The sequence below is a fragment of the Microcoleus sp. T3_A4 genome (assembly GCF_036700465.1).
In the GTDB taxonomy this organism is placed as follows: domain Bacteria; phylum Cyanobacteriota; class Cyanobacteriia; order Cyanobacteriales; family Microcoleaceae; genus Microcoleus.
In genome coordinates, this window is the sequence record NZ_JAUBOY010000052.1 from 1 (window position 1) to 47,376 (window position 47,376).

At 45.6% G+C, this 47,376-nt stretch carries 43 protein-coding genes and 1 riboswitch; of the genes, 19 read left to right on the plus strand and 24 right to left on the minus strand.

Annotated features, from left to right (window positions below; translation table 11 throughout):
- Nucleotides 1–27 precede the first annotated feature (27 nt).
- On the minus strand, nucleotides 28–690 hold the full coding sequence (locus tag QUA07_RS24400) for a hypothetical protein (RefSeq protein WP_333330273.1): 663 nt from the start codon (nucleotides 688–690) through the stop codon (nucleotides 28–30).
- 57 nt (nucleotides 691–747) lie between these two features.
- Here QUA07_RS24400 and QUA07_RS24405 point away from each other — a divergent pair, with 57 nt between their 5' ends.
- A complete protein-coding gene (locus QUA07_RS24405; protein ID WP_333330275.1) occupies nucleotides 748–993 on the plus strand; it encodes a hypothetical protein in 246 nt (81 codons plus the stop codon).
- A 77-nt stretch (nucleotides 994–1,070) separates the two neighbouring features.
- Here QUA07_RS24405 and QUA07_RS24410 read toward each other — a convergent pair whose 3' ends face one another.
- The 5 genes from QUA07_RS24410 to QUA07_RS24430 all read right to left on the minus strand — a co-directional run bounded on the left by QUA07_RS24410 (nucleotide 1,071) and on the right by QUA07_RS24430 (nucleotide 6,934).
- Nucleotides 1,071–3,251, minus strand: coding sequence for an SPFH domain-containing protein (locus tag QUA07_RS24410; protein WP_333330278.1), 2,181 nt, complete (start codon nucleotides 3,249–3,251; stop codon nucleotides 1,071–1,073).
- A 400-nt stretch (nucleotides 3,252–3,651) separates the two neighbouring features.
- The gene (locus QUA07_RS24415) at nucleotides 3,652–4,719 is read right to left on the minus strand and encodes a DUF2207 domain-containing protein (protein ID WP_333330281.1); all 1,068 of its coding nucleotides are present in this window, start codon (nucleotides 4,717–4,719) and stop codon (nucleotides 3,652–3,654) included.
- Nucleotides 4,720–5,081: 362 nt separating this feature from the next.
- Nucleotides 5,082–5,882, minus strand: a complete 801-nt coding sequence (gene cbiQ, locus QUA07_RS24420; RefSeq protein WP_333330284.1) for a cobalt ECF transporter T component CbiQ — start codon at nucleotides 5,880–5,882, stop codon at nucleotides 5,082–5,084.
- On the minus strand, nucleotides 5,879–6,211 hold the full coding sequence (locus QUA07_RS24425; protein WP_333330287.1) for an energy-coupling factor ABC transporter substrate-binding protein: 333 nt from the start codon (nucleotides 6,209–6,211) through the stop codon (nucleotides 5,879–5,881). The genes cbiQ and QUA07_RS24425 overlap by 4 nt, the downstream gene beginning before the upstream one ends.
- Before the next feature lie 6 nt (nucleotides 6,212–6,217).
- Nucleotides 6,218–6,934: an energy-coupling factor ABC transporter permease gene (locus QUA07_RS24430; RefSeq protein WP_333084045.1), complete on the minus strand. Its 717-nt coding sequence runs from the start codon at nucleotides 6,932–6,934 to the stop codon at nucleotides 6,218–6,220.
- A gap of 61 nt (nucleotides 6,935–6,995) precedes the next feature.
- Nucleotides 6,996–7,142, minus strand: a riboswitch (cobalamin riboswitch).
- A 179-nt stretch (nucleotides 7,143–7,321) separates the two neighbouring features.
- Here QUA07_RS24430 and QUA07_RS24435 point away from each other — a divergent pair.
- Both QUA07_RS24435 and QUA07_RS24440 read left to right on the plus strand, forming a co-directional pair.
- Nucleotides 7,322–8,020 carry a Uma2 family endonuclease gene (locus tag QUA07_RS24435; protein WP_333330290.1) on the plus strand — a complete coding sequence of 233 codons (699 nt, stop codon included), beginning with the start codon at nucleotides 7,322–7,324 and terminating at the stop codon, nucleotides 8,018–8,020.
- Between the two features lie 242 nt (nucleotides 8,021–8,262).
- Complete coding sequence (locus tag QUA07_RS24440; protein ID WP_333330293.1) at nucleotides 8,263–9,843, plus strand: FAD-dependent oxidoreductase; 1,581 nt, start codon at nucleotides 8,263–8,265, stop codon at nucleotides 9,841–9,843.
- Between the two features lie 166 nt (nucleotides 9,844–10,009).
- On the opposite strand, the gene QUA07_RS24445 is transcribed toward QUA07_RS24440, so the two are convergent.
- On the minus strand, nucleotides 10,010–12,142 hold the full coding sequence (locus QUA07_RS24445; RefSeq protein ID WP_333330296.1) for a pentapeptide repeat-containing protein: 2,133 nt from the start codon (nucleotides 12,140–12,142) through the stop codon (nucleotides 10,010–10,012).
- Nucleotides 12,143–12,157: 15 nt separating this feature from the next.
- Nucleotides 12,158–12,484 carry a hypothetical protein gene (locus QUA07_RS24450; RefSeq protein ID WP_333212814.1) on the minus strand — a complete coding sequence of 109 codons (327 nt, stop codon included), beginning with the start codon at nucleotides 12,482–12,484 and terminating at the stop codon, nucleotides 12,158–12,160.
- A gap of 97 nt (nucleotides 12,485–12,581) precedes the next feature.
- Between QUA07_RS24450 and QUA07_RS24455 the strand changes: the two genes are divergently transcribed.
- Nucleotides 12,582–13,031 (plus strand): hypothetical protein, encoded by a 450-nt coding sequence (locus QUA07_RS24455; protein ID WP_333085546.1) that lies wholly within the window; start codon nucleotides 12,582–12,584, stop codon nucleotides 13,029–13,031.
- Nucleotides 13,032–13,133: 102 nt separating this feature from the next.
- On the opposite strand, the gene QUA07_RS24460 is transcribed toward QUA07_RS24455, so the two are convergent.
- The 4 genes from QUA07_RS24460 to folK form a co-directional block, all read right to left on the minus strand.
- Nucleotides 13,134–13,781, minus strand: coding sequence for a Uma2 family endonuclease (locus QUA07_RS24460; RefSeq protein WP_333308943.1), 648 nt, complete (start codon nucleotides 13,779–13,781; stop codon nucleotides 13,134–13,136).
- A gap of 114 nt (nucleotides 13,782–13,895) precedes the next feature.
- Complete coding sequence (locus tag QUA07_RS24465; protein ID WP_333308966.1) at nucleotides 13,896–15,347, minus strand: FAD-binding domain-containing protein; 1,452 nt, start codon at nucleotides 15,345–15,347, stop codon at nucleotides 13,896–13,898.
- A 135-nt stretch (nucleotides 15,348–15,482) separates the two neighbouring features.
- On the minus strand, nucleotides 15,483–16,031 hold the full coding sequence (locus tag QUA07_RS24470) for an NUDIX hydrolase (RefSeq protein WP_333136399.1): 549 nt from the start codon (nucleotides 16,029–16,031) through the stop codon (nucleotides 15,483–15,485).
- A 163-nt stretch (nucleotides 16,032–16,194) separates the two neighbouring features.
- A complete protein-coding gene (folK, locus tag QUA07_RS24475) occupies nucleotides 16,195–16,683 on the minus strand; it encodes a 2-amino-4-hydroxy-6-hydroxymethyldihydropteridine diphosphokinase (RefSeq protein ID WP_333330299.1) in 489 nt (162 codons plus the stop codon).
- Nucleotides 16,684–17,115: 432 nt separating this feature from the next.
- On the opposite strand from folK, the gene QUA07_RS24480 reads away from it, so the two are divergent.
- Together QUA07_RS24480 and QUA07_RS24485 are read left to right on the plus strand one after the other, a co-directional pair.
- On the plus strand, nucleotides 17,116–17,583 hold the full coding sequence (locus QUA07_RS24480) for a hypothetical protein (protein WP_333330302.1): 468 nt from the start codon (nucleotides 17,116–17,118) through the stop codon (nucleotides 17,581–17,583).
- Nucleotides 17,584–17,861: 278 nt separating this feature from the next.
- Entirely contained in the window at nucleotides 17,862–20,213 is a 2,352-nt protein-coding gene (locus QUA07_RS24485) for a PhoX family phosphatase (protein WP_333330305.1), read from the plus strand.
- A 203-nt stretch (nucleotides 20,214–20,416) separates the two neighbouring features.
- Here the strand turns inward: QUA07_RS24485 and QUA07_RS24490 are convergent, their stop codons facing one another.
- Nucleotides 20,417–20,980, minus strand: coding sequence for a Uma2 family endonuclease (locus QUA07_RS24490; RefSeq protein WP_333330308.1), 564 nt, complete (start codon nucleotides 20,978–20,980; stop codon nucleotides 20,417–20,419).
- A gap of 252 nt (nucleotides 20,981–21,232) precedes the next feature.
- A complete protein-coding gene (gene larC, locus QUA07_RS24495) occupies nucleotides 21,233–22,654 on the minus strand; it encodes a nickel pincer cofactor biosynthesis protein LarC (RefSeq protein WP_333330310.1) in 1,422 nt (473 codons plus the stop codon).
- Between the two features lie 75 nt (nucleotides 22,655–22,729).
- Here larC and QUA07_RS24500 point away from each other — a divergent pair, with 75 nt between their 5' ends.
- On the plus strand, nucleotides 22,730–23,395 hold the full coding sequence (locus tag QUA07_RS24500) for an L-threonylcarbamoyladenylate synthase (protein ID WP_333330313.1): 666 nt from the start codon (nucleotides 22,730–22,732) through the stop codon (nucleotides 23,393–23,395).
- A 68-nt stretch (nucleotides 23,396–23,463) separates the two neighbouring features.
- Here QUA07_RS24500 and QUA07_RS24505 read toward each other — a convergent pair whose 3' ends face one another.
- Nucleotides 23,464–23,748 (minus strand): DUF427 domain-containing protein, encoded by a 285-nt coding sequence (locus QUA07_RS24505; RefSeq protein ID WP_190738299.1) that lies wholly within the window; start codon nucleotides 23,746–23,748, stop codon nucleotides 23,464–23,466.
- Between the two features lie 97 nt (nucleotides 23,749–23,845).
- Between QUA07_RS24505 and recQ the strand changes: the two genes are divergently transcribed.
- Entirely contained in the window at nucleotides 23,846–26,041 is a 2,196-nt protein-coding gene (gene recQ / locus QUA07_RS24510) for a DNA helicase RecQ (protein WP_333330315.1), read from the plus strand.
- A 638-nt stretch (nucleotides 26,042–26,679) separates the two neighbouring features.
- Here recQ and QUA07_RS24515 read toward each other — a convergent pair.
- Nucleotides 26,680–27,420 carry a peptidylprolyl isomerase gene (locus QUA07_RS24515; RefSeq protein ID WP_333330318.1) on the minus strand — a complete coding sequence of 247 codons (741 nt, stop codon included), beginning with the start codon at nucleotides 27,418–27,420 and terminating at the stop codon, nucleotides 26,680–26,682.
- A gap of 84 nt (nucleotides 27,421–27,504) precedes the next feature.
- Nucleotides 27,505–28,512, minus strand: a complete 1,008-nt coding sequence (locus tag QUA07_RS24520; RefSeq protein ID WP_333330321.1) for a calcium-binding protein — start codon at nucleotides 28,510–28,512, stop codon at nucleotides 27,505–27,507.
- A gap of 536 nt (nucleotides 28,513–29,048) precedes the next feature.
- Here QUA07_RS24520 and QUA07_RS24525 point away from each other — a divergent pair.
- Both QUA07_RS24525 and QUA07_RS24530 read left to right on the plus strand, forming a co-directional pair.
- Entirely contained in the window at nucleotides 29,049–29,246 is a 198-nt protein-coding gene (locus QUA07_RS24525; RefSeq protein ID WP_333330324.1) for a hypothetical protein, read from the plus strand.
- Nucleotides 29,203–29,352, plus strand: coding sequence for a hypothetical protein (locus QUA07_RS24530; protein ID WP_333330327.1), 150 nt, complete (start codon nucleotides 29,203–29,205; stop codon nucleotides 29,350–29,352). The genes QUA07_RS24525 and QUA07_RS24530 overlap by 44 nt, the downstream gene beginning before the upstream one ends.
- A 527-nt stretch (nucleotides 29,353–29,879) precedes the next feature.
- On the opposite strand, the gene QUA07_RS24535 is transcribed toward QUA07_RS24530, so the two are convergent.
- From QUA07_RS24535 to QUA07_RS24565, 7 genes are all read right to left on the minus strand, one after another.
- Complete coding sequence (locus QUA07_RS24535; protein ID WP_333330329.1) at nucleotides 29,880–31,646, minus strand: GNAT family N-acetyltransferase; 1,767 nt, start codon at nucleotides 31,644–31,646, stop codon at nucleotides 29,880–29,882.
- A gap of 142 nt (nucleotides 31,647–31,788) precedes the next feature.
- The gene (locus QUA07_RS24540) at nucleotides 31,789–32,109 is read right to left on the minus strand and encodes a TonB-dependent receptor (RefSeq protein WP_333330332.1); all 321 of its coding nucleotides are present in this window, start codon (nucleotides 32,107–32,109) and stop codon (nucleotides 31,789–31,791) included.
- A 40-nt stretch (nucleotides 32,110–32,149) separates the two neighbouring features.
- Nucleotides 32,150–32,395 (minus strand): hypothetical protein, encoded by a 246-nt coding sequence (locus tag QUA07_RS24545; RefSeq protein WP_333330336.1) that lies wholly within the window; start codon nucleotides 32,393–32,395, stop codon nucleotides 32,150–32,152.
- Nucleotides 32,396–32,713: 318 nt separating this feature from the next.
- Nucleotides 32,714–32,989 (minus strand): hypothetical protein, encoded by a 276-nt coding sequence (locus QUA07_RS24550; RefSeq protein ID WP_333082317.1) that lies wholly within the window; start codon nucleotides 32,987–32,989, stop codon nucleotides 32,714–32,716.
- 404 nt (nucleotides 32,990–33,393) lie between these two features.
- The gene (locus tag QUA07_RS24555) at nucleotides 33,394–33,858 is read right to left on the minus strand and encodes a HetP family heterocyst commitment protein (protein WP_333082318.1); all 465 of its coding nucleotides are present in this window, start codon (nucleotides 33,856–33,858) and stop codon (nucleotides 33,394–33,396) included.
- Nucleotides 33,859–33,917: 59 nt separating this feature from the next.
- Nucleotides 33,918–35,726 (minus strand): HlyD family efflux transporter periplasmic adaptor subunit, encoded by a 1,809-nt coding sequence (locus tag QUA07_RS24560; protein WP_333330339.1) that lies wholly within the window; start codon nucleotides 35,724–35,726, stop codon nucleotides 33,918–33,920.
- 283 nt (nucleotides 35,727–36,009) lie between these two features.
- Nucleotides 36,010–39,153: a peptidase domain-containing ABC transporter gene (locus tag QUA07_RS24565; protein ID WP_333330342.1), complete on the minus strand. Its 3,144-nt coding sequence runs from the start codon at nucleotides 39,151–39,153 to the stop codon at nucleotides 36,010–36,012.
- Between the two features lie 750 nt (nucleotides 39,154–39,903).
- Here QUA07_RS24565 and QUA07_RS24570 point away from each other — a divergent pair.
- The 9 genes from QUA07_RS24570 to QUA07_RS24610 all read left to right on the plus strand — a co-directional run bounded on the left by QUA07_RS24570 (nucleotide 39,904) and on the right by QUA07_RS24610 (nucleotide 47,315).
- On the plus strand, nucleotides 39,904–40,083 hold the full coding sequence (locus QUA07_RS24570) for a hypothetical protein (protein ID WP_333330345.1): 180 nt from the start codon (nucleotides 39,904–39,906) through the stop codon (nucleotides 40,081–40,083).
- 207 nt (nucleotides 40,084–40,290) lie between these two features.
- Entirely contained in the window at nucleotides 40,291–41,253 is a 963-nt protein-coding gene (locus tag QUA07_RS24575; protein ID WP_333330348.1) for a hypothetical protein, read from the plus strand.
- 223 nt (nucleotides 41,254–41,476) lie between these two features.
- Complete coding sequence (locus QUA07_RS24580) at nucleotides 41,477–41,779, plus strand: UPF0175 family protein (protein ID WP_333330351.1); 303 nt, start codon at nucleotides 41,477–41,479, stop codon at nucleotides 41,777–41,779.
- Entirely contained in the window at nucleotides 41,772–42,116 is a 345-nt protein-coding gene (locus QUA07_RS24585; protein ID WP_333330354.1) for a type II toxin-antitoxin system RelE/ParE family toxin, read from the plus strand. The genes QUA07_RS24580 and QUA07_RS24585 overlap by 8 nt, the downstream gene beginning before the upstream one ends.
- Nucleotides 42,117–42,148: 32 nt before the next feature.
- Nucleotides 42,149–42,457: a UPF0175 family protein gene (locus tag QUA07_RS24590; RefSeq protein ID WP_333330357.1), complete on the plus strand. Its 309-nt coding sequence runs from the start codon at nucleotides 42,149–42,151 to the stop codon at nucleotides 42,455–42,457.
- A 223-nt stretch (nucleotides 42,458–42,680) separates the two neighbouring features.
- A complete protein-coding gene (locus QUA07_RS24595) occupies nucleotides 42,681–44,630 on the plus strand; it encodes a long-chain fatty acid--CoA ligase (protein WP_333330360.1) in 1,950 nt (649 codons plus the stop codon).
- Between the two features lie 151 nt (nucleotides 44,631–44,781).
- Entirely contained in the window at nucleotides 44,782–45,222 is a 441-nt protein-coding gene (locus QUA07_RS24600; protein ID WP_242722909.1) for a YlqD family protein, read from the plus strand.
- Between the two features lie 180 nt (nucleotides 45,223–45,402).
- Nucleotides 45,403–46,698, plus strand: a complete 1,296-nt coding sequence (locus QUA07_RS24605) for a dihydrolipoamide acetyltransferase family protein (RefSeq protein WP_333330363.1) — start codon at nucleotides 45,403–45,405, stop codon at nucleotides 46,696–46,698.
- A gap of 179 nt (nucleotides 46,699–46,877) precedes the next feature.
- On the plus strand, nucleotides 46,878–47,315 hold the full coding sequence (locus tag QUA07_RS24610; RefSeq protein ID WP_333330366.1) for a hypothetical protein: 438 nt from the start codon (nucleotides 46,878–46,880) through the stop codon (nucleotides 47,313–47,315).
- Nucleotides 47,316–47,376 lie beyond the last annotated feature (61 nt).

Sequence of the window (47,376 nt, forward strand, 5' to 3'; positions counted from 1 at the left end):
GAGATTGCACTCACTTTTTTCACTTCTCTATTTTATTGCGATCGCATTCCTCTTTAAAAACTGTCCGGAGTATTGTTTTATTTGGTCTTGGTTAAGCAAAGCCGATGCCAATCTGATGTGAGAATCAGCATCATTGGAGTCACTTCTAATTGCAGTTTCCCAGTGGACAATCTCCTCCTCTATAGTCTCCCATTGAAGTTCTTCGCTAGAATTTTGTTGTCTGGGAAAGCCTTCGAGACCGTAATTTTTGATATTCAGAAATGTCGCAATGACTTCGGCTTTTTTATGCTTGTCTCCCAAACCAGTGCTGAAGTATGAAGTTAAAGGCACAGACCGCTTGCCTGACTCCAGCACCAGACATACACGATACTTAATACTCTCACTATCCTCAATCTTCTGTATTTCCACACCTGAAATATCTTGAATCAGGTGTTTGACCACTTTGATTTTGAAAATGAGTGGTTGTTCCCACTTGAAAGTCAGATGACCGAGATTTTTATCAAATGTAACGCTCTCAATCTGTGAGAATATCACCAACATCAAACCAATTACAGCAAATAAATAAAGGAAAACACTGCCGGAATACCAACCAAAAGGCAAACCAAATGCCAAAAAACTACCCCCAACGAATAGATTCATCCAAAATCCCGCCGTCTCTCGCAGTTCCAGCTTGTCTGATGTTTCTTTCATGATTTCATATTTAATTAATTTGCAGCTAATGTTATTAACATAATCAAACAAGCCCAAGTGAAAGTCAATTCATTAAATTCATTAATTAAGTTCATAAAAGTCATATTTCTATCTTTGGGGCGGGCAGGATGCCCACCCCCACAAGAGTTTCAGGGAAATGGGCTGTTTCCCGATCGCGTTTCTGGTGCGATCGCAGACAGTGCATTTCCAGATAATGCTAGGATCGTAGAACAAGTAATTGCGATAAACTTTGGTGAATTCATGGATTTTTGTCCAACTCTATGTATCATCTTTTACATCTAATTGTCTATAATGTCACGTTTTATAATTAACAAAAAGCTTGAAGAGAGGACGAGCGTCCTTTCTTCAAATTGCAAAACTCAACTATCGAACAATTCACCAAATGCCGAATCAATATCATCCTCAGCAACATCCTCAGACTTAGCAACTGAATGAGTAGGAGACTCCGGCGACAATTCAGCAATTATCACAGCAATATCAGTCTTAGCAACAACCTCAGACTTAGCAAGTGAATCAGTAGGAGATCCCGACGATTTTGGCGACTTCACCGAATGCACATTTGCTACTGGTGATTCTGCCACAGTTTCCACAACAATAGACTTAGATTTTTTGACATTAATTACAGGTGAATGTGCTCCATTTTCTCCATTTTTACTGGTTTCATTCCGCAGCAACATTGCCATCAAACCGTCCAGCAAACCCCCACTACCGCCGTTACCATTCACTGTGACATCGGGAACAACGCGAACGCTACCATCCGAAACCGCTTGCATCAGTTGCAACAGGGTGTAACTCTGCGTACCCAAAGCGTTGACACCAACTTGATAAGCATCCGCTTTTGCTTGTCCCATGAGGCGAATCCCTTCTGCTTCACCACTAGCGTGTTCGATCGCAGCAGTTGCACTCAGTTGGGCAATTTTCACCCCTTGTTCTGCCGCCACCACCTGATTTTGAATGTTTGCGATCGCAGTTGCACGCACCAATTCTTGACGTTGCGACTCTGAAATGCGCTGCACTTCGTAAGTTTTTTCTTGTTCCTGAGCAATTTTGCGATCGGTCAATGTTTGCATTAACTCTCCTGGCGGCGAAATCAAACCGATCAGCGTGTCAACAGCCTGCACATCATAGGCCCGCAGGGCTTGACGAACGTGTTCTGCAGCCTCTGCTTGGCGTTCGCTGCGCGCGATTAGAAAATCGAGTATTGTATATTCTTGAGAAGAATTGCGAAAATAATTGCCCACAATTGGACGCAGCACTTGGTCGATTAGATTTTGCATCGAACCTTGGCGCGAAATGACTCTCGGTGCATCCAAAGTACCGACATGAATGATCTGAAAAACTTCTAACTCAAAGGTGAATCCGTCAAAAGAAAGCAATTTCAAAGCACTTAAGTTGGAGTCGTAGCCGTGTTCTCCGCTGAACCGCGATGTGAAGTTTAAAACAACATCCGTAGTGGGAACAAGTTCTACTTTCATCACTTTTGTATTGATGGGATGTTTGCCTGGGTAAAGCGGTTCTACCCACACACCTTTATCGCCTTTATTGACAAGATTGCCGTGGGTAAAAGCGGCGCCACTTACATCTTGGTGCGATTTTCCCACATAGGAAATTACTACCCCTACATAGCCGATCGGCACTTCCGTCATTTTTACCTGTTCTACTTGCACAAACCAGGGATTGAGGTTCCAAGAACCAGATAAAATTACCTGTTCTTGCAAGCCCCTGCGCCCGCCACCTTTGATGAAAGATTGCGCTTTTTGGAAATTGTCGTGACCGGGAATTATCGGTCCGGCAATTTCACCTTCATCAATCGGAATCCCGTCTAGCACGTTCGCAATTCCCACGCGATCGGGAGCAAGTTTGTATAGTTGAAATTCCGACGGCTGCATACCCTTTGCAGTGGCATTGGCAGAAGTAATTACCTCAAATACTGCAGTATTAATCCGATAAGTACCAGTGGTGATGATGGCTAGTTGCCGTCCTTTTTCTCCACCGTCAGTGAGAAACTTTCGAGCATTTTGAAAATTGTCGCAATCGACGACTTTGCCTAAAATGCGATCGGGAGGAATGGTGGCTCCGTCATTGGCAATAATTAAACCGATTTCATCTTGAGGAACGACAACAACTGGTTCTTTGCGAATGCTATATTGCCAGGGAAAATAACCAAAATGCCAGCCAGGAGGAAGGGTATCTGCTTGCAAACCTCCTTCGCCATCGAGAGCAATCAATCTACTGGATGGCAAATTTTTGCGGGAAAATTTCTTGACAACAATTCCCACTTCTCGTTCGCCGATCGCAATTAATCCCAAAGTCCAGCCAATCTTCGGTATAAAGATGAAAATTAGGAAAATTGCTCCTACGGGATAGATCCAAATCGGAATGCTAAATCCTTCTGCTTGGGCTGGTTGAACTTCCTGGGCTTGGGGTGGCGGATTGCTTTGAGCGGAAGTTGGTGGGGCAAAAGCGCCTGCTGCTGCGATCGCGGTTGCGAAAGATACTGTTAATGGTAAAAGTTTGCGAAGCCAACGTGATTTAGTCATAGTTTTTAACCTGTTTTAAGCTCAAATGTACTGAAAAGTTGTTAACTACAATCAGTATTGAATAAATTTCTGTTGAAGTCAATTCATTAAAGTCATTAATTGTATTCATAAAAGTCATATTTGGAATATGATTGTGCATGAAATGCGATCGGTTCATCTCAAAATGAGTGACTAAAATTTCCATCCAATATTTAAAAGCGATCGTACAATCTGTAAAAAAGTACGATCGCCCTTATGCAAATCCTGCGCGCTAAACTAACGAGAATACGAAAATTATCAACAATAGTCCTGGACGCGCGGGTGCTCAGAAACCGGGTTTTTTTCGACAATACTTCGTTACAACCCACAGATTAAGTAAAAACCCGGTTTCTTTGGCTATGATGCGTAAGTCCAGTTGATATTAACCACCACCACCACCACCACCGCCACCACCACCGCCACCACCGCCACCACCGCCACCGCCACCACCGCCACCACCGCCACCGCCACCGCCACCGCCACCGCTCATGCTTGGCATTACTTCTTTATACTTGTGATAGTAAGAGCAGTGTTGACAGTTGCAGGTAACTTCCTGCTCTCCTGCACTGGTATATGTAGGACTCAACAAAACGTTATAAGTCCGTTTGAGATTGAGCGTTTTGCACTGAGGGCAGCGTCGATTATTGATTGCATTGGTGATAATTATTAATACAATCACTACAATGAGTGCAGATACCCAAATCAGGATAAAAGACATTACAAAAGGCTCAGAGTCCACAAAGACTTGTTCTTCCGAAGAAGATTGAGATTGATTGCCAGTTTGTTGCCAGCGAGGTTGAGGTACATTAAGAATTTGCTGGGGAAATGCAATCTGCACTTCTAATTCTTGCTGGGGTTGAACAGGCTGACTTGCCACAAATTCAAATGTTTTAGCATCTAGTTTGCGAGGAATGGCTGGCGTACCAAAATTCCTAAAAAACAGAACTTTACCTGACAAAGCTTCTGGTAATTTTACTCTAACTTTTGCGGCATTAATTGGGGCTTGGCGACCTGATGAAATGGCTTTCCAATAAACTTGAGTATCCTGACCATCTAGCTGCAATCCACCTACTACCCGATATTTGATAACAAAAGTATGTGATTCTGGCGCTTTTAATTGATGTTGCCAGCGAATCCAAAGTTGATTGTTTTCAATCCCGGTCGTACTGGCGATTTTTTGATTATTTTCGGCAACTGTCACATCTTTGATTTCATCGACTTTGCCTAAAGGAATATAGCGATATCGTTCGGTGTTGTAGTCACCGGTGAACACATATTTTTGCGTTTCAGTGACTAACATATCTCCGTTGGTCTGAACGTCGATTAGGACATTAATATTCTCCCAGTAGAAGGGTAGTTGTTGGGCGGCTACCTGAGTTAGTGTGACTATAAATATGGTCAATAAGGTGGTGAATAAATAAAGTATTTTTTTTAAATGCCGTTTGTTCATAATATAATTCCTACCTAACCGCTATTGATTACAATCATTCAATAGATTTCTTGTAAGGTCAATTCATAAAATTCATTACTTTAGTTCATAAAAGTCATACCTTTAGTCCGGCAGGGCTTGAAACCGTACCCCCAAATAGTAACGGAGGACGCGGCAGTGCGGTTTCCCTACCCCAAAATAATCGATCGCTCCCCTCGGATATAATCATCACCCGATTAATTGTCGGAGGACACGGCAGTGCCGTTTCCCTACCTCAAAATCATTGCTCATCCCCGCGAAAGATGTAACCATCGCCCGATTAATTGTAGGGAAACGGCACTGCCGTGTCCTAACTGGGGGTGATCTCAATATTCCTAATAAATTTAGCGTTGAAATACCGCGCTTAACAAAGTTAAAATTGTGCAGCCAAACAAAGCTTCAAATGTATATCTTCGCGAAGGTTTGTAAGGGTAAGAATTCCAAACGCGCAGTTTTCCATTAAAGCCGCGCGACGCTAAACTCAACGAAACTTGACGGTAGTTTTCCAAAGTTCGCTGAAGCAATTGCCCGATTAAAATGCTTAAACTCTGCATTCCCCGCTTCCAAGTGCGGTAGCCACAACGCGAGTTTTGGGCTATCCAAAGTTCATCGGCGATCGCCAATAAGCTAAAAATAAACCGATACATTAGTAATAGCAGTTCTGTGACCAACTCTGGACAGCGTAATTGTCTGAGAATCTGCAAGATTTCGGTAAATGGAACCGTCAAGAGAATGAAATACATACAGCTTGTCGATGCGAAGGCGCGGGCAAATAACAAGCTCACTTGGTATATTCCCGTGCGACTCACATACAGATAAAAAGTGCCGATGCTAATGCCCCAACCTTGCCAAATATCCCACCCAATTGCAGGGATACGATCGCCCGCAACCGCACCCAGCGCCAAAGCAGGCAAACTTGTCAGCAAAAACATCAACGGTAGCGACAGCAACCGCAAATACAGTTTCCCCGGAATACCCGCATAGACGACGATCCAGACAGCCAACCAAAGGCCGATCGACAATTGGACTATCGCCCCAGAAACTAGAGACAGAATTAAAAGGGCGATCGCAAATGATAACTTGTGAGATGGCGGCAACCCCCGCAAGCGATTTGTATAAGCGAGACTATCAATCTGATGGTTCATTCCGACGATTTATTATCAGACTGCTGCCGAGATTGCGATCGGCCTTTATACAACCCAATGACGTACCCAACTACGCCAGCCCCGATCGCCGCTTGAGACGCAAACAATAAACTTGAAATTTCTCCGCTAGCCGGCTCAAACAAGTGATTGAACCAAGGTTTATAACCCGGTTGAATTTCAGTAATTGCTTTCTTAGCTTGGTCATCGGAACCGCCGTATTTACCCCGCACAAAAACGAGAGGAAAGGCTGCCAGAACAATCACAGCGCCAGCCAACAGCCAATTTTGCCGCGAAGTAGATTGGTGATTTTTTGTAGTTTTTTGACTCACGGCGCCTCACTCCTGTCTCAATAATTTCAAAGTTTCTAACTCCGGCTTCCCGTAAGAATGCAGCCAGTTCCAGACCAATAGAGTCAGCAATCCCTCACTGATAGCCAGAGGTACTTGAGTGATAGCAAAGATGCCAGCAAACTTGAGAAACGAAGCTATAAAACCGCCACTAGCTGCTGGGAAAGCTAATGCTAATTGAATCGAAGTCGTCACATAAGTCAGTAAATCTGCCAAAGCCGCAGCACAAAAAATTGCCGCCCGCTGGCTACCAGTTCGCAACAGCAATTGATAGATAAAATACGCCGCGAAAGGGCCGACAATCGCCATCGAAAACATATTCGCTCCCAGCGTTGTCAAGCCACCATGCGCTAACAGTAACGTTTGAAAAAGCAGAACTAAAGCCCCCAGTACCGCCATCACCGAAGGGCCGAACAAAATTGCACCCAAACCGGTACCCGTTGGGTGAGAACAACTGCCCGTTACCGAGGGAATTTTTAAAGCAGAAAGCACAAAAGTAAACGCACCCGCCAAAGCCAACAATAGTTTAAGTTCGGGGTGTTCTTTTGTAATACGAGTAATCGATCGCAAACCTACTGCAAAAAAAGGCAACGCCACCATCCACCAAAACGCAGCCCACTGCACCGGCAAAAAACCTTCCGAAATGTGCATAGCTGCGGCGGGCGTTGCCGAACCCAGGACAATATAACAACTCAAGCCAGCCATCAATCCTAAGCTGACTAATTTCCGATTTCTGGCCTTCACACTGAACCTCGCAGATGAGACTATGTAAACTAACACATCGGCGGGCATCCTGACTCAGAAAGCGACAAGACTTTCATTACAGTTGCGGGACAGCGCCGGACTTGCACCGAACTTTCCCCGTTTCCTCTAACGGCTGCTCCCCATTAGAACCGACTGGTTAGACATAGTTTAGTCGATCGCGTAAGTCTCAGCAAATCTTTTACAAAAATTCATTCAGATTAACTCAGTCGAGATTACCTATCATCTTCTCTTCTCTTCTCTTCCTTCGCGTCTTCGCGGTTCGTTCCATAAATACTATTGCTAAACAAATCAACGGTATAATCTTAGTGAGTTTTGAGGAAAGCCGCCATGTTAGATTACAAATTCCCCAGGCACTGGCCCTCCGCCGATGAACTACCAGACTCAGATGAAACGCCTGTGGATAACGAACTGCAAGAACTAATACCAGGATTGTTAAAAGCAATATTGCTCATACTTTGGGCAGAACGCATGGACTGGTTTTTTGGCATAGATATGGGTATTTATCATCACCCGGATAAACCTGCCATTGTGCCCGATGCTTTCTTGAGTTTAGGTGTAGAAAGGTTTTATGATGAAGAATTGCGTCCCAGTTACGTGCTGTGGGATGAAAATGTTCTGCCTACTTTTGTGCTAGAAGTAGTTTCTCCAACTTATCGCAAGGAATACAGCACAAAGTTGGAGGAATATCAAGCTTTAGGCGTACTTTATTACGTCATTTATTCTTCCCGCCGCCGTCGTAAACCCCGTTTAGAAGTACACAAGTTAGTCAATGGAAAGTATGAATTACAGCCAGGAAATCCAGTTTGGATGCCAGAAATTGGTTTGGGGATTGGTTGTGAAAGGGGAAGTTATTCTGGGGTGACAAGGGAGTGGTTGTATTGGTATGATGCCGATGGAAAACGTTATCTGACTCCTGAAGAACAGGTGAAAGAATCCACGCAGCGCGCCCAACAGGAAGCCCAGCGCGCCGATCGACTAGCTCAGCGATTGCGGGAGTTGGGGATAGATCCTGATAATCTGGGCTGATGGCAATCAAGAGTACCAGACTGACCGACTCTAGACGCTCAGAAACCTGGTTTTTCAACAGAGCTCGATCGTCCTCAACGAAAGATTTTCAGGAAAAAACCCGGTTGCTGCGTCCAGAAATGTGTGAATATTTATCGCAAAAATCAGGAAAGATCGAGCTAGATTTGGGGAAAACAGAGAGTTGGACGGCAAACATTGAGATCCAGCTCGAAAACATGAAAATTAGGAGAGGTTGTTAAATAATGGTCATGAATCTGCGTTCTTACGATATCATCTGTTTTGGTGATGAAGTTCCAGGAGTTCTAGCTGTTATCTCGGCCTCCAGAGAATATCTTCGCCGCACAAAGCGTTATCCGCGAATTCTACTGATGTCGAAAGCAAGCTTGCAAGAAGGAATTGGCGGGCATTTGGTACGAGGTGGCCTTGCTTATTTAGATAGAAGTCAGATTAGTGAAGAACTTCAACAATCTTTAAAGTTAGATACCTTTGGTTCACCGGCGACAATCTATAAAGAATTTTTACAAAAATCCGGCGTTAAGGCAATTGCACTTGACCCCCGCAAAGCCAGTGCAGCGCTGAAAGAAATGCTGGTACAAGCTGGGGCAGATCTCCTCAGCAAAGTAGAAATTAAATCAGTTACTAAAGAAGGCCAAAAAATTGCCAGTATAACCACCTCTCAAGGTTTAGTTTATGCCGGCAAGCAATTTATTGATGCCACTGTCAATGCCGAATTAGCTCAAGCTGCCGGTGTGAGAAAGCTGAAGGGATTTGAAACATTTGGTCTGCCTAATTCAGAACTTCCAGTCACCCTCGTTTTTGAAACCCAAGGACTCAGTGCAAGAGCACTGAAAGAATTCGATTACATTTATCTAAAACGCTTTACCAACCGGGCCGATGCAGAGAGTCAAAAATTTTTGCTGTACGCTGCCGACAAGGATGCCCAACTAGCAGAACAACTCCGGCGGGAAATGACCGACACTAAAGGCAATCTCAAAACTCTGTGGGCGGGTAACGATTACATCGATGTTCGCTCGCCAGCTCTATCTGTAGCTTACCACTCCTTTAGAGGAAGAAAACTATCTTTTCCTGAAACCGGCATAATTCTAGATGAGGGAAATATAGCCATACTTCCAAATGATAGACTTTCGTGGAATGCGCTGTTATTTGCAGTCACCGCCAGCGAAGCAGAAGCCTTAGCTAGAAGCGGGAGCAAACCCACGGCTAATATGCAAAAAGAGATGTTATTTATTACAACTTGGCTGAGGAGTTTGGGGGCTACTTCTATTACTTATTCCTCAGAACTTTATATCAGACACGCTGGCAATGTGACGGGAGTTGTAGAACCTTTAACTGGCGCACAAATGCTGTTAGGTGGCGTACCTGCTAATGAAGCCCTGGCAACATTTAGCTATCATTTTGATGTACGGGGGGGCATCCCGGGTATTCGCGATAAAGCAACTCATCTAGGATGGTTTAAAAGTCTGAGTTTTAAACACCCTATCTTTAATGTTGGCATCCGCCACGCATTAATTAAAAACGTTCCTAACCTGGCAGTGGTCAGTCCGTGTTCTGGATTTGAAGGATTTGCCTGTTCTGTCGGCAGAATTGTGGAATTCAACGCCGCAGTTGGTCAAGGTGTGGGTATCGCTGCGGTTAATGCCATTCTAAATAACAAAAATCTAGCCGATGTATCTAACCGAGAAGTGAGACAAGTTCTCGCTGAAACAGGTCAGTTACCTAAAATTTTTGGAACTCCAAATAATGGTGAGGCAATGCTATTGGCGCAATTCGAGACTCTTGCCAGTTCCGATGCTATTGCGTAATATAAATTCCGGTTGCAGTCCTCATGATTGTTGACTGTTGACTAAGCTGTTGTGGCATTTAAATTGTATGTCAAAAAATAATCAAACTTTTTTGGGGTGTCCCACCCGCCCTGAATATACAATTTAAATGCTCAACTGTATTAGCCTACTCGTTAACAACCAATCCTTACTTTTTCTGCGGGCACTTCGGATGAATCCCCCCCTGCAAACAAATGTAAGCAATTTGACTTTTATCTAAATTTTTAGCCTCCGCAAAATCAACTCCTAGGAATCGACCGGATTTACTACCAGTCGGATTTTGAATAAATTGATCCGAAGCTGCCTTCCCCAGAAACACAGCGCCTTTAAAATCGGCTCTCGCTAAATTCGCGCCCCTAAAATCAACCGAACTCACCTCCGCATTCCGAAAATTCGCATCTTGCAACTGAGCATCTTTTAAATTCACGTTGGCGAGTTTAGTCGAAGTCAAATCGGCCTTTTGTAAGTTGGCGCCGCTCAAATCAGCACCGGACAAATCAGCACCTTGCCATTCCGATTTAGACAAATTTGTCAAGGACAACTGAGCGCCTTGAGCCTTCACTTTGGCCAAACGCGCGCCTGACAAATCCGCTCGCGACAAATTCGCGCTTCCTATATCTGCCCCGGTAAAACTTGCATTTTTTAACAGTGCTTCCTGTAAATTTGCTCCAATTAAAATAGCACTGCTGAAATTAGCTGAATTCAAATTGCCGTTTGACAAATTAGCTTTGTTCATGACAGCACGCACAAAAGTAGTGCGGTTCATTACAGCACTGTTCAAAGACGCCCCGACCAAATTTACTCCTTCCAAATTAGCGCCGCTCAAGTCAGAAATCCAATCGTCAAATGTACCCGGACGCCTGTCTTCGCCGGTGCCGTAAAAGCGAGATCCCTGCAAGCTGGCATTGGTTAAATTGGCATTTCTCAACTTAATTCCCGACAAGTCAACTTTGTTTAAAACTAAAGTAAACTGAGACGGGCCGGCAGGACTTTGAGCTAAATCCGTGCGGCTGAGATCCGCGCCGTTGAGCTGGCTGCTATACACTGTGAGAATTTTGCCGATCGCCCTTTGTACTGTTCGCAGGCGGGCGGCCGCTAACTCGCGTTCCGGGGCCTTGCCACCAAAGCGCAGGGAATCGAGGTCGTTGCTGAGGGCCTGATTCAACCGCTGCAAGTCAGGCAAAGCTTTCGGCCCGCTACTGACTAAAGCTTGCTGGATCGCGTCCAGCATGGCGCGGTTGTCTTCTTGAGCTAGCAAATCCGCTAGCAGGGGTACGGCGCGGGAGTCTTCCACGGCCCCCAAAGCCAAAATAGCCGATCGCCTGCCCGATGCCCCGCTAGCCGATGTGGGAGACAATTTGCTGACTAAAGCTACAAATAATTCGTCGTTCCGCTGCCGGGAATCCCGCAAATTTGCTTGACTTTGAGTGTAGATGAGAGTGCCGACAAACAAAGTTAAAATCAATCCCGCGCTGCCGACGGTAACTATCACTAAAGTTGTGCCTGGGTGTTGGCGCATCCAATTCCACAAACTGGCATTTGTTTTCAGGCCGCTTTGTGGAGTCACCACCAAAGCCGCAATCTGCGCGTCTTCCTCCGTCCAATCTGGACTCTTGACAGGATCGGCAGACAGTTGATTTGATCGAGCATTGACCACCAAAGTATTCGCGAGGCGATCGTGTCCCGCTTGCCGTTTGTAACGCCATGCAACCGCGCCGTCTGCGAGCACTGCCAAGCCGCTCAGCCCCCCTAAAATCAGCAAATCAGGAAACGCACCGCTCAAGCGCCAAATGGCGTAAGCGACGCCCATAGGCACTCCCCAGCGCCCCAAACTTTCGCGAATTAGCACGGTTCCAAAACCCGGAGGAGTACCCGACGCTGTGACAACTTTGACGCCGAACCAGCGTTTGGGGAGAGTTTGACCTGTTCTGGCAAGCAAAAACAGTTGCCACCCCGCTAAAACTGCCGGTGCCAGCAGTGCCCCTGACCAGAATAGATTAGTTAGGGGTGCGACTCTGGGGCTGCGATCGCGCACGGGTATGCCCAAGGTACGGGCGACGGTTTCGGATGCTGCTGCTATGGAGGAATTGAGCGGCACGGTTTGAGATTCATTGTTGACTAATGCCCCGATACTGAAGGGAACGAGGGCGCTGGCCGCTATTAACGAAATTTCCACTGCCCAAGCGCCGCACCTGCGAACCAGCAGTGGCATTTGCTTGGATTGTGTTTGCCAAGACGGATCGGGTTGATTGATGCCGCTGGGCGCGGTGGGGTTAGCCATATTTAGAAATTCCTATTATTTGTCGTTAGTATTTGAGGACTGGGGGGAAATTGCCAATTTATACGCTATGTAGATTAGCACTCCGAGAACGGCAAGAGTCATCAGCGCTGAAATTAGCTGTACGATGCTATTGAAGACTGTCAGGACAATTATCGCTCCGACGGCAAAGGCTGCCACCTGCCCAGGTTTGGGGAGTCTTTGAAAATTGTCCAGTAATTGATTGTAGAAGGTTCCGACGGCTTGATAGCTGTCTGGATTTTGTGTGATGAGTGGCGATCGTTCTACTTTAGCTTTTAGTTCTCCCAACGCTTGCTGCCAATTGAAATTATTTTGAGGATTCATAAAAAAATTCCGAAGTTATTTTAGATTAATGTGTTTGGAACCGCCATTATCCCCTACCGTCAAAGAACTAGAACCAAATGCCATTGTGTGAGGAAACATGAAGATCCATTACCTGGGCGATCGCGGCAAACTGTGGTTTAGCTCGATCGTGACCCTAGCCTTGGCAATGATTTTAGCGGATGCGGGTGCTGTTCGGAGCCAACCGCTACAAATTGCTCCCGGATTTCCCGAACCGCTGGGAGTTTCTGGAGTTTCCGGCGGCCCGAACAATAGCGGCGACTGCGGTTTTGTCTCTCAAGGGCCGAACCACGTCATTGAAGTAACGCAGGATTTGCCTTACTGGCGGATTGCAGTACAAACCGCTGGAGCTCCGAGTTTGATGATTCAGGGGCCGAGGGGGCGTTTCTGCGTCCTGCCGGCGAATGCTGCGGCGGGGAATGTAGAATTTTCCGGTTATGGGGACAAGGGGACTTATGTTATTTTTGTGGGCGATCGAGCTCAAGGTCAACACCCTTACTCTCTCTCTATTTCCCAAAAGCGAAATTAAAAATACAACGGAATTAGGACGCTTGCTGTGAGAAAATGGCTTTTTGGCGATCGTAAATAAGCCGGATTTCTAACAGCCAGTGCGTGGAATAGCCATTTCATATCAATTTTGTATTTGTTCTCTAACCCACTTCCGAAACAATCTGAGAGTTGGACTCGTGCCCACTGTTTGGCTTTGTTCGCAATATTGAGAAATAGCTTCAATAATTGGCAGATTGGGAAAAGTTGGACTAATTTCCGATTCAACATATTTCCCATCTTGAAGCACATTAATCTGAAGCTTGTTATTTTCATAGCGCCAGATTTCAGGTACTCCCAAAGCTTCGTAAGCATCGAGTTGAGTTTTGGAAGTTAGATCGACTTCAATTGCTAAGTCAGGTGGCGGATCGACAGTTAAGTCTATCCGCTTTTTGCCAATCATTAGAGCGTGATTCTGAATGTAAAAACATTCATCAGGCTCAATTCCTTGTAACATACTTTTTCGCGGGAAAGTCGTCGAACCAAATGGTTCAAAGTCGATTTCTAGTTCCTCAAACAGAATTTTAACTAAATAGCTAATAATGATTTTAGCTTTCTCATGTTCTGGTAGTGGCATCCTAATCTCCAAAGTTCCTTGACTGTAAGCTATTCTAGACCCACGGTGTTCTCCCAACTCTTCTAAAATTGCTTCAAATTCCTGCCAGTTGACATCATTGAACAGGACTCTATGTCCTGGGGGTACACTGATTTGTCTTAATTGCAGCGTTACCATTTCAACCTCCGATTTATTTAAGTTTATTATAACTGATACCATCTTTTAAGTTGAGGGGTTGACAGCGCTATCTCAACTTAATTTACTGTTAACTATAGCCAAAAATCGAGCTGTCTAATCTGCGTTTTTTTGCTGCGTGTACAGTTCCTTAAACTTGCGCTGCTGCTCGTTGTGATCTACGATCGGAGAGGGATAATGAAGAAGTCTGCGTTCTAAAGACGAAATATTTCCTGTTAGCAAAACTTTAGTATCAACACGGCGCAATTCTGGAACCCAGTGCCGAATATATTCCCCCTCCGGGTCAAATTTCTGAGCTTGACTCGCGGGATTAAATATTCGCAAAGGTTTCGGGTCCATACCGCTCGATGCGCTCCACTGCCAGCCGCCGTTATTAGCAGAAATGTCGGCATCTATCAATTTTTGCATGAAGTATTTTTCACCCCACTGCCAGTTAATAATTAAATCTTTGGTCAGGAAACTGGCGACTATCATGCGGCAGCGATTGTGCATCCAACCTGTCTGGTTTAACTGTCGCATTGCTGCATCGATAATAGGATACCCTGTTTTGCCTTTACACCAAGCTTGAAAAAGTGTTTCATCATTCTCCCAAGGAAAGTCTTTGAATGCTTGACGGTAGGGGCCGTCTGCTACTTCTGGGAAATTATACATGGCGTGTTGATAAAATTCCCGCCACGCTATTTCCTGTTGCCAAGTGCGGATGCTTGTACACGCTTCTTCGCTGCGGCAAGTGTCCATTACTATCTGGGTAGCTTGCCAAACAGTGCGGATGCCAATTGCACCAAATTTGAGGGCTGCGCTGAGTTGGGATGTGCCGTTAATGGCGGGGAAATTGCGCTGTTCTTGATATTGGTAAATTGCCCGATCGCAAAATTCTTCTAATTTTTGTTGCGCTGCATCTTCTCCGGGTTCTATTACTAATGGATTTTCCCAAATAAATCCCAAACTCAACGCTGTTGGCACTGTTTCCATTGCACCTGCTTGGTTGGCGATTGCTTGTTCTTCGGCGGTTAAGCCGGTCATTAATTCCAGATAAGTTATCGGCAGTGTCTCTACTGGTTGGGCTTTAGGTTTACTGTTCCATTTTTTCCAAAATGGTGTATAAACTGTGTAGGGAGTCCCTGTACCGCTGCGAATTTCATCTGGGGCGTGCAGCAGTTGATCCCAGAAATTTTGAACTTGAATTCCTGCTTGTTGGAGGGCGTTTGATACGGACTGATCGCGCTGTTTTGCGTAGGGTTCTACATCCCAGTTCCAAAATACTGCTTGAGCATTTATAGCTGTTGCTAATCTTGGTATTCCTAGGATCGGATCATCTTGAATTATCAGCAATTGGCTGCCTGCTTCCCTGTAACGCGAGGAGAGTTTTTGCAAGCAGCCGATCATGTAGGTGACTCTAGCTGGCGCTACGTCATCGCGATTTAGGATATTGCGATCGAGACAAAAAATTCCGACAACTTTCGGGCTTTGCTGGCGCGCTGCTGCCAGTCCGATGTTGTCAGAAATACGCAAGTCGCGGCGGTGCCAAAATAAAATGAGATTGGATATATCGGACATTCGATTTTAGATTTTAGATTTTACAGTCCTGGACACAAGCGGGTTCAACAACCCGGTTTCTAAGTTAACTTTTATCGGTTTGACGCAGGATTTTTATAAGAAACCGGGTTTGTCTGTCAGTCCTATTTAAGTCAAAAATGGACGGGCTAAGAAAAAGCTAGAAATGGATTTTGCGTCAATTGGTTCCCCAGCTAAAATAGCTTTTTCTAATTCTTCAGGGGTGAATAAAACTGTTTCAATGTCTTCATCATCGTCTTGTGCTGGCGGCTTTTCCAGTTTTTCCAAATCTTGGGCTAAGAAAGCATAAATGATTTCGTCAGAATAACCGGGGGCGAGAAAAAATTGCCCTAAGTTCTGCCATTTTCCAGCGCGATATCCGGTTTCTTCTTCGATTTCGCGTTTGATAGTTTCGGCGGGGCTTTCATTGATTTCTACCGTACCAGCGGGAAATTCTAAAATTCGCCCTTTTGTGGCAAAGCGGTATTGTCGCACCAAGACGAGTTTACCTTCGGGTGTGACGGGAACTGCCAGTGCTCCGCCTGGGTGGCGAATACATTCCCACTCGCCTTCGGAACCGTTGGGAAGACGGAGGGTAGCCACGTCAAAATTAAATTTGCGCCCTTGGTAAAATAGGCGTTGTTTGAGGAGTTGGGGTAGTTCTTGACCGATCGACATAAGCGACAAGCGAATAATGTTTGAGTGCACCGATTTAAGACATCATAGGCGATATCATAGGATTTTAGATTTTAGATGGGGAATGACTGATAATTATCACAGTTGGGAGCTTACCTACGGTTGCATTTTTTTACTGGTACGATCCGTGAATTTTGCTCCATTTTTACAAGGGAAATTTTTGCACTCCGGAACAGTCTGCGGTTTGCAGGAGTTGGACGATCGCATTTTTCGTCACCGGATGCACCCAATCCGGAGCAATTTCTGCTAAAGGTACTAATACAAAAGCTCTTTCGGTCATCCGGGGATGAGGTAGAGTCAGTGTCGGAGTTTCTAGGACTAAATTGTCGTACAGCAGCAAATCTAGGTCTAGGGTTCTTGGCCCCCATTTTTCTCGGCGAATTCGATTAAATTTTATTTCAATTTCTAATAATTTTGCTAGCAATTGTTCGGGTTCTAAAGCAACTTCTAGGATGGCGCAAGCGTTGATGTAATCGGGTTGCGGCGGGCCAACGGGGGCGGTTTGATACCAGCTTGAATGAGATTTTACTGCTATTCCTGGGGTGTTGTTGAGGGTTACGATCGCGCTTTTGAGTGTGGCGAGGGAGTCGCCTAAGTTGCTACCAAGGGCGATCGCACATTTTGTTAGTTTCATAAAGAAGGAAGAAGGTTCGGCAACGGATTATGTAACGGATGTAACGGATGTAACGGATGTCAGGAAGAGGGAAGTCGGAAGAGGGAAGAGGGATGGCATGACACGGATTTTGACACGGATACACGGATTAATTATCGAGGGTTCCTTCTGATGTTAAAGGAATAATGAAGAGAACGCGGGGGCTGGTTTATCGACATCCTTTGCTACTGACAAGTATTTCGAGTAAAACTGAGATATTGCACCATTATCAATAACCATTTTCTGGGCGGGCAGGATGCCCACTCCGCAAGAAAAGGCACTTGTTGTGGAACAGGCATCTTGTCTGTTAAGCGGAAATATGGTGACACAAAATATTATTTTAATTTAAGCTTAACAGTCTGTTAAATTTTATTAACTATCATTGACAAGTGTTAGTATTTAGTTTCAAACATAATGAATTTGTACCTACGCTTATTGTCGGCCGTCATTCTAGCAATTATCAGTTTAACAGCAAGTATATCGATAGCTTTGGCTGAAACCAAAGAGCGCTACCTTACCTTAGATTCGGACGGCAGTCAATCTTTTGCGAGTTTAGTGCAGCAGGCGGAAGATTTAGCGAAAGAGTCGATCGCCCGCGAGTTTCAAGAAAATCCGGCATTAACAGAAGTTACAATCATCATTACAGCCGATCGCAGCCGACAAAGAGTTCCAGTTTTGCGATCGAGAGTATCCCGCCACGACTGGCAAAAAGATGCGAGAATCGAACAGTGGACTAGATACTTTGCGGATGCTCAATTGCTGCTGGGATTCAGAGACGGCAATATTTCGTCCGCAAATTCTGGGTCTTCGCAAGTGATGAATGCACCTGCGCCTAGTCGATCGACATCCCGAGAAAATGATCCGGGTTTTCGAGATGATTGAAATCGGGCATCGGGCATTGGGCATCGGGCATCGGGCATTGGTAGCAAACAACAAATAACCCACAGCACGACACGGAAATCACGGATACACGGATAGATATTTTTTCCTGAATCTCTCTCTATTCCCAATTACCACTTGCCCATTAGAATATTTAACTTTTTGTTAACCTAAATACCTCCCAATTTTAATTAACCTTCAGGTTAACTCTCCTTAATTTAATAGTGATAGAGTTTCATACGGAATCATCTGATTAGGGAAGTTGGGCTGAACAGGAATTTATGTCTAAAATAACTCGCCGACAACTGCTAATTTTCTTCGGCAGCAGCGCAGCTACCACTGTGCTTGCCCCTCAACTAACTCAAACACTGTTTGGCATCAATTCCACCTCGACCGAAGCTGTGGTAGGGCCACTCTCTTTCACTCCGTTAAGACTTCCCCACCCGCTGCCGGTTTATCAAGAATTGTCCAGCTTTATGCCAACGGGCTTAAACGGACAGGGAACCGTGATGGCTGCCTCACAGGATACTAAATTAACGAGTTACAGCATTGTTGACGATGTGGTTGTACCGCCGGAATACGAACGGTATGTGATTCTCCGCTGGGGCGATCGAGTTTTTCCCAATCCAGCAGACTATTTCGGCTACAACAACGACTACACCGGCTTCGTAGGCCTTCGCGGCAGCAGTGACGACGGTTATCTTTGGGTTAACCACGAGTATGTAGGCTTTCCGATGTCGAAAGTGACGCCGGAAGCGCCGTCTGATCTGGCACCATTTCCCACCACCGATCGCGCCGTCCTCGGTATAGACTTATCGGTCAAGAATCGCGATACCCTCGGCGAATTCCTGTACAATCTCGGTGGTTCGATCGTTCGCATCACCAAACAGTCTAACGGTAGATTTCAGGCGATCGCCGGCGACCCCCTCAACCGCCGTATTCACGGACTTTCGGGCCTGGGAATCAACAGCCAGCGTACCGACAAATACAAAGATGTCACCTCCTGGGGAACCAGACAAGGGGATAACGAGTACCTCACGGGCACGGGCCCTGCGGCTACCCAAGTCTTCGCGCAAGTCAACACCGACGGACTCGGAAACCGCATTATCGGTACAGCCTACAACTGTTCCGGCGCCACAACCCCGTGGGGTACAATCCTCTCCGCTGAAGAAAACTTCCAAGGTAGCGAACTATTCTTCGTCGGGGTTCAGGAAAACATCAAACCCAACGGTAGCCAAACCAGCTACGCCAAGGGCACTATCGGTGAGGAATTCGGCTTAGTCGGCGAAAAATACGGCTGGATGGTAGAAGTTGATCCCCAAGATCCAAGTTTCCGCCCCCGGAAGCACACATGGTTGGGCCGTTTCCGCCACGAAAACGTCGCGATTCGCGCTGAAGCAGGCCGCAAGTTAATAGGCTACATGGGGGACGATCGACGCGGCGGACACACCTGGAAATTTGTCAGCAACGGTACTGTCACCAATCCCGCAGATAAAACCAACAGCCGATTGTTTGAAGACGGCATTTTGTACGTTGCCCAATATAACCGTAACGGTACTGGAAGATGGCTGCCATTAACTATAAATGCCCCGACGAATCCGGTGCGTCCTTCTAAAGTTGGCGAGGCAGAATTAGCAACTTTTGGCAAAGCTCAAAGAGATGCCGCTACTCGCTTCCCCAAACGCGCAGGAATTGCTGGTCAAACCGAAGACGGCGGTTCTTTTGTAGTAGATACAACCAATGAAGCAACAGCACTTCCGGGCTACCAAAATAAAACTCTGGCTGATTTCTACAGCAGCCAAGGCGCGGTTTTAGTTGATGCTTTTTTAGCTGCTAATTTGATTGGTGGCACTCCGACCGCGCGGCCGGAAGATTTGGAAGTTAATCCTACTACTAAGGAAGTTTTTATTGCCTATACTGACGCCGCACCGGGAAGCGACGGCTATCCAGATTCTCGCATTTTTACTGTTGCTAAATACAGTAGCGCCGTCAACAGCACCCAGCAGTCGGGAGGACTGTATAAGATAATTGAAGACAGTCCTGATGGTGCAGGTTTGACGTTCCGCTGGCAGCGTTTGGCTCAAGGCGGAGAAGCGGGTTCGGTAGCTGGGGCGGGGTTTGCTAATGTAGACAATTTGGATTTTGACACTCAAGGCAATGTTTGGGGCGTGACTGATATGTCTACGAGCACGCATAACGGTTTTGATGTGGGTGCGAGTGGAAAGCCAACGACGATCGACCACAACAAGACTGGAAATGTGTCAGATTTTACTGGAGTTTTCGGCAACAATTGGCTCTTTTATATCCCGACTTCTGGGCCGAATGCAGGAACAGTAATTCCGTTTGCTTACGGCCCGAATCGGTGCGAAATGACGGGGCCGACTTTTGTGGGAGATACGCTATTGCTTGCGGTGCAGCATCCGGGGGAAGATTGCCCGATCGATGATGGTACTGTACTGAGTCGGCAAATTGAAATGTTGGATTTGAACGGTGCTGTTTTCAATCAAACTCGTAGTGTTTCTCGCGGGAGTTTGTGGCCGAGTAATATCTCGAATGATTCGCGCAGATCGCCGATGCCGTCGGTGATTGGAATTCGTCGGGTGCGATCGACTCCAACGGGCCAGTTTGTTTAAATAGGACTTACGCCTCGACGCCCAGAAACCTGGTTTTAGGAATTTGGAGTAAGATTAAATGAACCGCGAGGCACGTGGACGCGAAGAAAGAGAAAGAATAAGATACTGTTCTTTCTTCGCGCTCTTCGCGTCTTCGCGGTTCGTTCAAATAATTAAAAAAATGCCTAGGATAATTAATATCAAATCCCTGGAAAGCGAAATTTTTAAGAAAATTGTACTTGGCGATATAAGTCGGCGATCGCAATTTCTAGATTCACCGATTCAAGTTGCAAGGAATCGCCTAAACCATACTCGGAGAGAACCCATTGCTCCTGTTGATTGCGCCGAAATATTTCTAATTGTGGCTGTTCAACTTGCACCCACACATACTCTTTCAGTGTTGAAACTTGGCGGTATTTCGCAAATTTAATGCCGCGATCTGCTGCTTCTGTGGAAGGCGATAAAACTTCGATAATTAAGGAAGGGAATTGCACTAATTGCGGATAGTTATCATGCTCATCACAAGTTACTACAACATCAGGATAAAAATAGTTTTGCCCTGGTTCCACTTGGACTTTTACATCCGTGATGTAAGGTTCGCAAGGGCTATCTACAAGGGCATCATCTAGGATTCTGAAGAAATTTCCTGAAATTCGATTGTGATTGCGGGTGCCGCCACTCATGGCGACGACTTCGCCATCCCAATACTCGTAACGTTCCTCTTGGGTGGGTTCCCAAGCCAGGTATTCTTCTGCACTCATCGATGGGCGATCGGGTAAGGCAACCATAATGCGATCGGGAATGAAGTATGTTTATATAATAGCTTGAAGAAAAAGCGATTAAAAGGGCGGGTTTTTGAGATTGTCAATTATTGGCAGATATTTTTCGTGAGGGGAGCCCCTACCGTATTAGGGGTAATCTACCGGAGATGATATCAGAGGTTTTGATTCCTCTGATTTAGATATTCCTCAAGCCTGCTGAGTCTGACGGGTTGTCAGCCCGTCAGGGAATCAATTCCTCATGTAAGTCACTGTAATTGATTAAGTGCGATCGTACCAACTTTGCAGCGCCAAGCGGTGAACTTCCCGCCAGCTAATATTTTTAATTCGGGCTATTTCCGCGCAATCTTCGTATTCCGGCTGTACATTAACAATCGTTTCTCCAGACTTCGCAACTTTTATCTTGACTTCGCCGTATTCTGTTTGAACAGTCTGGATTTCTCTGTGTAAAATAGTTCTCTGTTGAGTCGAGATCCTAATTCCCAGAGTAGTAGTTTCGCGAAAGATCACAGCTTCGCAAGCATCCTCAAATTCTGGATGACAAATCGCAGTTAACAAAACCCCCAGCCGCGACTTTTTCATCACAATTGGGGCAGTGAAAACATCCAGAGCTCCGGCGGCAAACAAAGCATCAAAAACATAGCCGATCGCCTGCGGACTCAAATCATCAATCTGCGTTTCCAATACCGTAATAGTTTCTATGGCATTGGGCATTGGGAATTGGTTAAATATTTCCTTCTCCCCTATTCCTTCTTCCCTCTTCCCTCTTCCCTCTTCCCTCTTCCCTCTTCCCTCTTCCTTCTTCCCTCTTCCTTCTTCCTTCTCCCCAATCCAGAGGCGCAAAATATTAGGAATTGCCAGGTTTCGAGAACCTGCACCCAAACCAATGGCCTGAATTTGCATCGGTGGTGGCGGGCCGAAAGCAGAGGCGAGAGTACAGGCGATCGCAGTTCCCGTAGGAGTGCACAATTCGCGATCGATCCCGTTGCTGTAAACCGGCACTCGGTGCGTTTCCCACAACCGCATCACCGCCGGCGTCGGCACCGCTAATCTGCCGTGTGCAGCCTTCACCGTACCTGCGCCAGTCGGCATCGCCGAAAAGTAAAACTCCTGAATATCCAACCAATCCAAGCCCAAACAAGTACCGACAATATCAATAATTGCATCGGTTGCCCCCACCTCGTGAAAGTGAACCTCGCTTGCGGGGATACCATGTACGGCACCTTCTGCCTCTGCTAATTTGCCAAATACGGCCAAACTCCAAGCTTCCACGCGCGGAGGCAATTTTGCAGAGACGATGATTTGCTCAATTTGTGGCAAATTGCGGTGATGAGTGTGGCTAATTTCGGCATCTGGTTCCCCATGACTGTGAGAATGTTCTTCCCCGTGATGATGGTGGTGGCGGGCGTCGAAAGTCGGGGATTCCGTTTCCGAGGGATCGAGTTCGGTAGCGGAATTTTTGGGTTTTAACGACAAATCCGCAGCTAAATCGACATAAAATTTAGTGGCTTGTTGAGTATTCCGGTGGACTAATTCCGTCCGCAACTGGTACTCTGTCGAAATGCCGAGCAAATTGAGTTTTTCGATTAGGTATTCTAAAGGAACGCCAGCGTGGATGAGAGCTCCGATGCACATATCGCCAGCAATGCCGGTTGGACAGTCAAAATAAGCTATTTTATTCATTGTTAACAATTAATTTTCAACATTGATTGTTTCAGTCGATATTTCGATCGCCCACTTAGCCTGCAATATCTTAACATGGCAACTATTTACGAAGTGCATCCAGTTGCACCCCAAAGAGACCGGATCGAGAAGATTACAAAAGCTCTAAAAGATGGGGCTATGATGCTTTATCCGACAGATACAGTTTACGCGATCGGCTGCGATCTCAACTCCAAGTCTGCCGTAGAACGAGTCAGGCAGATCAAGCAACTCTCCAATGATAAGCCTTTAACGTTCCTGTGTTCCTCTCTGTCAAATATCACCGACTATGCTGTCGTCAGCGATGAAGCATACAGAATTATCAAGCGGTTAATACCGGGGCCTTATACATTTCTACTGCCAGCTACCAAGTTAGTGCCACGGTTGGTAATGAACCCAAAACGGAAAACCACTGGAATTCGCGTTCCCGACCAGCGGATTTGTTTTACACTTTTGGAAGCCTTGGGAAATCCAATTATTTCAACATCCGCTAACATTACCACGGATGATGAAGGTGCAGCACCCGTGCCAGCAGGAAAAGCAGAAAGCTTTGGCAAAGCTGAACTTTTTGACTGTTTTTCAAAGTTAGTAGATGTCATTGTCGATGACGGTTCCGATCCGGGATATCAAGTTTCTACCATTCTCGATTTGACACAAAGCGAACCCATTGTTGTTCGCCGTGGTTTGGGTTCGGAAGCTGTCGCCGTTTGGGAAAAAGATTAAAATTTTAAGGGGCTGGTTAAGCGCCTAATTCGCCCACAACCAGCCCCATTTTTTATTTCAAAACTGCTTTAAGCCTCTACCTTAACTCCTTTCCAAAAAGCAATATATCCGGCAATATTTTTAGCAGCATCTTTTGGAGTAGGATAGTACCACGCAGCATCTTTATTAACTTGTCCGCCGACTTCGACACTGTAGTAACTAGCAACACCTTTCCAACCGCAAGTAGTGTGAGTGCTGCTATCCTTGAAATACTCACGGTTAATGGCATCGGCGGGGAAATAATAGTTGTTGTCTACAATTTCGCACTTGTCGCTCTCGGCCAAAACGGCACCATTCCAAATTGCTTTCGGCATCAGTTTTTCTGCTTAAATTGAGATTCTCAATTATTGTAACTGTATTTGTGCTCAAAAGGCATAGAATAGTTGAGAAGCCAACAACCAACTACTGCAAATGCCAGCGTCTCATCCGCCAATATCTTCTGTGCCACTGTCCCTGGAACAAGCTCTTAAACATTTTTTTGGCTATGACTCTTTCCGTCCGGGACAGCAGGAAATTGTCGAAGCTGCTTTACAAAAACGGGATATGATGATTGTCATGCCGACGGGTGGTGGCAAGTCTTTGTGTTTTCAATTACCGGCACTGTTGAAACCGGGATTGACAGTGGTTGTTTCACCGTTAATTGCTCTGATGCAAGACCAGGTGGAAGCTTTGCAGGATAATGGAATTGGGGCGACTTTTCTCAACAGCACTTTGAGCAGTCAGGAAACCCGATCGCGCGAAACTGCGATTCTCGAAGGTAAGATTAAATTGCTTTATGTTGCACCCGAACGCTTGCTGGGTGAGAGATTTTTACCATTTTTAGATATAGTAGCAAATAAGTTAGGAATTTCGGCATTTGCGATCGACGAAGCCCACTGCGTTTCGGAATGGGGGCACGACTTTCGACCAGAATACAGGCAAATGCAGCGAGTGCGCGATCGATATCCCGACATTCCCATTATGGGACTAACCGCCACCGCCACCGAGCGCGTCCGCCAAGACATTATCCAGCAGCTAACTCTGCGAAATCCCTACATCCACGTCGCCAGCTTCAACCGCCCCAATTTATACTACGAAGTTCGCCCCAAAACCAAGCACAGTTTTGCCGAAGTTTTGCAAATTATCCAAAAAAAAGGCGGTTCGGGAATTATCTATTGCCTCAGCCGCAAAAAAGTTGACGAAGTTGCCTATAAATTGCAACAAAGTGGCATCCAAGCCTTACCCTACCACGCCGGCATGAACGATGTCGATCGCGCAACCAATCAAACCCGCTTCATTCGCGACGACGTGCAAGTAATGGTAGCCACAATAGCCTTTGGTATGGGCATTAACAAACCAGACGTGCGGTTTGTAATTCACTACGACTTACCCAAGAATCTCGAAGGATACTATCAAGAATCCGGCCGCGCAGGCCGAGACAACGAACCCGCCCATTGCAGCTTATTTTTCGGCTACGGCGATGTCAAAATGATCGACTACATCATCGAGCAAAAACCAGATCCGCAAGAACAACGAATTGCCCGCCAACAGTTGCGTCGAGTCATCAACTATGCAGAATCCACCGAGTGCCGTCGTACAATCCAGTTAAGTTATTTTGGCGATTCATTCCCCGGAAACTGCGGTACTTGCGATAACTGTTGCAACCAAAAACCCGTAGAAGATTGGACGATTGAGGCAATGAAATTTCTTTCTTGCGTCGCGAGATGCCAAGAAAAATTCGGCATGAATCACATTATTGATGTGCTGCGCGGTTCAAAAAATCAAAAAATATTGCAATACCAGCACAACCAACTTTCTACTTACGGAATTGGCAAAGATAGAAGTGCGGAGGAATGGAAAAAATTGAGTCGCTCACTGTTAAATCAAGGTTTTTTAGAGGAAAGAACAGACGGATTTCCCATTTTGAAACTTAATGAAAAAAGTTGGGAAATTATGAAACGTCAGCGCACAGTTGAAATCGCTATTGAACCCCAGCGAGAAGTACAGGGAAAAGTTCGGTCTTTGGCAGTAGAAGTAGAAGGTTTATTTGCCATACTGCGGACGCTACGCAAGCAAATTGCCGACGAACAATTTGTGCCACCTTACGTAGTTTTTGCCGATAAAAGCTTGCGAGATATGGCAGAAAAACGCCCGCAAAATCTCACAGAATTTGAGGAAGTTTACGGCGTTGGCAGCAACAAGCGAGATAAGTACGGTAAGGTTTTTTTGGAGGCAATTCGCACTTTTTGCCAAGCACAAGGATTGCCAAGTGGTGCTGCATCTTCTGATGTCGTTAATCTTCCCAATCTTGCTAACGTTGCGTCTTATTCGCAGATGCAAACCTGGGAATTATACCGACAAGGTTTGACAGTTCAAGGAATAGCTAATGCGCGGGGTATGAGCCCTAATACTATTTCTGGGCATCTGATAGAATTGATGGAAATGGGCAGGGAAGTTGATATAAATTTGTTGGTGGAACCGGAACGCCAGCAGGCGATAGTGTACGCAATTGAAGTTATGGGGGATGAGAAACTGAGAGCCATTTATGATTTCTTGGAAGAACGTTATACGTTTGAAGAGATTAAGTTTGTGCGGGCTTGGTGGCGGCAAAATTATGTAGGTTTTTAAGCGCAGATATATGCAGATGAACGCTGATGGACGCAGAAATTAATAGATAGGAGGGAAAAATGAGAATTTAAAAAGTAGCTTTTGGGAATAATATATTATAGAGGCGTTTTTAACCGATATATTTTTTCCATTTGGCTTTGCTAGCTGGCGTATATGGGGTGGGCACAACTCAATTTTAAAAAGTAATTTTAATAGCGCTATAAATCAGTAAGCTTGGGTTAGCTAAGCGTCTCATTGTTCGCTATGCTTCGCGCCGTTGCGAGGGTAATAAATCACTTTTTTAACTAAACTTTATTGAGCTATAAGTACCTCGTAAAAGCACTTTTTATATATGTAGTAGAGTGCGTGAAAGGGAGCAATATTTAAATCCACACGCATGAGACTATTTACACTCACGCACCGCCCCAAGGAATGAATAATATTGATGCAGTTGGATACGATATTAGGTCTCTCTGTTCACCCAGAAGTTACCTAAATTTTAGCATTGTATTTGGTTGCGGCAAAATTATAGCCAACCTAAATCATTTGTGAATTTCTTACTCCCTCGCCTTGATAAGGGAGGGTTGGGGTGGGGTCAAAAATTTACGACTCATTTAAAATTGTTATATATCGGTTTTTGATGGCAAGAAATTAAGTTTCTACACTTTAGAAGTGTACAATAAATGGTTGACTTCGTTAGCCAGCCATTCGTTAAACAGATTATGCAATATTTCTTGATACCGTTCAGGGGTTAATTCTGCAGGCAGAAACTTTTCAACTAGGAACAAGTGATATCCTAGCTCTGTTTCAATTGGACGAATCACTTCTCCGGGTGGGGCGCTAAATACGGCGACTGCTATGTCTGGTTTTAAACCCCACCGATAAACCTTGCCTTCGCAACCGCATATATGCCGACGATTTTCGTCAATATCGTAAAGATGAGCAGCATCAAAAAAGCTGATTTCTCCTTCTTGAATTTGATAAAATAGTTCCTGAGCAAGCTGGCGGTTGGCAACAATTATTTGATAAAGAATTATTTGGTCGAATTGCAGTTTGTTTTGAACAAAAATCTTTTCTATTTCTTTGCTAAACAAGTGTTCGGCTAGTTTTTGGCTGAGGAGCCGATCGCAAATCCCGGCTTCTAAATCTTCTACAGAAATCATCTGATCGACCAGCCAAGCAATCGTGTCCGCCGCTTTCTCCAAACGCTTCTCGCGGCGGAGTTGGTCGCCCACAGCTTGAATTTCGTCTGGAGTCACAGTTAACCCCCGTTCCCGGGCGGCTTTCTCAATAACTTTTTTCTGCAAAACCTTTTGACTAAATGTTTTTAATTGCATCTCTTGTCTGAGTTGTTCGATGATTTCACTTGCTTCAATCAATTGCCCGTAAAAGTCTTTCATCAGTCTCTCTCCACCTATATAACTTTATTAACTTCATCCCCGACGCTTCCTGCGGGGTAGTTGGGGTTAAGGGTTAACGGTTAGCTACAAGATGTTATTTGGCAAACTAATAAAATCAGCATTGCTCAAAGTTGTTGCACCCGCTGCGTTAACTGTTCCTAAAACAACAGCTAAAATTCGATCGCCATTATTTGAACTAAACTTGAGCAGAGTCGCGTCTGTCGTACCGTCACCATCCGTATCAAACGCGACGAGTGTCAAGTCTGGTACCGAAATTCCCCCTATCAGCCCAATTCGATCGCCTTGAGCAGGATTAAAATCAACGACTCGATCGGCTAACAATGGATTAGCTGCTGCACTCGCTGTTTCGCGTTGAAATGCAAAGGTATCAGCGCCACTACCTCCAATCAATGTATCGGTGCCGAAGTCGCCGCAAAGAAAATCGTCGCCGTTGCCGCCAATTAGCAAATCTTGACCTTTCCCTCCTCGCAAAGTGTCGTTTCCATCGCCTCCATCGATCGCATCATCACCTCTGTTAGCTTGGACAATATCGTCGTCGCTTCCTGCAAAAATTTGATCACTCCCGCTATCGCCAGTAATCACATCGCTGTCGTTGGTGCCCAGCCAATATCCGTCGCCGTTGCTGTCGATCGTACTCTCGTCGCCAGTACCCGTACTGTCTGGAGAGAAATTAGAAGGACTTGAATTGCTAGAAGTGCCACCAGTCACGGGGGTGAACGTTGAACCGTCATTATTTGACGGTGTGGGTGTTGGCGCTGTGGGTGTTGGCGCTGTGGCGTTAGTAGTTGGGGGCGCCACTGTAGAAGCACTCGCTATCGCGCTGCCACTGCTAGATGTAGCCCCCACAGCGTAAGCAGTCTCACTACTTGTACTGCTTCCCATCGGGGAAGTTGCTGTCGCGCTGCTGGTACTGCCTGCACCGCTGTTATCTACAAAGGCACTAGATGTGCTGGAACTACTGCTGCTGCCCGCACCAGGGTTATTCACCACCGAATTCAAGGTGTTTAAACTATTGCTGTTTCCAACAATATTATTTAAGGGCTCAGGAGCTAATGAATCGAATGGAGGCATCGCGATTTATCTCCTTTTACTTGTATGTAAAGACGAAAATCACTTGCACGAGCGCCGACATTGCGAATCTCAATGAATGCCAATGTAGGATTTTAAAGAGTGTGAAACAATTGCTTTTAACTTCAGACTAAAGACGGAAATGTTCTTAATAAATGAAACTTGGTGCATCCCGAAAATAGGACAGGAAAAAATTGTTACCAATATCAATCTGGGCGATCGGTACTGATTGCCAATGGCATTTGATTTAGCCATCACCATCACTCTCAAAAGGCTTGTATAATTTTAAACTGCATCTTCCTTGCACTCGCCCCTACTCAAAAAGTATTAGGGCAGACTGCTAAAGATGAGCAAAAACCGTGTTTTATTGCGATTTACCTGAATATATCTGGACTAATTAGAGGTATGTTGCCAATTTGGCAGATTTGTTTGAAATTATCAGACTTACGCCAGTTTTCAATTTTTATACTCTTTGTATCCGGGCACGCGCTTGCCGGTGTTGAGGACAGATGACACACCGCTGCTCCCGTTCCTGAATTGTGATTAACAGAGCGGGGTTTGGCAGCAGTTTGAGGACTGTGGTTGAGCGGATGGGAGGGGACTTGGAACGGCCGTTGGAGGGGCTTGCATCAGCCGGGAAGGCGACGGATTTAGCCGATTTGAATACGATCGCGATCGAATGGATGCGAAGTCATGGCAGGTGCAGGGCGATCGCGATCGCCCTGCACCTGCCATGATGTGGAAGTAATTAGAATTGGCATTCAGCGAGTTAGGGCGATCGGCTCTTTCCTCGGCCAGAAACCCCTCGTACCCGTGACGCAGTGGTCAATCATTAAAAGCTAAAAAGAACTTAAGCCCTGACTACAAGCCCTGAAAGTTCGTGTGGCAAGTCCATCGCCTTTACAGTAACACTCTCAAAAGCATAGTTTGCTCCTGCTCCTGATTTAATTTTTACCTTGACTTTATCAAAGCCTGCGTAGTAAACATCAACATCAGCTAGAGGATTAGTGCCAATCGCCCTAGCTGTTCATATACCCCTTGTTTTCGTAACTTTACCTTTGTTTCTAAAAATAATGTCTTTAGCAGTCAAAGTGTTTCCACTGTCCACTGATGAAAAAGCCTCCCATCCCCATGCAGAACCACCTAAAATCAAGTCGTTTTCTGAAACATTTTCGAGGTATAGCAATCCTAAATCATTCAGATAAATTTGTAGGGTAGTGCCCCGTGCCTACCCCCTATCGGGGCAACCGGGCGTGGGATTGCCCCTACAATAATTACGCAAATCATTTAGGATTGCTATAGTACAAATCAGAGCTCAACATAATAATGACACTCTTTTTTAAATTAATCAAAACTAACTTAGCGGACTACTAGGCTGGTATGGGAGTTTTTTGCTCGCAGAAAGTTGCGGTTTGATGTTCAGCTTGTTCTTGCATCACTTGAGCCAAATTATAGTGAGCCTCTGCTAAATCTGGTTTCATAGAGAGGGACTGGCTATAGTAGGCGATCGCCGTTTTTAAATCGCCTACTTGTTTACATTTGGAGCCTAAATCATTGTTCATTGCCGCGTAATGAGCTTGTTTCTCTAAGGATAGCTTTCCTTGAGCATGAAGTGCATTGGCTAAGTTAACCTCAGCTTCAACGCAATCAGGCTTTAGTTCTAGTGCTTTTTGATAGTAGGCGATCGCATCTTCCCATTTGCCTTGCTGCTGTAGAGCATAGCCAAGGTTATTGTATGCGGCGATCGCATCCGGCTGTAGAGCTAGGATTTGATGATAGGCTTCTATCGCGTCGGATAACCGATCTTGAGTTTGATATAAATTCCCCAAACCAAATAAAGCCTTGATAGAATTTGGCTGCACCTGAAGCAGCTTTTTCAGTAAATTTTCTGCCGTTTGGTAATCGCCTTTTTGCCTCATCAACACCCCCAGTCCATAGAGTGCTTCTGGGTGATTTGATTGAGCTTCCAGAATCTGATGGTATCCCTGTTCAGCTTTGGTGAGTCGGTTCGATCGATGATCGCGAACAGCGAGCTGAAATGCTAAAGGAAGAAGATCTCTAACATCCTCTTGTTTATTCTGGCCATTCTTGTCTTTGACTACGATATGCTGAATCTGCCGATCTTTAGCTCCAAAAGAATACTTATATTCCTCATTGCCCCTTAAAAAGTCGTACACTTTAAAGCCGTTTTGAATCGCGTATCGAATTGCATCAGCATGGAGGATAAGCCCAGGTGGAGGATTTTTAAAGGTTTGATCGCGACCTGTAATCACAAATAGCATGGATTTTTGCTGAAAATCCACAAAGTTGGCGATCGCCCCTAAAGGTCTGTCTCCTTTCCACATAACCGAAAGATACAGGCAGTTATGTTCAAAACAATGACGTAAAATCAGGCGATAGTAATCCATGATTAGCTCAAAGGTATCCCCTTTTTGCTTTTTCCATCTGGACTCCCAGAACTTCAGTAGTATCTCAATATGAGATTCCAAATTGTCTGCGTTAATGTGGGTGATATAAAACTCATCAGATTTGTCAACTTTCCTTAAAAAGCGTCTGATTTTTTGACGAGTATTGACACCGACGTAGTTTTGTAGATATTGCTCCCAGTCATCTGGTAATGAAACATAAGGAGCAAGATAAATATCGGGTTCTTCTTCATTCACACTTTGAATGCGGAGTTGACTGAGTTCAAAACTATCTGCAGAAAAATTCCTCAACAATAGAGACATCCGGGTATCTGTTTCTAGAATACTTTTTACATTGAAACTAGACCATACTAACTTTTGCTGGATGTAAGCAGCAAAAGCAGGAATTACCTCTTCTTCATAACCAGGCAGGCACATAAGTCCTGTGTAATCTGCTATGCTATTTCCTGCCATGCAGATTTCCGTTTCAAAGCCGCCTACATCCTGGTGGGCTAATAAAGTTTTTAGAGGGAAAAAAGCAACATAGGATGAATCTTTGGTATCTGGTTTTGCAGCTAATATGAACCACGGCTCATGCACCATCTGCAACCATCTAGATAACCAAATCCAGGACAAGAAGAACTGAGCCTGATGATCTGCGGCGTATACAGAATCCCAATTTTCTCGGATTTTATTAAATGTTTCAAAATTATCAATTTTCTCAATCTGCATATGACTTTTCCCTCACCAATTATACTCCCCATATTTGTCGATTAAGACTAGAGCCTCTTAATCCTCCTGAGAGGATCTCTAACAAGTATCTTGTGCAACATCAAAATTGCAGTATTGATCATCTTCCTATCGGGTGAGACTATTAACGCCCAAAAAATGAAATAGAAGTACTGCGAATTGTAGATGAAGCACTTTGGTTTCCAGTCCTTGCATAGGCTGTGGCTGTTGCATTGGCTCTACTATACTCAAGACTACCCAAGTCTTTAACCGTTGTGTTGGTTAGAGTATTTGTATAAGTTTGATTACCACTGGCAAATCCACCTGCAACAGCGATCGCATATCCAGGCTCTGCTGTTGTTGTGGCGAATGTATCACCGTAAACATTGCCACCACCTACTATAACTGTGCTTTCGTTAATGGGTTCTAAATAACTTAAGTCAGAGATAATTAAGCAATATTTCATGGCAGTATCACGAAAACTTTTTAGCAGACAAAATTCATTATTAAATTGAATATCTATTACAGTAACTAGATGTTGATGAAGTGCTGCTAAAACTAGATGAAGAAGAACTACTAGAACTCGATTTGGCGTAACTGCTGCAGCTAGTAGCAGATGAAACCTTTACAGACACGCTTTGACTAATTTCACCTCGATCATCGCCAGATGCTTCGACTACGCTTTTCGCCTCAGCAATAACTTTACCATCGGGTGAGACTATGCGTTTGACAACAACTTTATAGTCAGTCATGAGTTTAACACCGGTTTTTGTTGATTAGAAAATTGGAAAAATCCTAAATTTGTAAGTTGTAAATGGTAATTGCCTACGGCTTCATTTGAAACAAGATTGGGTCAGTTAATTACTTGCCTAAAAGCAAATGAATCAACTACTTAAATCATCTAAGTAAGGGGGCCAGAATCAACCCAACTATGTAAGAAAACCTCAACTCTCTGGATTAAGTTATTAGTAGGGCTTGAGCTCTGAAGCCCTACTATCAAATAGTTGAAATCGTTTCTGCCCACCTACTTATTCCAATTGCCAAGTGACTTGATGAATTGGAGTTATATGCTAGCTAGCAGCCGAAAATCCAGTGGAGGCAGAATACTTACCTTCTACAACAGTAGTAAAGATTTGGGTGGAGGTATTTTTCCCAAAAGCTTCAGATTGAGCTGTCGCTAGATTGCCCTTAATGTCAACATATTGCGTGTAAATCTTGTCCACGTCAAAGCGTTCCTTAACATTGAGTTCGGCATAAATATCGGAGTCGAGGTTGCCGAAAAAGATACCACCAACAACAGCAGAAGTTTCAGCACTTTCCAAGTAGTTCAGATCGGAAATAATCATGGCTTTTATCCTTTTTGCTTGTGAGTTGTTTGCTAGAAGCAACCTTTGGTTGTTCTGTATTTAATATAGCTAGGCTAATCAGACCTGTGTTGCCATTTTGGCAGATTAATTTTGACAGGGACTGAAGACGAAAAAGGTAGGCTACTCAATCAACTGGATTAGGGCGGGTATTGCCGAAACAGTGTGCTAACTGTATTAATATCGATCGCAAAGCAGTATAAATCCACAATAGCTAAAATCGGGTTTCTGAGTATAAAGTAATTAATTTGGCTAAGGTTGCCATTTTGGCAGATTTATCGAAAGCGTGGATTTTAGATACTGAAAAACCCGATCGCCTGCGGTGAGTCAACCAAAAAATTGGTACACCCAACGCCCGCAACCGGGTTGTCGATCTATCGACTAATTTACTTGCCCGCCCAATTAAACCAGTGCCTCTTAAATCGAGCAAAAAATTCTTGATTGTGAACATCAACCGTCGGCGCCAAGATATTTTGCCCTTCAGCATTGACTTCAGGTACAACACCTACAGTATCTGGATACAACTCGCTAAAAGCGGGAGTTACAGAACCCCCTCGAACTCCGGCTCGTTGTTCCCTCACCACCTCCAGATGATCTAAATCAGCAATTTTGCCCAATGCAGACTTAGTTTCCGATTTACTCGACTTGCTGATTTGACTGTTTTCCTTAAGCAAGCGGTTGGAAGTACGGTAAGGGATGTAGTCGAGAGGGTTGTAACCCGTGCACCGCAAAAGTAAAAAACAAGCCCAAGAATACTTTCCTGCCAGGATGGCTGAAATTATCTCATCCAATTGTTCTGGTTTGATTCCAACTTGGGAATGATTGGCAGAATTGTGGAATTGGGAATTCATTATTTTATCCTGTTTTGTGTATAGAGAGTGACCAAGGACAACAACCACTTAACTAATTTCTACAAACTCATGCCGCCTTTTTGTAGTTGCTTGAGAGGGTCAAGCAAAATGTCGGCTATGCTGCGCTGGCGGATGACAATTTCCGCAGTAGCTGTTTGGCCAGCTTTGAGTTTCCAGGTTTGATTGTTGGCTTTCACTGAGTCTCGATCGATACTCACTTCCACCCGGTAAACAACACCCAATCGCTCGTCTGTTTTGGCATCCGGCGAAATAGATAAAACTTTTCCCGGAATCACGCCGTAATTTTGATAAGGAAAAGCATCGAATTTGACTTGCACCGGCATTCCGGTTTTGACAAATCCCGCTTCTCGGTTCGGCAAATTCACTTCCAGCACCAGAGGAGCCTGATTCGGAGTCATTTCTGCAATAGTTTGACCCGGTTGAACTACTTCGCCAGTGTTGTGAATGTTGAGTGCGGAAATGACTCCGCTGACGGGTGCGTAGAGAAATCTTTGTTTGAGCTTATTTTTTGCTTGATCGAGCAGGGTTTGGGTTTCGGCAATTTTGGATTTGACTTGATTTAATTGCATTTCCAACTGCTGAATTTTTTGCTCTTTTTCTAACTGCGTTTGGCCCGCTGCGGCTTGTTTGCTGGCGGCTTCGGCTTGCAGTCGATCGACTTCTGCCAGTTGTTGGGCTAATTCACCTTGGGCTTTAGAAATGGCGCTTGTTCGATCGCGCAAATTTTGCTCGACTTCAAACAGCCTTTCCTTAACCCCAGTTGCATCAGACAGTTGACTCCTGATGGCAGCACTTTGCCTGTCGCGAACGGTTTGCTCGACTTCAAAGGCGCGATCGTCAGCCTGAGTAGTCTCCCCCAACTGGCTTCTAATTACCGCATTTTCACTTTCTCGGAGAGCTTCCTCTGCTTGAAACAATACGTCTTTTGACAGCGCTCCTTCATCTACCAAAGGTTTGAGACGCGCGATCCGCTCTTTGTGAGCAGCCACTTTTGCTTGCAATTGCCCCAGCAATTCTTGAGTCTTGCGTTGCAATGGTTTCACCTGATCGCGCCGCCCTTGCTGGGAGTTAATATCTGTTTTCAGTTGCGAGAGCAAGTCTTGCACATTCTTTTCCAGAGGTTGGAGCTGTTGTTGCCGGGCTTGCTGAGACACTACATCTGCTTGCAATTGCTCGATTTGAGACTGCGTGGTGGCCGCTGAAGCGCGAGCACGGGCGATCGCAGCTTCAGCCCCCCGCTGGTCTGCAGCAGCAATAGCTTGGCTCGCTTCAACTTCCAGTCGAGTTCTCTCGATCGAACTCATCTCTTGCATCAATTGAATCCGATAAGCCTCCAGAATTTTCTCAAGACGCTCCACCTCGCTCTGGGCATTCGCCGGGTCTAATTCGGCCAATAATTGTCCAGCTTTGATTTTTTGACCTTCTTTGATAGGGAGGTTAATAATTTTTCCCGTCTCCGTCGGGTGAATTTTGTAAATAGCGCCTTTGGGAACTAATTTGCCCTGAGCATGACCAACCTCGTCAATTTTTCCCAGAGTGGCCCACGCTCCAAAAGCTACAGAAAAAACCATTCCTCCTAATATCAAGCGCTGGGGAAAAGATACTGGTGGCTGGTCGAGTACCGAGTGCAAAGAAGTAGACCAATTATTCGCATCAGGCTGCCGTAACTGTAATTTGGCAATATTGATACCGTCATGAGTTTGAGATGAGCGATTTTGAGATTCGACTACTTCTAAAGAGCGGTCTTTTTTTCGGGCTTCGTTTTCTTGCCTTGAAGCTACGCCCCCATAGACTTCACCTATTTCGTTAGGAGCGCACCCTAATTCTTTCTCATCTTGTGAAAACATTGTATTTCCTCCAAATTAGTCTGTTGACTGTTGGCAGTTGTTAGGAGCTATCAGTCAGGAGTCAGGAGTCAGGAGTAAGTGATATCATGTCCGGTCGAGCGATCGCGATTTTTGTAAGGCTCCCCTCACCAACAATACCTGCCAATAATTGACAATCTTAAAAACCCGCCCGACCGGGATCTTATGGTTAATCGCTCGAACCTGATATGAAAATTATCTTTAGCCTTGTGTTGCTAATGACTAATGACTAATGACCAATGACTAATGACTAATGACTAATGACTTAAATATCGAGTTGTTGCTGAGCCAGGTGATAGTAAAGTCCGCGTTCAGCCATCAATTCGTCGTGGTTGCCTTGTTCGGCTAAAATGCCTTTGTCTAGAACCAAAATTCGATCGGCATTACGCACCGTAGACAACCGATGAGCGATAATAAACGCAGTGCGATCGCGACTAATGCGGGCGAGATTTTGCTGAAACCTGCGCTCAGATTCGGTATCCAGCGAAGAAGTTGCTTCATCCAAAACCAAAATCCGGGGATCGCCCAGAAGAGCGCGGGCGATCGCAATTCGTTGTCGCTGGCCCCCAGACAAACTCGTTCCCCTTTCCCCCACAGGAGTTTGATAACCCAGCGGCATATCTTGAATAAAAGCGTGAGCTTCTGCTAACTTGGCCACTTCTATCGCCTGTTCCAAGCTTGCAGAAGCAGCATCGTTTCCGTTTTTATACAGCGTAATATTTTCCAAAATTGTTCCCGAAAACAAGAAACAATCTTGAGGAACAACACCCAATTGAACTCGCAGCGACTGCAAAGAAATGTGCCGAATATCGTGGCCGTCAATTGTCAGCCGCCCCTTTTCTGGATAATAGAAACCTTGCAGCAACTTTACCAAAGTGCTCTTACCGGAACCGCTGCGGCCGACAATTGCCACAGTTTCTCCAGCTTGCACCTCAAAGGAAATATTTTGCAGCGTATTGCGTTCCTCGTCCTGAGCATAACGGAAAGAAACATTGTCAAACTTGACGTTTCCCTGAATGCGAGGCAGCACCAGCATTGGCTTGTAAGGGCTTTCTTCAGGTTGGGCAGAGAATACATCATCCAAACGCTCGATCGAAACGAGCACTTCTTGAAACTCATCCCACAGTCCCACCACTGAAAGCACAGGAGAAATCACGCTCCCAATCATCATATTAAAAGCCACAAATTGACCGATCGTCAACTCGTCTTGAATCACCAGCATTGCCCCGTACCACAGCAAAGCCGTGCTCCCCAAAGTATTAATCCCACCCCCAATAACCTGCAAAGAATTTGCCAACTTCTGCCCGCGAAATTTAGCATTAATCATGCAGGTTAATTGGTCTTCCCAGCGCCAGCGCATTTCTCGCTCAGCAGCAGTTGCCTTAATCGTCGCCACCCCAGTAATCATTTCCACCAAAGATGAATTTTGCTTAGCACTTTCTGTAAAAATCTCCCGCGAAATTTTCCGCAGAAACGGAGTTGCCACTAAAGTCAAAATCACGATCGGTGGAATCAAAGCCAGCACCAACAAAGCCAGACGCCAGTTATAGTAAACCATCAGTCCGATATAAACCACAGCCATCAAAGCATCCAACCAAGCCGTAATAGCTTGGCGAGTCAAAAACGCCTGAATTTTTTGATTTTCCTGAACCCGCGTCAAAATATCGCCCACCTGACGAGATTCAAAAAACTTGATTGGCAAACTGAGAGTGTGACTGATAAAGCCGCTAATTAAAGTCAGGTCAATCCGGTTCGACAAATAATCCAGCAAATACTGTCTCGTTGCACCCAACAGCGTTCGCCAAACACTAAACAGCAGCAGTCCGATCGCAAAAACGTGCAGAGTGACTATGCTTTTGCTGACAACCACTTGGTCGAGAATTACTTGGGTAAATAGGGGAGTAACTAAACCAAATATTTGGAGCAACAAGGAGAGGAGAAGAATTTGGGCGATCGCAGCGCGGTAGGGCCAGACTATGCCAACAAAATTTTTAAGTTTGATGCCTTGATGTTCGGCACCGTGATTGCGGTATAGTTCCGCTGTCGGGTCTAAAATTAGGGCGTACCCAGTCCAATTTTCGGTAAAAGTTTGAATGCTCATCCACCGCTTGCCGGCAGCCGGATCAGCCACTAAAACCTGTTGATTTTTAAAGCGGTAAACTGCCACGTAGTGATTGCCTTGCCAGTGAGCAATCCAGGGATTTTGATTTCGCAGCGGAGTTAAAGAAGCTCGCACAGGACGGGTTTGAAATCCCATCCTTTCCGCTGCTTTTGCCAGACTCTTGAGCGACGCCCCGCTGCGGCCTATTTCTGCCAATTCGCGCAAGTAATTTAGGCTGAATTTTTTACCCCAATATTCGCTAATCATTGCTAAGCAAGTAGCTCCACAATCTGCTGCGCTCTGTTGTTGAATGAATGGGTGTCTGCTGGTCAACCAGCGCCGATGCTTGGGTTTGGGAAAGCTGATGATTCCTGCTGCGGGTTTTTGCTGAGCAACTGCGGTTAATTTTGATGGCTCGGTTTTTGAGGTAGAGCTGGCATCTTGGGGCGGCGTTACTAAGCTTAAAATTGGAGGTTTGCGGATGATTTTAGGGCGGGAATTGCTTTCGGAACTAATTGTGGCTTTAGCAATTTCCCACTGTTCGCTGCTAACCTGGTAAATTAGCAAGTCTGTTACGGCTATCCAGTTGCTTTTTACGTCTGAATTTTCCCAGTTACTGCCGATCATTGGCGGTGCTTGACCTTGAATTTGACCGCGGCGGAGCCAAAAATGATTTGTCGATTTTTGGCAGTGCTCAGCTAGGGAAACTCCGGCCGGAATTCGGCTTTCTTCTGTGTAAGGAAGTAAGTGCGGCCAAAGAATCTGTTGTTGGTGGGGAGCGAGCGATCGCAAATCTGTTTGTGTCTTGAAAAATATTAACCGCTGTCGCTCTTGAAATTCTTGCTGCAAGTGCTGTTGCAGTTGCGGGAATTCTTCTAAAATAAGCTGCATTGTGGTGGCCGCAATTCGACCGATTTGGCAAGTGCCAGCCGCAATTGCCCTGTAAGGCAGTCCGCTTTCAATAAATCGGTTATCTGTCCCAAATATTGCTCCGACTTCCAGTACCACCGCCGAAATTTCCTGCTGTTGAGACGCTTCTACCGCTAGCAGTCTGACTCTTCCCTCGCAAACTAAATAAAAATTGCGATCGCTCTGTTCTTTTTCAAGAAAATTGTTGCTATCTGATGTTTGATATTGAGTGATTTCATCTCCGAGCTGAAACTCGCAAATTTCACACGCTGTATTTAATTTCGCCACTAATGTCGGTTCTGCACCGACTTCCTCGAAAATTTTCTGAATAGCCGGGAAGTTTTCCAAGGCTTCTGGGGTTTGAAAAATGTGATTTTTAACCCCTAATTTTTTTTTCATAACTCACCCTGTCAAAAATTTGTTTCAAATTTTTTGAATGACAACTAACCCGGTTATGAGCAATTTTTATTGGTTTAGTTGCAATTTAGTTGGCTTAAAAACTGTTGGTCGATATGTCCGACTAACACCCCTTAGTTACGGCATCCCTTCAACGCCTTTAGGATATATAAAATTGCGTTTTTTCAGGATTGTGTGGTGATTACGTAAGTGTGGTTTTGGCTGGCTCTCAGTTTAACTTACAGAATCGTGATTTGGGCTACCTTTAAGGGCAATCTTTACCAAATCTTTATAAAGTTACCGTAATTATACGGAGATTTATGAAGATTATGTGAAGCTGGGGCAGGCAAATGTTGAGCCTGGCATACGTATATATACAGAGAAATTGACATTCAGGGTTCAAAAACCATCAATTTTTGACGATCGCTTCTGAAGTGCAGAGCTCGATCATTGTAAAGAAATATTGATGGCTCTTAGTTTGTAGCAGCAATTCAAGCAATGAATTCACCATCTAATCTCGGTATGTAACGAATTAAAGTAAAGTGGAAAATTCTGCTGTTGATAACGGCTTTCCATTTGGGGGTGACTTCTGTGAGGGCCCAAACCCATCACTATCGATACCCATCACTATCCGTCTAGACCCCGATTAAAAGTATCGGTTTTTCTGCTTAACGAATTTTGTGCGATCGCACTCAGTGTATTTGTTCTCCAAAAGCATGGAATAGTGTAGAATCCAACAACCAACTACTGCAAATGTCAGGGTCTAATCCGCCAACATCTTCTGTGCGGCTGTCCCTGGAACAAGTTCTCAAACATTTTTTTGGCTATGACTCTTTGATCCCGCGGCAGCAGGAAATTGTCGAAGCTGCTTTACAAAAACGGGATATGATTGTCATGCTGACGGGCAGTGGCAATTCTTTGTATTTTCAATAGTAGAGACTATTGATGGGAGGAAGGCTACTCTTCGGCACATCTTAGCCGTATCATCTGTTGTTTAGTTCACCCTACTTCATGCCCCTTCACCTGAGTTCGGCTCAATCAAGGCAACTGCTAGTAATTGACCAGCCTGCAGGTTACTCATTGCGACTTCCCAAATGCCTTTTGCACAATAGCTGTAAAAGTTAGGAACAGGCAGAAACAATGAAAGCTACTGGTAAGGTGTATACAATTGATTTGGCTGGAAATCAGTATCAAAGCCCTCGCTACTTGCAAAGTCGGGCCAGGATTAACTCCCTCATCGACCATTATATGTCATTGGAAGTTTTGAGCGATCGACTTTCCGATCTGCCCCAGCAATTTTCCGCCCCGCATCCCCGCCCTTGGGAGCCCATAGATTGGCAAGGAATCAATCGCAACCAAATTATTGGTGTCAAGCCAGAAATATTTTTACAAATTTTGGCAAGTGCGGCAGAAATTGAAGCTCCCATCCGCAGCTACGGTAGAGAAAGTTGGTGCTACTTACAGCATATTTACCCGCAAATGGCGCGGTTTATGGGAGGAATTTTTGATAACAACGGCAACATCTTAGAGATAGGTGTCTGGGAAAAAGAAGAACGCCAACATTGCCCGACATTTAGGAAAATTTACCAGCAACTTACAGCCGAAAAACTCCAAGTTAAACCGAACTCTGTGAATGGCTGTCAATCCACAGGTGACGCTTGGCAAGATACCTATAAACACGTGATTAGTCGCCTGAGTACCGAGTGGGGAGCTACTTCTGTTTATTTATGGTTAATGGTACACTCAACAGGAGCGTTGCAACAGGCAATTTCCCAGCCTTTACAGGATGAGATCAATCATTTGGCTAAGTTTTGGGGTTTCAGCCGCTGGGCATTCTCCCAGAGTTACTTCAATCAACTAAAAGGCTCTACCAAAAACCTGATTGCTTTGCTGAAACACCATCAGATTGAACGCACGCACGGCAATGATGTGTTTAATACTTCACTCAGTCTCAAACAGCTTTCTTTGGTGTTGGAATTGACTTTTACATTCACGCGAGTGATGGTGCGGCTGCGGCGCTGGAACCGCGAACTCAGTCGCAGTTATCTCAGACATTTGTTTGGTACTGCACCGATGGTTGATGCACCGCGCAAGGTCGCTTAAATCTGAGATATTGCACGAGTTTCATGAACAGGCTTTTCGGCCTGTTCCACTCATAGTTCAATTTTATTGTGGGGGTAAGGTTTGCCCTAAGCACCCAGCTATGTTAAAGTGCGGACATATCTACTGGTTTTAATCTTGAAGAATAGAGCGTATGAATCAAAGTTTAATGAATATGTAAACATCGCACTTCAGAGACAATTGAAATTAAAAGGTACTATAAATCATGCAAATTACGATCGACCTTCCCGACAATCTCCCCCTGACTGAAGCCGATGTGAGGATAGAATTGGCGATCGTACTTTATCAGCAACACAGCCTCAGTCTCGATCGAGCCGCTCAACTCGCTGTAATGTCTGTGGACGACTTCTACCAACTATTAATCAGCCGCCATATTGTCACCCCGCCCGCAGATCCCGATGACGAACCAGCGGAACTCGTCCTCGCCAGCCTCCGTAACTCCCTCCAGCAAATTAAAGAAGGCAAATTGCATCCTATTTCCGAACTGTGGGATGGCATTGATGAGTGACGACACACCCCAAATCCAGATTGTCTTTTCCGATGAGTTCAAAACACGACTTCGCACCTTAATTAAACGCTACCGCAGTATCCGCACCGACCTAAAACCACTACTTGATGAGCTACAGTCTGGCAACTTAATTGGCGACCAAATCCCCGGCACTGGCTACACCGTATTCAAAGTCCGCCTCAAAAACAGCGACATCCAAAAGGGTAAAAGTGGGGGCTACCGAGTTATCTATCAACTCAGGGGCGATACCTACATCTTACTTGTCGTTATCTACTCCAAGTCAGACCAAGAGGACATCCCAGCTAATCAAATTCGAGACATTATCGATCGCACTTAAAAGCCAATAAAAACCTAAAACTACCATAAATCATGCAAATTACGATCGCCCTTCCCGACTATCTGCCCCTGACTGAAGCCGATGTGAGGATAGAATTGGCGATCGTACTTTATCAGCAACACAGCCTCAGTCTCGATCGAGCCGCTCAACTCGCTGTAATTTCTGTGGACGACTTCTACCAACTATTAATCAGCCGCCATATCGTCACCCCGCCCGCAGATCCCGATGACGAACCAGCGGAACTCGTCCTCGCCAGCCTCCCTAACTGCCTCCCGGAAATTAAAGAAGGTAAATTGCATCCCATTTCCGAACTGTGGGAGGGGGTTATTGATCGGGTTTGAAAAAGCACCCAATTCATAATAATGCTACGATGGCACTTAAAGCAATTACTATCAACCTTGATAAATTCATGTATTTCTGTGCAACTATAAATTTCATCATCTTGTATCTCTAATTGTCCGAATAGATAATGGCAGGTTGGCAAACTGTCACGAGACTGCCAGATAGTTCTAAAATAGCTCTCATATTAAACTTGTAGCCAATAACTTTATCTGCACAAACCCTATGAACAGCACAGCATCTTACGTATCATCTCAAATCACCGATCGCGAACGCGCTAACCTCAGCCGCCTGATCGATTACAGTTCCATTCAATCGATACCCGAAATTTGGGCGATCGTCAAACAACAATTCGGTCAAACCGTCGCCCTCCACGACCCCCACAGCCAGCCCGAAATCAAACTCACCTACACCGACCTCTACCAGCAAATCCAGCAATTCGCCGCCGGCCTCCAAGCCCTAGGCATCGAACCAAATCCAGGAGAACCCATCCCTCCCCGCGTCGCCCTCTTCGCCGACAACAGCCCCCGCTGGCTGATAGCCGACCAAGGTATCATGATGGCCGGGGCCGCCAACGCCGTTCGAGGCGCCACCGCCGACCCCGAAGAACTCTTGTACATCATCCAAGACAGCGGCAGCACCGCCTTGGTAGTCGAAAACCTGGCATTACTGAAAAAACTGCAACACCGCCTCCCCGATTTACCCATTCAACTCATCGTCCTCCTCTCCGACGAAGAACCGGAAACCAGCCAAACCCTAAGCACAGTCAAATTTTCCCAAGTCATGACCACAGGGGCAAACCGTCCCCTCAAACCCACCAACCACAAGCCTCAAACCCTCGCCACCCTCCTCTACACCAGCGGCACCACCGGCAAACCCAAAGGCGTCATGCTGACTCACGGGAACCTGCTGCACCAACTCACCACCTTGGGCACAATTCTCCAGCCCGAAGCCGGCGAATCTGCCCTCAGCATTCTGCCGAGTTGGCACGCCTACGAACGCAGCGTCGAATACTTCCTGCTTTCCCAAGCATGCACGCAAATTTACACCAATATTCGCTATTTCAAACAAGACTTTAAAACTTACAAACCCCATTACATGGTAAGCGTTCCGCGCATCTGGGAATCGATTTACGAGGCCGTACAAAAGCAATTTCGGGAACAGCCACCTAACAAACAAAAATTGGTAAATTTCCTGTTATCTGCCAGCCAGCAATATATCGAGGCTCGCCGCATTTTTCAAGGATTAACTCTCAATTTAAAACCTGCTTCTGCTACTGAAAAACTAATCGCCCGCACCAAAAGCATTCTGTTGTCGCCCGTACACGCCCTCGCCGAAAAACTGGTTTACCAAAAAGTCAGGCAAGCTACAGGGGGACGCTTAAAATGGGCGATTAGCGGTGGCGGTTCTTTGGCCGCGCATATAGACAATTTCTTTGAAATAGCGAATATCGGTTTATTAGTGGGATATGGTTTAACCGAAACTTCGCCGGTTTTAACTGTGCGCCGCCCTTGGCACAATCTTAAAGGTTCCGCGGGACAGCCTCTAGCCCATACGGAAATTAAAATAGTAGACCCAGAAACCAGACAGCAACTGCCAACAGGCCAGCGCGGCTTAGTATTGGCGCGCGGGCCACAAATTATGCAGGGCTACTATCTTAATCCCCAAGCGACTGCCAAGGCGATCGACCCCGAAGGCTGGTTCGATACCGGCGATTTGGGCTGGCTGACACCGGGGAACGACTTAATCTTGACCGGGCGGGCCAAAGATACGATCGTCCTCACCAACGGCGAAAACATCGAACCTCAGCCCATAGAAGACGCCTGCGTCCGCAGCCCCTACATCGACCAAATTATGCTAGTAGGTCAAGACCAGAAATCCGTCGGCGCCTTAATTGTCCCCAATCCAGAAGCCGTGCAGAAATGGGCAGAAACTCAGAATCCCCCCTTACACGAAATTGACTGGAATAGCAAGACAATTCAAGATTTATTCCGTAAAGAATTGAACCGAGAGGTGCAAAATCGCCCTGGATACCGCGCGGACGATCGCATCGGCCCGTTCAGGTTGATTCAGGAGCCATTTTCGATCGAAAATGGAATGTTGACCCAGACCCTGAAAATTAAGCGCCCGGTTGTGACGCAACACTACCGCGATATGATTGACGGGATGTTTTGAAATATTCGCAGGACTTGGGGAATGGAAAAGAAAAATTTATCCCAACACCCGAGTCCTGAGTCCGAGTCCTCAGTCCTGGGCCATTAGTTCATATTTACCAACTAATGGCCCAAGACTAATGCCTAATTCCTAATTGACAAGCAACAACTTTATGGAACCACAATTACTCTTGAAGCGATCGATTAACGTTAAAGTCGTCGTTACTCCCCGCTGGAAAGAAGAAGCTCAACAGCAACTCCAAGCCCAAATCAACCAAATAGACTCTCAGCTACAACAGTTAGAAATGCAAGGGCAGCGGATGGTTTCAGAAATCAAACAGCAAAATCTACAGCCCCCAGGCCCGCAAGTACAGCAGCAAATAGAAAACATTCAAGTGCAGGTGAATCAAAGAAAAAGCGAACTGCTAGAACAGAAAAACCAAAACCTGCAACAGCTTCAGCAAGTGCAGGTGCTAGACCTCGAACAAGAAGTGAGTCAAGGTCAAATTGACGGCACGTTCACTGTCGGACTCGGAGAAAACTTGATTCAAAAAATGCAAGTAGAAATTCTCCTCCGCGACGGCATAGTCGAAGAAATTCGAGGTGATATTTAGAAATTGGTAAGTGGTAATTGGCGATCGGTAATTGGCAATTGATTTTGAGTCAACAGTCACACATCAAGACTTCGATAGACTGGCATAATAATAAATATTGCCGGTGGCCGGTCGCCAATTATCAATTGCCAAATACCGATTACCTATTACCTATTACCAACACACAAGGACTTTTTACAGATGATTCGCGAAGTTTTCATGCCAGCCCTGAGTTCGACAATGACAGAGGGCAAAATTGTTTCCTGGGTCAAATCCGCCGGAGACAAAGTAGAAAAAGGCGAAACGGTGGTAGTCGTTGAATCCGACAAAGCCGACATGGACGTGGAGTCTTTCTACGAAGGCTATTTAGCAATAATTATCGTACCTGCGGGCGAAGTTGCTCCGGTGGGGGCGGCAATAGCCCTCGTAGCAGAAACGGAAGCCGAAATCGCCACAGCTCAGCAGCAAGGAGCCGCCGCCCCAACCGCAGCCGCCGCCCCGGCTCCCAGCCCCGCTCCTGTGAGCGCAGCTACATCGTCAGCAGGTTTGCAGCAAAATGTCAGCCGCCAAAACGGCCGCAGCGTCGTTTCTCCCCGCGCTCGCAAGTTAGCCAAAGAGTTTAAAGTAGATTTGAATTCTATCAAAGGCAGCGGGCCCAACGGTCGCATTGTCGCAGAGGATGTGGAAGCAGCAGCCGGCAAAGCCCAACCCGCTCCGGTTCAGCAAGCGGTAACAGTCCCCGCAGCACCCGCACCGGCACCCGCAGCACCCGCCCCCGCAGCAGCCAAACCCGCCGCTGCACCAGTCCCGGCGATCGCACTTTCGGGCCAAAAAGTACCGATGAACGCGCTGCAAAATGCGGTAGTGCGGAATATGGAAGCAAGTTTGAGCGTGCCGTCTTTCCGCGTGGGTTACACAATTACTACTGATAATCTCGACAAACTCTACAAACAAATTAAGTCCAAGGGCGTCACGATGACGGCTATGCTGGCGAAGGCTGTAGCAGTAACTTTACAGAAACATCCTCTGCTGAATGCTTCTTATGTGGAGTCGGGAATTCAATACCGCGCTGATATTAATGTGGCGGTAGCGGTGGCGATGGATGGCGGTGGTTTGATTACGCCGGTGTTGCAAAATGCCGATCGCCTCGATATTTATTCGCTCTCGCGCACTTGGAAGGATTTAGTCGATCGCGCCCGCACCAAGCAGTTGAAGCCTGATGAGTACAGCACGGGAACTTTTACCCTTTCCAATTTGGGAATGTTTGGTGTAGACAAGTTTGACGCGATTTTGCCGCCGAATCAAGGCTCGATTTTGGCGATCGGTTCTTCGCGGCCACAAGTAGTGGCTAATGAAGATGGTTTGATGGGAGTGAAGCGCCAAATGCAGGTGAATATTACTTGCGATCACCGGATTATTTACGGTGCTGATGCGGCGTCTTTCTTGCAAGATTTAGCGAAATTGATTGAGACAAATCCTCAATCTTTGACGCTTTAGCGATCGTCTAAATTCCCCTTTTACTCTTATTGGCAGGAAAGGGGGATTTAGACTTAGCTTTTAATGAGATGTCTAATTTCGGAATGATTTAACCGCAGAGACCGCAGAGGACACAGAGGAAGAGAAGAGAGAGATGAATAATTCCGATACCAACGGATTTGATATTACTGGTTAATACAATGAAAGTGCAAGTTTTGTGTGTTCAACCTGCGATTGGCCATAATACTCACGAGGTTTTGGTGTCAGTTGGTACGGATACACACAAATTTATTTTTACAACAGAAGTCAATCAAGTTGGAACACATTTAGTTCAGACTACTCGCGGCGATTCCCTACGGGATAGCTGCGCTTCACGCACTTTTTCAGAGGTGTTCCGATTAAATCAGCGAGTAGCGATGAATGTGACAAATCTCGTGGTTAAATGCTACAATCATGAAACTATAAATCTTCCCGCAGATGTTGGCATTTTGGTCACTCCAGAAACAGCTTTATCAAAGCAAAAGCAATTTGAAAATAGCGGTTTAGCAGACACTGACTCGCAGCAATCAAAAGCAGTCGATCGAGAAACCCGTCAAAGGGCGATCGCGATTGTTGAGAAGTTATATCATGTCCGGTAGTATAACCATAATTAAGGCGCAACTTGGGGCCACCAATGGAAATTTGTCAAACCTCGAACTA

What these genes read in the sequence shown, in the direction of transcription:
- QUA07_RS24400 (WP_333330273.1), bottom strand. Translation starts at nt 690, where the DNA reads ATGAAAGAAACATCAGACAAGCTGGAACTGCGAGAGACGGCGGGATTT.
- QUA07_RS24410 (WP_333330278.1), bottom strand. Translation starts at nt 3,251, where the DNA reads ATGACTAAATCACGTTGGCTTCGCAAACTTTTACCATTAACAGTATCT.
- QUA07_RS24415 (WP_333330281.1), bottom strand. Translation starts at nt 4,719, where the DNA reads ATGAACAAACGGCATTTAAAAAAAATACTTTATTTATTCACCACCTTA.
- cbiQ (WP_333330284.1), bottom strand. Translation starts at nt 5,882, where the DNA reads ATGAACCATCAGATTGATAGTCTCGCTTATACAAATCGCTTGCGGGGG.
- QUA07_RS24430 (WP_333084045.1), bottom strand. Translation starts at nt 6,934, where the DNA reads ATGGCTGGCTTGAGTTGTTATATTGTCCTGGGTTCGGCAACGCCCGCC.
- QUA07_RS24435 (WP_333330290.1), top strand. Translation starts at nt 7,322, where the DNA reads ATGTTAGATTACAAATTCCCCAGGCACTGGCCCTCCGCCGATGAACTA.
- QUA07_RS24440 (WP_333330293.1), top strand. Translation starts at nt 8,263, where the DNA reads ATGGTCATGAATCTGCGTTCTTACGATATCATCTGTTTTGGTGATGAA.
- QUA07_RS24445 (WP_333330296.1), bottom strand. Translation starts at nt 12,142, where the DNA reads ATGGCTAACCCCACCGCGCCCAGCGGCATCAATCAACCCGATCCGTCT.
- QUA07_RS24450 (WP_333212814.1), bottom strand. Translation starts at nt 12,484, where the DNA reads ATGAATCCTCAAAATAATTTCAATTGGCAGCAAGCGTTGGGAGAACTA.
- QUA07_RS24455 (WP_333085546.1), top strand. Translation starts at nt 12,582, where the DNA reads ATGAAGATCCATTACCTGGGCGATCGCGGCAAACTGTGGTTTAGCTCG.
- QUA07_RS24460 (WP_333308943.1), bottom strand. Translation starts at nt 13,781, where the DNA reads ATGGTAACGCTGCAATTAAGACAAATCAGTGTACCCCCAGGACATAGA.
- QUA07_RS24470 (WP_333136399.1), bottom strand. Translation starts at nt 16,031, where the DNA reads ATGTCGATCGGTCAAGAACTACCCCAACTCCTCAAACAACGCCTATTT.
- folK (WP_333330299.1), bottom strand. Translation starts at nt 16,683, where the DNA reads ATGAAACTAACAAAATGTGCGATCGCCCTTGGTAGCAACTTAGGCGAC.
- QUA07_RS24480 (WP_333330302.1), top strand. Translation starts at nt 17,116, where the DNA reads ATGAATTTGTACCTACGCTTATTGTCGGCCGTCATTCTAGCAATTATC.
- QUA07_RS24485 (WP_333330305.1), top strand. Translation starts at nt 17,862, where the DNA reads ATGTCTAAAATAACTCGCCGACAACTGCTAATTTTCTTCGGCAGCAGC.
- QUA07_RS24490 (WP_333330308.1), bottom strand. Translation starts at nt 20,980, where the DNA reads ATGGTTGCCTTACCCGATCGCCCATCGATGAGTGCAGAAGAATACCTG.
- larC (WP_333330310.1), bottom strand. Translation starts at nt 22,654, where the DNA reads ATGAATAAAATAGCTTATTTTGACTGTCCAACCGGCATTGCTGGCGAT.
- QUA07_RS24500 (WP_333330313.1), top strand. Translation starts at nt 22,730, where the DNA reads ATGGCAACTATTTACGAAGTGCATCCAGTTGCACCCCAAAGAGACCGG.
- QUA07_RS24505 (WP_190738299.1), bottom strand. Translation starts at nt 23,748, where the DNA reads ATGCCGAAAGCAATTTGGAATGGTGCCGTTTTGGCCGAGAGCGACAAG.
- recQ (WP_333330315.1), top strand. Translation starts at nt 23,846, where the DNA reads ATGCCAGCGTCTCATCCGCCAATATCTTCTGTGCCACTGTCCCTGGAA.
- QUA07_RS24515 (WP_333330318.1), bottom strand. Translation starts at nt 27,420, where the DNA reads ATGAAAGACTTTTACGGGCAATTGATTGAAGCAAGTGAAATCATCGAA.
- QUA07_RS24520 (WP_333330321.1), bottom strand. Translation starts at nt 28,512, where the DNA reads ATGCCTCCATTCGATTCATTAGCTCCTGAGCCCTTAAATAATATTGTT.
- QUA07_RS24530 (WP_333330327.1), top strand. Translation starts at nt 29,203, where the DNA reads ATGGCAGGTGCAGGGCGATCGCGATCGCCCTGCACCTGCCATGATGTG.
- QUA07_RS24535 (WP_333330329.1), bottom strand. Translation starts at nt 31,646, where the DNA reads ATGCAGATTGAGAAAATTGATAATTTTGAAACATTTAATAAAATCCGA.
- QUA07_RS24540 (WP_333330332.1), bottom strand. Translation starts at nt 32,109, where the DNA reads ATGAAATATTGCTTAATTATCTCTGACTTAAGTTATTTAGAACCCATT.
- QUA07_RS24545 (WP_333330336.1), bottom strand. Translation starts at nt 32,395, where the DNA reads ATGACTGACTATAAAGTTGTTGTCAAACGCATAGTCTCACCCGATGGT.
- QUA07_RS24550 (WP_333082317.1), bottom strand. Translation starts at nt 32,989, where the DNA reads ATGATTATTTCCGATCTGAACTACTTGGAAAGTGCTGAAACTTCTGCT.
- QUA07_RS24555 (WP_333082318.1), bottom strand. Translation starts at nt 33,858, where the DNA reads ATGAATTCCCAATTCCACAATTCTGCCAATCATTCCCAAGTTGGAATC.
- QUA07_RS24560 (WP_333330339.1), bottom strand. Translation starts at nt 35,726, where the DNA reads ATGTTTTCACAAGATGAGAAAGAATTAGGGTGCGCTCCTAACGAAATA.
- QUA07_RS24565 (WP_333330342.1), bottom strand. Translation starts at nt 39,153, where the DNA reads ATGAAAAAAAAATTAGGGGTTAAAAATCACATTTTTCAAACCCCAGAA.
- QUA07_RS24570 (WP_333330345.1), top strand. Translation starts at nt 39,904, where the DNA reads ATGTCAGGGTCTAATCCGCCAACATCTTCTGTGCGGCTGTCCCTGGAA.
- QUA07_RS24575 (WP_333330348.1), top strand. Translation starts at nt 40,291, where the DNA reads ATGAAAGCTACTGGTAAGGTGTATACAATTGATTTGGCTGGAAATCAG.
- QUA07_RS24580 (WP_333330351.1), top strand. Translation starts at nt 41,477, where the DNA reads ATGCAAATTACGATCGACCTTCCCGACAATCTCCCCCTGACTGAAGCC.
- QUA07_RS24585 (WP_333330354.1), top strand. Translation starts at nt 41,772, where the DNA reads ATGAGTGACGACACACCCCAAATCCAGATTGTCTTTTCCGATGAGTTC.
- QUA07_RS24590 (WP_333330357.1), top strand. Translation starts at nt 42,149, where the DNA reads ATGCAAATTACGATCGCCCTTCCCGACTATCTGCCCCTGACTGAAGCC.
- QUA07_RS24595 (WP_333330360.1), top strand. Translation starts at nt 42,681, where the DNA reads ATGAACAGCACAGCATCTTACGTATCATCTCAAATCACCGATCGCGAA.
- QUA07_RS24600 (WP_242722909.1), top strand. Translation starts at nt 44,782, where the DNA reads ATGGAACCACAATTACTCTTGAAGCGATCGATTAACGTTAAAGTCGTC.
- QUA07_RS24605 (WP_333330363.1), top strand. Translation starts at nt 45,403, where the DNA reads ATGATTCGCGAAGTTTTCATGCCAGCCCTGAGTTCGACAATGACAGAG.
- QUA07_RS24610 (WP_333330366.1), top strand. Translation starts at nt 46,878, where the DNA reads ATGAAAGTGCAAGTTTTGTGTGTTCAACCTGCGATTGGCCATAATACT.